The organism is Parahoeflea olei (genome assembly GCF_001703635.1).
GTDB classification, from domain to species: domain Bacteria; phylum Pseudomonadota; class Alphaproteobacteria; order Rhizobiales; family Rhizobiaceae; genus Hoeflea; species Hoeflea olei.
Window position 1 is genome coordinate 98753 of the sequence record NZ_LQZT01000034.1, and the last position, 56769, is coordinate 155521.

Below are 56769 nucleotides of genomic sequence, written 5' to 3' on the forward strand. Positions count from 1 at the left end.
CGTCGAACAGCTTGAGCACGGCGCCCTGCGACATCCCGGCCGGAGCCGCGGCAGGCGCGGAAGCCGCCTTGGATTCCGGCGCGGCGGCTGCCTTGCCCGTGCCTGAGGAAATCGCCTTCTCGACATCCGCCTTGATCACGCGGCCATGCGGGCCGGAGCCCGTAACCTGCGCCACGTCGACGCCCGCTTCCTTTGCTATGCGGCGGGCGAGCGGCGAGGCGAACACGCGTTCGCCGTCCTTCTTGACCACCGGACCGGCCGACTGCTCGGCCTCTATCGCGGTGTCGCCCAGCGGCGCGCCCTCGACCGGCTTGGCGGCCTCAGGCTTGGGCGCCTCGGCCTTGGCTTCCGGCTTGTCCTCGGCCTTGGCTTCCGGTGCGGGTTTGGCGCCCGATCCGCCGCCCTTGGCGGCATCATCGACGCTTTCGCCCTCGGCGGCGAGAATGGCGATCACGGCATTGACCTTGACGCCCTCGGTGCCGGCGGGGACGACGATCTTGGCGACCGTGCCCTCATCGACGGCTTCCACTTCCATCGTCGCCTTGTCGGTCTCGATCTCGGCGATCACGTCGCCGGGACCGATCTTGTCACCTTCCTTGACCAGCCATTTGGCGAGGTTGCCCTCCTCCATGGTGGGCGACAGGGCGGGCATGGTGATGTTGATAGGCATCTTTCAGTCCTCCCCTTAGGTCCTGTAGGTGACGGTTTTCACCGCCTCGACGACCTCGGCCACGTTCGGCAGCGCCAGCTTCTCGAGATTGGCGGCATAGGGCATCGGAACGTCCTTGCCGGCGATGGTGATGATCGGCGCGTCGAGATAGTCAAACGCCTGCTGCTGCACGCGGGTGGCGATTTCGGTGCCGACGGAGTTCTGCGGATAGCCTTCCTCGACGGTGACGAGACGGCCGGTCTTCTTCACGCTCTCGATCACGGTCGGCAGGTCCATCGGACGGATGGTCCTGAGGTCGATCAGCTCGACGTCGATCCCGAGCGCCGACAGCTCTTCCACCGCCTTGACCGCATAGGTCATGCCGATGCCGAACGACACCATGGTGACGTCCTTGCCCTGCTTGTGCACCCGCGCCTTGCCGATCGGCAGCACGAAATCGTCCATCTTCGGCACGTCGAAGGTCTGGCCGTAGAGGATTTCGTTTTCGAGGAAGATGACCGGGTTGGGGTCGCGGATCGCGGCCTTGAGCAGGCCCTTGGCATCCGCCGCCGTGTAGGGCATCACCACCTTGAGGCCGGGAATGTGGCTGTACCAGGCGGCGTAGCACTGCGAGTGCTGCGCGGCCACGCGGGCGGCCGCACCGTTGGGGCCGCGGAACACGATCGGCGCGCCCATCTGGCCGCCGGACATGTAGAGCGTCTTGGCGGCGGAGTTGATGATCTGGTCGATCGCCTGCATGGCGAAGTTGAAGGTCATGAACTCGACGATCGGCCGCAGGCCGGCCATCGCCGCGCCGACGCCGACGCCGGCAAAGCCGTGTTCGGTGATCGGGGTGTCGACCACGCGGCGCGCGCCGAACTCGGCCAGCAACCCTTGCGTGATCTTGTAGGCGCCCTGGTACTCGGCCACTTCCTCGCCCATGATGAAGACGTCGTCATTGGCGCGCATTTCCTCGGCCATGGCGTCGCGCAGCGCTTCACGCACGGTGGTCGGCACCATTTCGGTGCCCTCCGGAATGTCCGGATCGGACGCGACGTCGGTCTTGGGTGCCGCAGGGACCTTGCCGGAGGCTGCGGCCTCGGGCTCCTCATCGGCCGCGCGGGCCTTGCCGCCGGCATCGTCTGCGCTCTCCTTGGGCGCGTCCGCGGCTTCCGCCTTCTTCGGCGCGCCGATGTCGGAGGCGCTTTCGCCATCTTCCAGAAGCACGGCGATGACGGCGTTGACCTTGACGTTCTCGGTGCCGGCGGGAACCACGATCTTGCCGATCGTGCCTTCGTCGACCGCCTCGACTTCCATCGTCGCCTTGTCGGTTTCGATTTCGGCGATCACGTCACCGGCAGCGACGCTGTCGCCTTCGTTCTTGAGCCACTTCGACAGCGTTCCCTCTTCCATGGTCGGGGAGAGCGCGGGCATCAGGATATCAATCGGCATTCTCTCGCCTCCCCTTACAATACGATGTCGGTGTAGAGCTCGGACACGTCCGGCTCGGGATTGTTCTGGGCGAAATCGGCGGAATCGGCGACCACGTCGCGCACCTTCTTGTCGATCGCCTTGAGATCGTCTTCCGAGGCGTGCTTGAGCTCGAGAATGCGGGCCTTGACCTGCTCGATCGGGTCATGCTCGGAGCGCATCTTCTGCACTTCATCCTTGGAGCGGTACTTGGCCGGATCCGACATCGAATGGCCGCGGTAGCGGTAGGTCAGCATTTCCAGGATGATCGGCCCCTTGCCCGCGCGCCCATGGGCAACCGCCTCGACGGCCGCGGCATGCACCGCGCGCACATCCATGCCATCGACCTGATGGCCGGGAATGCCGAACGAATTGCCGCGCAGCGAGAAATTCGACTGCGCCGAGGAGCGCACCGTCGAGGTGCCCATGGCGTAGCGGTTGTTCTCGACGATGTAGATGACCGGCAGCTTCCAGAGGGCTGCCATGTTGAAACTTTCGTAGACCTGGCCCTGGTTGGCCGCACCGTCGCCGAAATAGGCGACCGCGACATTGTCGTTGCCGCGATACTTGTTGGCGAAGGCGAGCCCGGTGCCGAGCGAGACCTGGGCGCCGACGATGCCGTGGCCGCCGTAGAAATTCTTCTCCTTGGAGAACATGTGCATGGAACCGCCCTTGCCGTGGGAATATCCATCCCGCCGGCCGGTCAGTTCCGCCATCACGCCGCGCGCTTCCATTCCGGTGGCGAGCATGTGGCCGTGGTCGCGATAGCCGGTGATCACCTGATCGCCGTCCTTGAGCGCCATCTGCATGCCGACGACGACCGCTTCCTGGCCGATATAGAGGTGACAGAAGCCGCCGATGAAACCCATGCCGTAAAGCTGGCCGGCCTTTTCCTCGAAACGCCGGATCAGCAGCATTTCCTCATAGGCCTTGAGTTCCGTGGCCTTGTCGAACTCGGTAATTCCGCCGTTCAGCCCGCTCTTTTCCGCGGGTTTCTTGCGGGATGCGGCGGCGGCGCTTTTGCGTGGAGCCATGTCATCCTCCCTGTGGTCATGTAGCGCTGACCATAGGGAAATTGGGAACTGACAGCAAGCCTATTTACGCATAGCTGATATTCCGCGCAACATTATGAATATATTGAATAATTCGCAAATTAACCGGATCTGGGTTAACTGGCGCATCTCAATTGAAGTACACGACTTCGTCCTCACGCGCGACATTGAGCAGCAACCTCGCGCGCTCGTCGAGCATGTCCGCCTCGACGGCGCCGTCGCTCAACAGCATGACCTTGCGTTCGAGATGTTGCCTGCGTTCGGTGAGACTGGCAAGCCGTGCGGTGAGTTCGACACGACGGATCTCCAGCGCCTCGGCCGAATTCAGGCCATAGGCACCGTGCCAGGAATGAAACCCGAAATAGGCGAAACAAGCGACCGACAACGCCGGAATGATCCAACGTATCCAGAATCGCTGCTTTTTGAATTTTGTCCGCATTCGAAAAAACGCCATTACCCCTGCGAATGTCCGAGCATGACAGCACATGCTTAAGATAGGGTTAGCCGTTCATGTCAGATGCTGCAGTTGCGCAGCAAAAAGCCCGCGCTTTCACGCGGGCTTTCAGGCAATCGCGGAGTGGTTTCAGCGCGAGGTCAGTGGCCGCGCAGCACCGAAACCCCGGCATAGACGCTTTCGTCGCCGAGTTCTTCCTCGATGCGGATCAGCTGGTTGTATTTGGCAAGCCGGTCGGAGCGCGACAGCGAGCCGGTCTTGATCTGTCCGCAATTGGTGGCGACGGCGAGATCGGCGATGGTCGAATCCTCGGTCTCGCCGGACCGGTGGCTCATCACCGCGGTGTAGGCCGCCTTCTGGGCGATCTCGACGGCTTCGAGCGTTTCAGTGAGCGAGCCGATCTGGTTGACCTTGACCAGGATCGAGTTGGCGACGCCCATCTTGATGCCGTCCTTCAGGCGCGCGGAGTTGGTGACGAACAGGTCGTCGCCCACCAGCTGGCACTTGGCGCCGATCATGTCGGTCAGCGTCTTCCAGCCGTCCCAGTCGTCCTCGGCCATGCCGTCCTCGATCGAGATGATCGGGTACTTGGCCACGAGTTCGGCGTAATAGGCAGCCATCTCGGCGCTGTCGAGCACGCGCCCCTCGCCCGCCAGGTCGTATTTGCCGTCCTTGTAGAATTCGGTCGAGGCCGGGTCGAGCGCGAGATAGATGTCCTCGCCGGGGCGATAGCCGGCCTTTTCGATCGACTTCATGATGAAATCAAGCGCTTCGGGCGCGCTCTTGAGGTTGGGCGCAAAGCCGCCCTCGTCGCCGACATTGGTGTTGTGGCCGCCGGCGGCAAGCTCCTTCTTGAGCGTGTGGAAGATTTCCGAGCCCATGCGCACGGCGTCGCGCAGGCTTGCGGCGCCCACCGGCATGATCATGAATTCCTGGAAGTCGATCGGATTGTCGGCATGGGCGCCGCCATTGATGATGTTCATCATCGGCACCGGCAGCAGCCGGGCATTGGCGCCGCCGACATAGCGGTAGAGCGGCAGGCCGTGCGACTGGGCGGCGGCGCGGGCGGCGGCGAGCGAAACGCCGAGAATCGCGTTGGCGCCGAGTTCGCCCTTGTTGGGCGAACCGTCGGCGGCGATCATCGCCTTGTCGAGCGCGACCTGGCCTTCGGCGTCCATGCCGCAGAGCGCATCGCGCAGGGTTCCGTTGACGGCGGTGACGGCGCGTTGCACGCCCTTGCCGAGATAGCGGCTGCCGCCGTCGCGCAGTTCCACGGCCTCGTGCGCCCCGGTCGAGGCGCCGGAGGGAACCGCCGCGCGCCCCATCGAGCCATCCGCAAGATGGACATCCACTTCAACCGTCGGGTTTCCGCGGCTGTCGAGAATTTCCCGTCCGACAATATCGATGATGGCGGTCATGGTCTCATTCCTTTTGATTGGTGGCGATGGGTCGGGTCGACTGAGCGCCGTCTTACCGCACCATAGGGAAAAATCAATCGGCCGGGACGTCTCATCTCTGCCCGGCCTTGCGGACATGCCCGTCGGGCGCAGGGCGAAGCCCTTGCAAAGGGACGCAAAGGCGCGCCTGCGCATGCCGTCACCGCGCGCCTCCCCCCGCCTTCCCCGCTGATATCCACCACGCATGGTTTGCGTTCTGGTAAGAAACGACCGCTATCGTACACTCGACGTCGATCCAGCCTCGAACGCCTTCTCGCCCGGCGAGCGGCAGACACCGGGGCTTCGGCCCCGGGGCGCAATGGGTGTCGCCCGAACCGCAGATGTGCCGACGGAATTCGGAGACGCGCATGAAACTCAATATCTCGCGCAGCCTGCTGCTGCTGGCCGTCATCGTGACGCTGGGCCTGGTGATGGCCTTCGGGCTTCAGAAATACATCTACCAGCAGCTCAAGCTGACCGGGCCGGTCTACAACACGATCATCGACGGCAAGGACCTTCTGGCCGATATCCTGCCGCCACCGCTCTACGTGGTCGAGTCCTACATGCTGGCCAACGAGGCGCTTCTCGAGCCGACGCTGATCGAGAAGAATGCCGAGCGCATCCGCGCGCTCCATCAGGACTACACCACGCGCAAGGATCACTGGGTCACGTCCGCCTACGAAAAGGATCTGGTCGACCAGCTCGAGACCGGCGTGCTGGCCAAGGGGGCAGACTACTGGAGCGTCATGACCACGCGCTTCCTGCCCGCGCTCGTCAGCAAGGACACGGCTGCGGCAATGGCCGCCCTGACAGACCTGCGCACCGCCTTTGCGGCAAGCGACGCATCGGTCAAGGAGCTTGTGGCATCGGTATCCTCCTACGATCAGGCAGTCCGCTCCGATGCGGCAGCGCGCGACAGCTTCTTCTCGATCGTGACGATCGTGGCGAGCCTGGTATCCGTGGCCGTGTTCCTGGTGGGGCTCTACCTGTTCCGTCTCCGCGCGATCGTGCCGCTGACGGCGATGAAGAACTATATGCGGGTGCTCTCGGACGGCGATTTCAGCCGCGAGGTGCCCTTTGCCGAGCGCTCCGACGAAATCGGCGAGATGGCCCAGTCGGTGGCCTTTTTCCGCAATGCCGCCATGGAGCGCGACACGGCGCGCGCGCAGGCTGAGGCGGCGCGGCGCGAAAAGGAACAGCAGGACGCGGCGATCGCCGCCCGGAAGGCAGCGGAAGACGCGGAGCGGGTCCGGGTGATCGCGGCGCTGACCGAGGGACTGGAAAACCTCTCGGCCGGAAACCTGACCTATCGCATCACCCAGGCCTTCGCGCCGGACTATGAAAAGCTGCGCACCGAGTTCAACACCTCGGTCGGCTCGCTGGCATTGACGATGACGGAAATCTCGGTCGCCACCCAGTCCGTGCGCCATGCCGCCTCCGATATCGGCGCCTCCTCCAACGACCTGTCGCGCCGCACCGAGCAGCAGGCCGCCTCGCTCGAGGAAGCCGCTGCCGCGCTCGACGAGATTACCTCGACGGTGAAGAGTTCGTCGCAGCGCGCCGACGAGGCCAGCGAAATGGTGGCCTCGGCCAAGTCCGGCGCGGAACGCTCCGGCACCGTTGTCAAGAACGCGATTGCCGCGATGGAACGGATCGAGCACTCCTCCCGTCAGATCACCGAGATCATTTCGGTGATCGACGACATCGCCTTCCAGACCAACCTGCTGGCCCTCAATGCCGGCGTCGAGGCGGCACGGGCGGGCGAGGCCGGAAAGGGCTTTGCCGTGGTCGCCCAGGAAGTGCGCGAACTGGCGCAACGCTCGGCCAATGCCGCCAAGGAAATAAAGACCCTGATCGAGACCTCCTCGACCCAGGTCAGCACCGGCGTCTCCCTCGTCAACGACACCGGCGTCGCCCTCGGCGAGATCGAGACGCAGGTGAGCCGGATCAACGACCTGATCGGCTCGATCGTCACCGGCGCGCGCGAACAGTCCACCGCCCTTGCCGAGATCAACGCCGCGGTCAACCAGATGGACCAGATGACGCAGCAGAACGCGGCGATGGTCGAACAGACCAACGCGGCCACGCAGGACCTGTCAGGCGACGCGGTGAAGCTCGAAGGGCTGGTGCGGCGGTTCGACACCGGTGAAGCCCGCGCCGCCGCCCCGGTGGAAGCCGACGCCCGCTCGAAGCCGGTGCCGTCGCCGGTGCGCGCGCTTGGCGCACGGATCGCCTCGGCCTTCGGCAGGGGCGGAGCCGCAGCCGAAAAACAGGAGCAGAGCTGGGACGAATTCTGAGCGCCCAACCCTGCAAGTGCTTCCGAAAAACGCCGGGGAAACCCGGCGTTTTTTATAGGATCACCATGATGTTGCAGCGAGACCCGGCCGGGAGGCGTTCGCTCTCAGGGCAAGTCGCGTGAAGCGCGCCACCGTCCCTTGCGCAGCAGCGACCGCTCGCCTGTCGGCTAGCGCTTGGCGACTGCGTCGAATTCCATCAGCGTCTCGAGGAGCCGCGGCAGGTCTTTGAGCGGGATCATGTTGGGCCCGTCGGAAGAGGCGGAGTTGTCGGGATCCTGATGGGTCTCGATGAAGACGCCGGCCACGCCCACGGCCACGGCCGCGCGCGCCAGCGTCTCGACGAAGCGGCGTTCGCCGCCCGAGGTGGCGCCCTGCCCGCCGGGCTGCTGCACCGAATGGGTGGCGTCGAACACCACCGGCGCGCCCATGTCGGCCATGATCGGCAGCGCGCGCATGTCGGAGACGAGCGTGTTGTAGCCGAAGGAGGCGCCGCGCTCGGTCAGCAGCACATTGGCATTGCCCGAGCCGGTGATCTTGCCGAGCACGTTCTTCATGTCCCAGGGCGCCAGGAACTGGCCCTTCTTGACGTTGATCACCTTGCCGGTCTTGGCGGCGGCGACCAGCAGGTCGGTCTGCCGGCACAGGAAGGCCGGGATCTGCAGCACGTCGACATGGGGAGCCACCAGCGCGCATTGCTCCTCTGAATGGATGTCGGTCAGCACCGGCAGGCCGAGCTTGGTGCGCAACTCGTCGAACACGGGCATGGCGGCATCGAGGCCGGCGCCGCGCGTGCTCGTGAGCGAGGTGCGGTTGGCCTTGTCATAGCTCGACTTGTAGACCAGCCCGAGCCCGAGGCCCTGGCACAGTTCCTTGAGCGCGCCGGCCATGTCGAAGGCATGGTCGCGCGATTCGAACTGGCAGGGGCCGGCGATCAGGCTCATCGGCCTGGTCGTGTCGAAGACCGCGTCACCGACGGTGACGGTGGCGTTGGGTGCGATGCTCATCGAATTTCCTCAAAACAGTAATAGGCGCCCTGCCCGGGCGCCGGATCGACCACCAGCTTGTCCGCGACCTGGCGCGCGGCAATATCGTTGTCCAGAAGCAGGCCCGACAGCGCCTGCAGGTCGCGCACCCGGAACACCAGCGCGCGGCCCAGGAGACCGCGCTCGCGCGTCTCGTCCACCACCCCGAGATGGGCTTCGAGCCCGGCCTTGTTGTAGACCGTCAGGTCCGTGCCGGCGAGCGCGACGGTCAAGCCGAAGGAATTGGCGTCAACCTCGCGGTTGCAGGCAAGTTCCTGAAGAAAATACTGGAAATCGGTGGGATTGGGCTCCGACAGCACCACCTCGGCAATGCCGGTGACGCCGTTGTCATGGGCGGTCAGCGCCGAGCGGTCGGCAAAGGGCACGTTGACGCGCTCGACCGAGAAGCCGATCAGATCCGGGCTGCGCAGATCCGCGGTGAACGCCAGCCGGAAGCTCGCCGTCTGCTCGCTGCCGTCCGGCAGCTTCATCGGCCGGGAGAATTCGAACATGTCGCCGCCGGACATGCCGAGCTCGGTGAAGCGTCGGTGATCGGCGCGGGCATCCTGCGCGTTGACCGCCAGTGCCGAAAACCCGTTGTCGCCGCGGCGGAACCGGTAGGCCTGGTCGCGGGCCACGAACACATTGCCGTCCCGCGCGGCCTGTTCGCAGGTTTCGCGCTGCGCCACGGCCAGCGGTTCGAGATAGGTGCCATCCTCGAAAAACACGCAGGCGTTTTCCGTGCCGAAGGGATGGCGCGCGTCGGCAGCGACCGTGAAGCCGAGCCGTGTGTGGCGCGCGCGCGCGGTCTCGAGGTCCTCGACCGGCAGCACGAGATGATCGAGAGGGCGTGGGGATCGCGGTGAGGCCATCGCTGAGTGTGTCTCCGTTGCGGCTCCCCCCTTAACAGCAAGCTGCGAAGCGGCGCAACTGCGGCGCGGCGACGTGGGGAGCCACCCTTGCGTGAATCGAGCCAAAACTGTATCAGAAGGCGGTCAAACAGGGGCGACCAAACGTGACGGGACTGACTGCCGGGGCGCTCAGGCGCTGTCGAATTGCGATGAGCCTGGTTCTGGCGCTGGTTGCGGCGTCGGCCTGTACCTCGACGGGCTCGACCGATGTCGATGTCGCGCCGGTGGCGCCTTTGCCCGACAAATATGCCGCCATCGTCGTCGACGCCAAGGACGGGCGGATGCTCTATGGCGCCAATGCCAACGAATTGCGCTATCCCGCCTCGCTGACGAAGATGATGACGCTTTATCTGCTGTTCGAGGCGATGGAACAGGGCCGCGTCTCGGGGTCCGACCTCATTCCGATTTCGCGCAATGCCGCCACCCGTCCGCCCTCCAAGATCGGCCTCAAGGCCGGGCAGTCGATCCCGGTCGACACCGCGATCCGCGTGCTTGTGGTCAAATCCGCCAATGACGTGGCCACGGCGGTGGGCGAATTCCTGGGCGGCGGCTCCGAAGACCGCTTTGCCGAGATGATGACCGCCAAGGCGCGCGAACTCGGCATGAGCCGGACCACCTTCCGCAACGCTTCGGGCCTGCCCGATCCCGGCCAGGTGACGACGGCCACCGACATGGCGCGGCTGTCGATCGCGCTCCGGCGCAACTTCCCGCAATATTACGGCTATTTCGGACAGCGCGAAGTGACCGTCGCCGGCCGGGTCATCAAGGGCCACAACAAGGCGATGGACATGATTCCCGGCGCCGACGGGCTCAAGACCGGCTATACGCGCGCCTCGGGCTTCAACCTGGCCACATCGGTGCGCCAGGGCGGCCACTCGGTGGTCGGCGTGGTGATGGGCGAGAACTCGGCCGATATCCGCAACGCGCGCATGGCGCAGCTGATGTCGACCTATATGAAGCAGGCGAAATAACACTTGCCTTCAAGTGTATATACGCATTTGCTAATTTAAAACATCAGCAAGCGCAGACGCTGCGTCCTTGTTACACCGGCCGCGACTTGCGGCCGGCCCCGGGCAAGATGTCGGTGCCTCAATCCTGCTTCATCTCCGAGCAGGAAATCGATCCGGCCGCGTGAACCGCGCCCGAAAACAGCGGTGCTGCCATCAACATACCGACACCGCACATGGGAGCGCCCTTCCCGTCATCCTGTCTTGGCAAACCTTGGGAGGGCCTTCAGCCTTGGGGGGTCGCGCGCATCAACGCAAGCTTCAGCGTTCCCGCGCGGTCGGCCGCCGGGAGCATGACAGGCAGTCCAGTCCGGAGGGCCGCACGCAGGCTTTGCCGTTCGGATTGAAATGGATGTGCATGTCAGGAACATGCACCTTGGCGTGGCGCACCCGGCGCGCGGCCCGAATTTTGCCGGATGACGTCCGCATCCGACAGGCGGCGGCCTGCCCTGGCGCCCGGATCCGGACGAGACCCGCAGCACAGGGAGTGAAACCGTGTTCCGGCACGAATTTCACGATCACAGGATCGCGCAATCCGCCACAGGCCCGGTTCGCTGTCCAACCCGCGGTCCGGCGCGAGGCCCGACCCGTGTTCGAGGACGATCCGGTGGCTGGCTTGGCCCTTCATCCCGATGGGGTACCCGAAAGGCTGCCAGCGGAGACGCGGTCGGCATCCGCCTCCCCCGCGCCCGCGCCACACGTTACGGCGAAGGCCCGGAGGCATTCCTTCCGCCTGGTCGAAACGTTCGCGAACCATCCGGCAGCGGAAGCGACACAAGTCTCGCACGGGTCGCGCGCATGGGGAAAAACAGAGCCGCATTTCCGGCCACGGCCTTGAAATCACAGGCCTCGGGGCACGACATTTTGCCCGCTTGCGCAAGCCGCGCCCGCTGGACGAAAGCCCGCCCATCTGCCACAAGTCGCCCCGGGACGCGACTGCCGTTATTCATAGAACGGGGTCGGGCTGTAGATTGACGTCACGCAGCTGCCGCGAGGACACGCCGGCCGTCCTGAAAATCCGGAACACATGACCGACGGACGAAGGCCACGGCATGGCCGCGGGACAAGGCAAGCGCTCCCGCTTTGCCTCACGCGCCCGGGCGGGCGCCGAGTTCGTCCTCGGCGTCGCCGGAGAGCAGGTCGTCGCCCCGCTGTCCCTGGCGTTCGTCGTCGATCTTCCGGAGCACGGCCTGGTCGACGGCGGTATCGGTGACGTCGCCGGCGGCCCCGGAATCCGCCGGCGGCTTCGCCCCGGCGCCGGCGCCGGCGGATTTTCCCTGTGGCCGCGGTTTTGCCTTGGGCAGGGCCGGAACCGCCTCTCCATCCTCGACGCGCAGCCGGTAGGTCGGCGCGGGCAAGGCGATCCCGGCGGCCTCGAGCGCGGTCTTGACGGTGCGGATCGCCTCGGACCGTGCCTTGACGAAATCGGTCCGGGTCTGGTCGATCCAGCCGGACAGGCCGATGACCACGGTGGAATCACCCACCTTTTCGATCCAGGCGCCGGGCTCGGGATCGTCGAGCACGAAATGGAGAGCCTCGATCGTGTCGTGGCAGATCGCCAGCGCCTGGGGCAACTGGCTGTCGGCGGCGATGCCGAGTTCGAACGAGAACCGGCGCTCGGGATTGCGGGTGTAGTTGACGATGGTGGCCTTGAACACGGCGGCGTTGGGGATGCGGATATGGTTGCCGTCGACATCCATCAGGATGGTGGCGCGCGAGGTGAGCCTTATGACATAGCCTTCCATGCCTTCTAGCGCGATGAAATCGCGCGGCTGGAACGGCTGGCGGACCGACAGCAGGATCGAGGCGATGTAGTTCTCCACCGTATCCTTGACCGCAAAGCCGATGGCGAGCCCGATGATGCCGACCGCGCCGAGCACGGTGCCGAGCACGGCGGTGGCGCCGAGGATATCGAGCGCCACCAGCGCGCCGAGCATCAGGAAGGCGAGCCAGACGGTCTGGCGCACCAGATCGGCGATGAAGGCATTGGGCGTGAGCCAGTTCCAGGGCTGGACGCGGGTGGTGACGAACCAGCCCAGCAGGCCGATCGCGAGCCAGGCGAGCCCTGCCACCAGAAGCAGCGGCAGATAGTCGAGCGTCTGCTGCACGCGGCGCTCGAACCGGCCGATCACCGGCTTCAGCCGCTCGCTCACCTGGGTCTGCTCGGTCAGGCGGTTCTCGATGGCGACGACGCCGGAGACGCGGGACGCGAGCTCCTCGGCGCGGTTTGCGAGCGCGGCTTCCTCGACCTGGCCGCTCAGCGTGACGACGCCGGCCGAAACCGTGACGAAGATCCGGTTCAGGCCCTCGATTTCGCGAAAGATCGTCTGGATGCGGCTGCGGATCTGGTCGTCCGCGGTCACCTGGTCGCCGATCTCGATGGTGGGGCCGGCGGGGCTCGCGGCATCCTGGGCGCGGGCGGGTGCGCCGGCCAGTCCCGTCAGGGCGGCAACCAGCACCAGACCGGCGAAAGCGGGGAGGAAACGGCACAAGCGCGGGAGATCAGCGGGCATGATGATGGTCCTGGCGGATGGCCTCAGCTCATGACATGCGCCTGGAGCGCACGGCCCGACCCGGCCGGACCCGGCGACACTAGCGCGATGTCCGGGTCCGGTCAAAATCAGCGAGATCGGGGCAGATGTCGGGTACGGGCAGGCATCCTTCGCCCGCGGATGGGGGCGAAAGAGGCGAACACTCTCTAAAATCGCGGCTAGACCAGCCGCGACTGCTCCAGCGCGGCTTCGACGAAGCTTGCGAACAGCGGGTGCGGTTCGAGCGGACGGGACTTGAGTTCGGGGTGGTACTGCACGCCGATGAACCAGGGATGGACGTCCTGCGGGTACTCGATGGTTTCGGGCAGCAAGCCGTCGGGCGAGATACCGGAGAAGACGAGCCCCGCCTTTTCGAGCTGGTCCTTGAAGGCGATGTTGACCTCGTAGCGGTGACGGTGCCGTTCGGAGACGTCGGTCGACTTGTAGATCCGCGAAATCAGCGAGCCGGGCTTGAGCGGATGCGGATAGGCGCCGAGCCGCATGGTGCCGCCGAGATCGCCATTGGCGGCGCGGGTCTCGAGCTGGTTGCCCTTGAGCCATTCGGTCATGATGCCGACCACATGGGTGCCGGACTTGCGGTCGAACTCGGAGGACATCGCGTCCTCGATGCCGGCCAGATTGCGCGCGGCGTCGAGCACCGCCATCTGCATGCCGTAGCAGATGCCGAAATAGGGCACCTTGCGTTCGCGGGCGAATTTCGCAGCCGCGATCTTGCCTTCCGCGCCGCGCTCGCCGAAGCCGCCCGGCACCAGGATGCCGTGCACCTTTTCGAGCCAGGGCGACGGGTCTTCCTTCTCGAAGATCTCGCTTTCGATCCATTCGAGCCGGACGCGGACCCGGTTGGCGATGCCGCCGTGATAGAGCGCCTCGATCAGCGATTTGTAGGCGTCCTTGAGGCCGGTATATTTGCCGACGATGGCGATGGTGACTTCGCCCTCGGGATTGTGGATGCGCTCGGAGACGCTTTCCCAGGCGCCCATGCGCGGCGCCGGCGCCGGGTCGATGCCGAAGGCGGCCAGAACCTCGGTGTCGAGGCCTTCCTTGTGATACGCGATCGGCACGTCGTAGATCGAGGGCACGTCGAGCGCCTGGATCACGGCGGAGGGGCGCACATTGCAGAACTGCGAGAGCTTGCGGCGTTCCTCGGCCGGAATCTCGCGATCGGCGCGCACCAGCAGGATGTCGGGCGCAATGCCCATCGCCTGCAGTTCCTTGACCGAATGCTGCGTCGGCTTGGTCTTGAGCTCGCCGGCAGCGGCGATCCACGGCATCAGCGTCAGATGCACATAGACGGCGGTGTTGCGCGGCAGGTCGTTGCCGAGCTGGCGGATCGCCTCGATGAAGGGCATCGCCTCGATATCGCCGACGGTGCCGCCGATCTCGCACAGCACGAAATCGTAATCCTCGTTGCCTTCGAGCACGAAGTTCTTGATTTCGTTGGTGACGTGCGGAATGACCTGGACGGTGGCGCCGAGATAGTCGCCGCGCCGTTCCTTGTCGATGATGTTCTTGTAGATCCGCCCGGTGGTGATGTTGTCGGCCTGCACCGCCGAACGCCCGGTAAAGCGCTCGTAGTGGCCGAGATCGAGATCGGTCTCCGCGCCGTCGTCGGTGACGAACACCTCGCCGTGCTGGGTCGGGCTCATCGTGCCCGGATCGACATTGAGATAGGGGTCGAGTTTGCGCAGCCGCACCCGGTAACCACGGGCCTGCAGCAACGCACCGAGAGCGGCTGAGGCAATGCCTTTTCCAAGCGAGGAGACCACGCCGCCAGTTATGAAAACATATCGCGCCATGGGATTGAACCGATACCTTCAGAAGACTGATTCCGCCACCCCAAAAAACGGATGACGCATTTTAGCGGTGAATAACGCGCATGGCGTCAGCAAACCGCATGAAAAAACCGGCGGAGGCGAGGATCGCCAACCGCCGGCCGGATGAAAGACCGGTTCTACTGACCGGAGGGAACGTCGGAGGCCGGCGCTTCGGGCGCGGCGGGAATGTCGCCCTGGCTGGCAGGGGCCTCGGCCGGCGCGTCGGTTGCCGGCGGGGTGGAGCTCTGCGGGGCGCCGCCGAGCTGGTCGAGCACGCCCGAGCCCGAGCCGTCGGACTGGATCGGGATCCGGTCGAGAATGTCGGTCGGACGGTCGCCGTAGCGCGCCAGGATGCCGAGCGCCAGCGAGGTGCAGAAGAAGGCCGCGGCGAGAATGGCGGTGGTGCGCGTCAGCGCATTGGCCGCGCCGCGCGCCGACATGAAGCCGGAACCGCCGCCGATGCCAAGCCCGCCGCCTTCGGAGCGCTGGATCAGCACGATGCCGACAAGCGCCAGCACGATCATGAGATGAATGACAATCAAAACGGTTTGCATCAGGTTCTTCCTGCCCTCGGGGGCGCAATCTTCGTCCGGTTTGGCGGCTCTTTACACGACGGCCGCGCGCTTTCCAAGTCCCGACGGGCGCGAAGCCCGCCGGAGACCCGGCATCCCAGGCGGCTACGTCAGCCCAGAAGGCCGCGGCATGCCTTGCAGATGGCGAGGAAGTCGGCCGCTTTCAAGCTGGCGCCACCGATCAATGCGCCGTCGACATGGGCCACGCCCAGGAGTTCGGCCGCATTGTCCGGCTTGACCGAGCCGCCATAGAGAAGCCGCATGCGCGCGCCCTCCCCGGCAAAGCGCTTTTCCATCTCGGCGCGAATGAAGGCATGAGCTTCGGCCACATCGTCGACGGTCGGCGTCAAGCCGGTGCCGATCGCCCAGACCGGTTCATAGGCGATCACGGTGTTGTCGGCGGTGGCGCCATCCGGCACCGAGCCCGCGAGCTGGCGGCCGAGCACGTCGAGCGTCGACCCGGCCTTGCGTTCGGCCTCGGTCTCGCCGATGCAGATCACGCGCACGAGGCCCGCCTCGCGCGCGGCCTCGGCCTTCGCGCGGACGGTTTCGTCGCTTTCGCCATGCAGCGTGCGCCGCTCGGAATGGCCGACGAGCACATGGCTGGCCATGCAGTCGGCGATCATGGTCGCGGAAATGTCGCCGGTGAAGGCGCCGCTCTGGCGTTCGTGGCAATCCTGCGCGCCGATGGCGAGCGGGCTTGATTCGGCGAGCGCCGTGGCGACGTAAAGCAGCGTGGCGGGCGGGCAGATCAAGGTGTCGATCGCATCGGCCAGGTCCGGCCCCAAGCCCTCGGCAATGGCCTTGATCTGGTCCAGGCTCTCGCGTGTGCCGTTCATCTTCCAGTTGCCGGCCACGAGCGGGCGAATGTCAGGTGTCATCGAATGTCCCCGGGTTGGTCAGTTTCGAGGGGGCTTAGCAGACGGGGCGGGATTTGCAAACGCCGGCTGGCCGCGCAAATGGCCGCAATCGGCACCAGGCCCGGGGCAAACGCTCTGCCGCCGGGGGTGCGGCGAACAGGCCCGCCGTTTCTTGACAATCGTCAATCGCGCCCCCGGTCGCGGTGCTAGATTCCGTGTTTGGGGGTAACCGGAAAAGGAGACCGACCATGAGACGCAACAGATTGACGGCGGGCCTGAGCGCGCTCGCCATCCTCGCGCTCGCCACGGGCGCGTTTGCCCAGCAAGGAATGGGGCTGGGGCGCAATGCGCAGAATTCACCGTTTAACGCGATCGACACCGACGGCAACGGACTGGTGTCGAAATCCGAAGTCGCCGCCTGGAGCGACGCGGTCTTCGCCGCCATGGACGCCGATTCGAACGGCTCCCTGACGATCCAGGAATACATGGCCGTCAGGATGGGTCCCGGCGGCAATGGACAGGGCGGCAACCTCGCCCGCCAGGAGGAGAGGCAGTCGGCCAAGGCGAGCCGGTTCATGGCCATGGACCTGAACCGCGACAGCAAGGTGACACATGAGGAATTCACCGGCTTCGCGGCCGCCCAGTTCGACCGGGCGGACACCGGCAAGACCGGGCAGATCACGCGCCAGCAGTGGTTTGCCGTTCACTAGGCGTCGACCGCCACGGCCGTCCGGAGACCGACACCTCCGGGCGGCCCCGCCGGAACCTGCAAAAAGTAACGGGTTGCGGCCGATTAAGATAGTGCTTAATTACGCGTTGGCGCTTTCATCCAGAATACAACATACATTATAGACGCCCGTCGGGGGGATGTTATCTTCCGGGCTTGCTCCGGAGACCGTGATTGCCTGCCGACGACCTAAGACGAACACTGCGCGTTTCGACATCGCCTCTGCATGAAGAGCTTGATACCGTGGTGGGCGACTTTGCCACTGCGGGCGCCTATGCGGCCTATGTCCGCAAGACGCACCGGTTCCGCCGCTGCATCGAGGCCGCGCTGTGCGACACTGTCGACAGTGGATGGACGCTCGATCCGATCGCGGGACTTGCCGGCAGGGACTTGGCCGATCTCGGCTTGTCGCCGTTGCCAAAGGCCGACGTGCCGCCATGGTCCCCTTCCCCCGCGGCCCGTCTGGGCGCGGCCTATGTGCTCGAAGGCTCGGCGCTCGGCGCGCGGCTGTTGCTGCAGCGGGCGCAGGCCATCGGCCTCCGGCAGGATTTCGGCGCACGCCATCTCGCGCACCAGTCCGCCGATCCCAGGCGCTGGCGCGCGTTTCTCACCGTTCTGGAAGCGCTTCCCGATGAGATGCACCAAGCGGCCGTTGCCGCAGCCGGGGATGCTTTCCGACTCGCCTTCTCCATTTATTCCGAGACCGCTGATGAATTCGCCCCAACCGACCGATCTTACCAATTGTGATGCCGAGCCGATCCACATCCCCGGCTCGATCCAGCCGCATGGCTGCCTGCTCGCCTGCGACGCGGCGGCGACGGAGATCCAGCGCCATTCCGTCAACGCGCCGGCGATGCTCGGCCTCGACGGCGACCTGACCGGCCTGCCGCTCAACAGCACGCTCGGCGCCGAGCTGTCCCACGAGATCCGCAACGCCCTGTCGCGCACCCGCGAGGGCGGACGCTCGGCGCTGCTCTTCGGCCGCAAAGGTCCCGACGGACAGCTTTTCGACATCGCGGTGCACAGCTTCAAGGGCTCGGCGATCCTCGAATTCGAGCCCGCGCAGGACGATGTGGCAAAGCCGCTCGAACTGTCGCGCACCATGCTCGGCCGCATCACCGCGATCAGCTCGATCGACCGGCTGGTGTCGGACTCGGTCCGGCTGATCCAGGCCATGCTCGATTACGATCGCGTGATGATCTACCAGTTCGACCCCGATGGCGCGGGACAGGTGCTGGGCGAGGCCAAGCGGCCGCATCTCGAAAGCTTTCTGGGACAGTATTTTCCGGCAACCGACATTCCGCAGCAGGCGCGCGCGCTCTATCTGAAAAACCCGATCCGGATCATCTCCGACGTCAATTTCGAGCGCATTCCGGTGCTGCCCGTGCTCGACGTCTCCGGCGAACCGCTCGATTTGTCCTTTGCGCATCTGCGCAGCGTCTCGCCGATCCATTGCGAATATCTGCGCAACATGGGCGTGGGCGCATCGATGTCGATCTCGATCATCATCGATGGCGAGCTGTGGGGCCTGATCGCCTGCCACCACTACGGACCGCGCACGCTGTCGATGGCACAGCGCGTGGCGGCGGAGATTTTCGGCGAGTTCTTCTCGCTGCATCTCAACGCGTTGCGCCACAAGCAATCGCTCGACGCCGCCACCGCGGCCCGCGCGGCGCTCGACGGCCTGCTGCAGGAGGCGGTCCAGGTCCGCGACATCAAGGCGTTCCTGCGCAGCCGGCTTGCGGAATTCGCGCAGCTGATTCCGGCCGACGGCTTGGCGATGTGGCTTGGCGGGGAACTGTCGGTGACAGGGACGACGCCGCCCGAAAGCGAGATCCCGGGTCTCGCGCGGTTTGCGACATCGGTGGCCGAGGGCCGGATCTGGTCAACCCCCAAGCTTGCCACCGTGCTTCCCGCCGCCGAAGCCTATGCCGAACGCGCCTCGGGCATGCTGGTGGTGCCGCTGTCGCAGCGGCCGGGCGACTATGTGATGTATTTCCGCAAGGAAGTGGCGCAGACGATCAACTGGGCCGGCAATCCCGAAAAGACCTACGAGACCGGGCCGCTCGGCGACCGGCTGACGCCGCGCAAGAGTTTCGCGATCTGGAAGGAGACCGTGCGCCGCCAGTCCAAGCCCTGGACCGAGGAGGAACGGCAGTTCGGCGAAGCCGCCCGCGCCGCGCTGGTGGGCGTCATTCTCGAGCATTCCGAGCTTCTCGCCGATGAGCGCTCCAAGGCGGAGGTGCGCCAGCGCATGCTCAACCAGGAGCTCAACCACCGGGTCAAGAACATTCTCGCGGTGATCAAGTCGCTGGTCACGCACCCGACCATGCGCGGCGAGACGCTGGAAGCCTATGTGGAGGCGCTGCGCGGCCGCATCCAGGCGCTGTCGGTGGCCCACGACCAGGTGATCCGCGGCGAAGGCGGCGGCGGGCTGCACGACCTGCTGGAAGCCGAACTCACGCCCTACCGGACCGAGGCCACCCGGGTGAACCTCGACGGGCCCAATGTCTGGATGGATGCGCGTTCCTTCTCGATCATGGCGCTGGTGCTGCACGAATTGTCGACCAATGCCGCCAAATACGGCGCGTTGTCGGGCCCCGGCGGACGGCTCGACGTCTCGTGGAGCATCGATGCGGCCGGCGCATGCAGGATCGACTGGACCGAAACCGGCGGACCGCCGGTGCAGCCGCCGCGCCACCAGGGTTTCGGCACGGTCCTGATCGACCGCAGCATTCCCTATGACCTGGGCGGAAACAGCTCCATCGACTACGCGCCCGAAGGCCTGAAAGCCAGGTTCACGATTCCCGGGCGCCATGTCTCGCTCAGGACGGTCCGGCCGGCGCGCAGCGCGACCGCCGCACGCGCCGCCGACCCGCACGCCGTCGCGCTGGCCGGGCGGAGCGTGATGATCCTCGAGGACCAGATGCTGATCGCGCTCGAACTCGAGCAGATCCTCGACGAGGCGGGGCTGCGGGTGGTGGCGACGGTGGGCTCGCAGCGCGAGGCGATTGCCTATCTGTCCGCCAATGCGCTGCCGGATGCCGCGATCCTCGACATCAACCTGGGCGACCAGACCTCGGGCGACGTCGCCGACTTCCTGAGCGCCAGCGGCGTGCCCTTCCTGTTTGCCACCGGCTATGTCGATTCGAGCGCGATCCCGCAGGCCTTCGGGCACGTGCCGATCGTGCGCAAGCCCTACACCGCCGAGGCGATCCTGTCGCCGCTCGCCAGGCTGCTTGCCGCCCACGAGACCGGGCCCGCGCCATCCGATCCGGCATTCCCCGAGCTCCCCTTCCCGCGCGGCGACTGAGCCGGCCGCACGGCCCTTGCCCTGCGGCCCTTTATCCCGCGCCTGCTCTTCAATTCGCCAAAGGATTGGTCTAAAGGGTCCGGGGAGTGGTTCGCGGGCGCAGCCTGTGCCGTGACGGACCAGGGTATCGATACCGCGGGAGCTTAGATGCTTGATTTACTGCGCAGAGGCGCCAAGAGCTGGGTCGCCAAATTCCTTCTGCTGCTTCTGGTCGCCTCCTTCGGCGTCTGGGGCATCTCGGGCTCGATGCTGACGGCGGGCAGCAATGCCGTGATCAGCGTCGGCGACACGGTGGTCAGCCCCAACGAATTCCGCCTCGCCTATGACCGGCAGGTTGCCGCCGTCAGCCGGCAGGTCGGCCAGCGGCTGACGGCCGACCAGGCCCGCGCGCTCGGCATCGAAAACCAGGTCTACCAGCAGCTGATCGCAGGCGCGCTGCTCGACGAACAGGCCCGCAAGATGAATCTCGGCCTGTCCGACGACCGGCTGGCCCGGCTGATCGCCGAAGACCCCGCGTTTCACGATTTCAACGGCCGCTTCGAACGCGGCAATTTCCAGCGCGTGCTGCGCTCGGTCGGCATGAGCGAGGAAGACTATCTGCGAAGCCGCGGCCAGGTGGCCGTGCGCACCCAGATCGTCGAGGCGGTGGCCGACGGCATGGAGGCACCCGAGGTGCTGATGACGGCGCTGGCGCGCTACCAGGCCGAAACCCGCGACGTCGATTACCTGCTGCTGACCAAAGCCAATATCGACCCGGTCGCCGAGCCCGACGCGGACACGCTTGCCGCCTGGTTCGAAGAAAACAAGGCCGATTACGCCGCCCCCGAATTCCGCAAGATCAGCTATGTGAAGCTGCAGGGCGAGGACATCGCCGATCCGGCCGCGATCAGCGCGGAAGCCGCGCGCGCCGACTACGATTCGCGCAAGGACCGCTACACGACCGCCGAAAGGCGCACCATCGACCAGCTGGTGTTCCCCGACCGCGCGGCCGCGGAGGCTGCGGCCGAAGCGCTCGCCTCGGGCAAGAGTTTCGACGAGCTTGCCAGCGAACAGGGCCGCAGCGCCGCCGATGTGCGGCTTGGCGCCTTCACCAAGGCGTCGATGCCCGACCAGAAGCTCGCGGACGCCGCCTTCGGCGTTGCTGACGCCGGCGGCAGCACCGGCGTGGTCGACGGCCAGTTCGGCCCCGTGATCCTCAGGGTCGCGGATATCACGCCCGAATCCACCAAGAGCTTTGCCGAAATGGAGCCGGAGATCCGCAAGGAACTGGCGCTCGCGGAAGCCTCGCGGCTGCTACTCGACGTCCACGACGCCTATGAGGACGCACGCGCGGGCGGGATGACGCTTGCCGAGGCTGCGGCCCAGCAGAAGCTGAAGCCGGTCACCATCGAGGCGGTCGACCGCAGTGGCCGGGCGCCGGACGGCACCGTGCTCACCGACATTCCCGAATCCAAGCAGTTGCTCAGCGATGCCTTCGAAGCCGAACCCGGCGTGGAAACCCCGCCGATCAATATCGGCAGCGACGGCTTCCTCTGGTTCGAGGTCGAGGACATCACCCCTGCCCGCGACCGCACGCTCGATGAGGTGCGCGACCAGGTCATACAGGACTGGATGGCGATGAAGACGGTCGAGGCGCTCGGCGCCAAGGCCAACGAACTCAAGGACCGCCTGGACAAGGGCGCCGAGCTTGCCACGATCGCCGAGGAACTGTCGGTCTCGGTCGAGACCAAATATTCGCTCGGTCGCGGCGGCGCGGACGGGGTGTTCGGCGAGGCTGCCGTGGCGCAGGCCTTCTCCGGCCCGAACGGCCTGGCGGCTGTCGCCGACGACGCCTCCGGCGACAACAAGATCCTGCTCAAGGTGACCTCGGTCAATGACGCGGCGACGGTGACGGCGGAAGCCGTTTCGCCCAAGCAGCGCGCGCAGGTGGCCCGGCAGATCGGCGACGACATTCTCGACCAGATGGTGGCGCGGCTCGAGGCCGAATACGGCGTGTCGGTCAACCAATCGCTGGCCGAGCGCGCGCTGGCATTCTGAACACGGGGCACGGGGGGCCGATCACCATGGCGGATTTGAAAGCGATCATTGCCAAGGTCGCGGGCGGCGCTGCGCTCGACCGCGAGGAGGCCCGCAGCGCCTTCAACGTGATGATGTCGGGCGATGCCACGCCGTCGCAGATCGGCGCGCTGTTGATGGGGCTTCGGGTGCGCGGCGAAAGCGTCGACGAGATCTACGGCGCGGTCACGGTGATGCGCGAGAAGATGCTGCGGGTCGAAGCGCCCGCGGATGCGGTCGACATCGTCGGCACCGGCGGCGACGCTTCGGGCACCTACAATGTCTCCACCGCCGCCGCCTTCATCGTGGCGGGCGCGGGCGTCAAGGTCGCCAAGCACGGCAACCGGGCGCTGTCGTCGAAATCGGGCGCGGCGGATTCGCTGGCAGCCCTCGGCGTGTCGCTGGAACTCGATCCCGCCGGCATTGCCGCCTGCGTGGCGGAAGCCGGCGTCGGCTTCATGTTCGCGCCGGCGCATCATTCGGCCATGCGCCATGTCGGCCCGAGCCGGGTCGAACTCGGCACCCGCACGATCTTCAACCTGCTCGGCCCGCTGTCCAACCCGGCCGGCGTCAAGCGGCAGCTGATCGGCGTGTTTGCGCCGAACTGGCTCGAGCCGCTGGCCGAAGTGATGCGCGACCTCGGCTCGGAGACGGTCTGGATCGTGCATGGCAACGGGCTCGACGAGATGACCACCACCGGCACGACGCAGGTCGTGGCGCTCGAAAACGGACGCCTCCGCAAATTCGAGGTCACTCCCGAAGAACTCGGACTTTCAAGGGTTTCGCTCGATCTGTTGAAGGGCGGCGACGGCGTGGCCAATGCAGCGGCGCTGCGGCGCGTGCTCGAAGGCGAGAAGAATGCCTATCGCGAGATCGCGCTTTTGAATGCCGCGGGCGCGCTGGTGATCGCAGGCACCGCCGCGGATTTGCGCGAGGGCGTGGACCTGGCGGCGCGATCGATCGACGGCGGCGCAGCACTCGGCGCGCTCGAGATGCTCGTGCGCGTATCGCAGGCGCACGCGCCGGCACCGAAAGCAGGGTAAAGACCATGAGCGACATCCTGGCCCGCATCGAGGCCTACAAGCGCGACGAAATCGCCGCCGCGAAGGCGATCATCGCGCCATCCGACATGAAAGCGCGCGCCCGCGACGCCGAAGCCCCGCGCGGCTTCGTCGCGGCGCTTCAAGCCAAGCACGCCGCCGGTGGTTATGGCCTGATTGCGGAAATCAAGAAGGCGAGCCCCTCGAAAGGCCTGATCCGTGCCGATTTCGATCCGCCGGCGCTGGCCCGCGCCTATGAGGCGGGCGGGGCGGCCTGCCTGTCGGTGCTGACCGACGCGCCGTCGTTCCAGGGGGCGCCGGAGTTCCTGACCGCGGCACGCGCGGCCTGCGCCCTGCCCGCGCTGCGCAAGGATTTCCTGTTCGAGCCCTACCAGGTGCACGAGGCCCGGGCCTGGGGCGCCGACGCGATCCTGATCATCATGGCCTCGCTTGGCGACGACGATGCGAAGCGGCTCGAGGACGCGGCGCACGAATTCGGCATGGCGGCGCTGATCGAGGTGCATGACGAGGCCGAGATGGAGCGTGCGCTGAAACTCGACAGCCCGCTGATCGGCGTCAACAACCGCAACCTGCGCACCTTCGAGGTGTCGCTCACCGTCTCGGAACGGCTGGCGGCGATGGTGCCCGGCGACCGGATTCTGGTGGGCGAAAGCGGCATCGGCGCGCATGCGGATTGCGTGCGGCTCGCGCAGTCGGGCATCCGCACCTTCCTGGTGGGCGAAAGCCTGATGCGGCAGGCCGATGTAACCGGCGCCACGCGCGCGCTTCTTCAAGGCAATCCCGAAAATGCAGCGGCCGAATAGATGAACGACGATACTTCCCCCCGCCTCACCCACCTTGCCGAAGACGGCTCTGCCGCGATGGTGGATGTCGGCGACAAGGCCGACACCGTGCGTATTGCCGAGGCCGCGGGCCATGTGCGCATGAAGCCCGAAACGCTGGCGCTCATTCTGCAGGGCGACATGAAGAAGGGCGACGTGATCGGGGCGGCCCGGATCGCCGGCATCATGGCCGCCAAGCAGACCGCCAGCCTCATTCCGCTGTGCCATCCGCTGGCGCTCACCAAGGTGAGCGTGGACATCGAGCCGGACGAGAGCCTGCCGGGCCTCAGGGTGCGCACGCTCGCCAAACTGAGCGGCAAGACCGGGGTCGAGATGGAGGCGCTGACAGCCGCCTCGGTGGCGTGCCTGACGATCTACGACATGGCCAAGGCGGTCGACCGCGGCATGGAGATCGGCGGCATCCGGGTGCTCGCCAAGTCGGGCGGCAAATCCGGCGACTGGAATTTCGAAAGCTGAAAGGACTGGGACCGATGGCATTGATGCCGGTTGAGGACGCGCTCGCGCGCATATTGGCGGGCGCTGCGCCGCGTGACGAACCGGAGATGCTGGAACTCGCGTCCTGCTGCGACCGCGTGCTTGCACGCGAGCTGCGCGCGCTGCGCACCCACCCGCCCTTCGCAGCCTCCGCCATGGACGGCTATGCGGTGCGCGCGGCCGAGGCCGTCGACGGCGCGGTGCTGCGGGTTCAGGGCGAATCGGCTGCCGGTCGCGGCTATGACGGCGCGCTCGAACAGGGCGCGGCAATCCGTATCTTCACCGGCGCGCCGGTGCCCGCAGGCGCCGACACCATCGTCATCCAGGAGGTCACGGAGAAGCGCGACGACGGCACGGTGCTGATCCGCGAGGCTGCGTCCCCGGGCCGCCACATCCGCGCGGCCGGCGTCGACTTTCAGGAAGGCGATGTCGGGCTTGAGGCCGGACGCCTGCTCGATGCCGGCGCGATCACCTTCGCAGCCGCCATGAACCATGCCCGTCTCCCCGTCGCCCCCCGGCCCAAGGTGGCGGTGCTCGCGACCGGCGACGAGTTGCGCCTGCCCGGCCAGCCGCTGGGCCCGGGCCAGATCATCGCTTCCAACACCTTCGGCGTGGCAGCCCTCGCCCGTGGCGCGGGCGCGGACGTGCTCGATCTCGGCATCGCCGTCGACCGGATCGAGGCGATCGACGCTGCCCTTGATTCGGCCATCGCCGCGGGTGCGGACGTGCTGGTGACCATCGGCGGGGCCTCGGTGGGCGACCACGATCTCGTCCAGAAGGTGATGCTCGCGCGCGGCATGACGCTCGATTTCTGGAAGATCGCGATGCGCCCGGGCAAGCCGCTGATGGCGGGAAGCCTGGGCGGCATGCGGGTGCTGGGCCTGCCCGGCAACCCGGCCTCGAGCCTTGTCTGCGCGCATCTGTTCCTCGAGCCGCTGGTGGCTCGCCTGGCCGGTAGGCCGGATCCGCAGCGGCTGCAAAAGGCTATTCTTGCCAACGACTTGCCGGAAAACGGCGAACGCCAGGATTATCTGCGCGGCGACCTTACGATCTCGTCGTCGGGAGAGCGGATCGCCACCCCGATGCTGCGCCAGGATTCGTCGCTGATGAAGGTGTTCTCGGATGCCCGCTGCCTGATCATCCGCCCGCCGCATGCGCCGGAAGCAAAGGCCGGATCGCCCACGGATGTGCTCGTTTTGCGCCCCTGATGTTCCTTCATTGTTTCTTTACCCCTTGCGGAACACATATGGAACATGATACCTGAGTTCTGGTTTTGTTTCATGCCGGTCGCCACGCCGGATGCAGGGGTGCCGCAACGATGCTGACGCGCAAACAACACGAGCTGCTGCTTTTCATCAACGAACGCATGAAGGAAAGCGGCATTCCGCCCTCCTTCGACGAGATGAAGGACGCGCTCGATCTGGCATCGAAATCCGGCATTCACCGGCTGATCACGGCGCTCGAGGAACGCGGCTTCATCCGCCGCCTGCCCAACCGGGCGCGCGCGCTCGAAGTCATCAAGCTGCCCGACAGCTACCAGGCCAACCTGCAGCCCCGCCGCGGCTTCTCGCCGAGCGTGATCGAGGGCAGCCTCGGCAAGGCGCCGGAGCCGGTGCGCCGGGCCGAGCCGGCCCATGAGGACGCCGCACAGGTGGCCGAAGTGCCGATGATGGGCCGCATCGCCGCCGGCGTGCCGATTTCTGCAATCCAGAACAACACCCATTCGATCAGCGTGCCGACCGAGATGATCGGCCCCGGCGAGCATTACGCGCTCGAGGTCAAGGGCGATTCGATGATCGAGGCCGGCATTTTCGACGGCGACACGGTGGTGATCCGCAATGTCTCGACCGCCAGCCCCGGCGACATCGTCGTGGCGCTGGTCGATGACGAGGAAGCCACGCTGAAGCGGTTCCGCCGCAAGGGCGCCTCGATCGCGCTGGAGGCCGCCAATCCGGCCTATGAGACCCGCATTTTCGGCCCCGACCGGGTCAAGGTGCAGGGCAAGCTGGTCGGCCTGATCCGCCGCTACCACTGATACGTTCGGCCGGCCTGTCCGGCCCCGAAACCGAACCGGCGCCTGCTTGCAGGCCGCCGGTTTTTTCGTGTCAATCAGGCGGATCGTAGCTGCGCGTGCGCCAATCGTAGTAGCGCTGGATGGTCCAGGGCCGGATCACGCCGGCGACGGCTGCCGTTGTTGCAAGCGCCGGTCGCGGGCCCGGGCGGTACCGCGCCTCGGCCGCCGTCGAGGCCAAGGCGCTGCCCGGTGGGGTGCCGCCCGCTGCTTGAATGCGGATCGCGAGCGCGCCCGAGGCGCGCAATGTCCGCGAGGTCACGAGCTTGGCGCCGGAGCGGCAGGCGCGCATGTGCACAGGGATCGCCACCACCAAGAGGTCGGCGCGATCGCAGCCGGCGCCGATAAGGTCCGCACGATCGACGGCGATGATGCGGATATCGCGATGGACCGCGGCACAGATGCCGCGACTGGCGCAGACGAAGCGTGACGGCGTCAGTTCGGCGGCGGCGAGCAGACGGTCGAGCATGGCGCGGGCTTCCGCCACGGCGAGGCCGGACGGCGTGCTATCGCTGTCCCCCGCAGCCGGTCCTCCCGTCTCCCAGTCGGCCTTGTTGCCGGCATTTGCTGCCGGTTGCTTCCCTGTCCCCGCCGCGGTGGAGGCGGGCGCGGCCCCGGCAAGAGAAGCCGGCGCCAGATGCGCGGGCCGGCGCAGCGCCGCCTGCCATTGGCGGAACACGAACTCGCCCGGCCGCGCGGCATTGGTGGCGAGCCCGTCCGGTGTCGACAGCGCCAGCAACCGGCCGTCTTCGCTGACCAGAATATCGGGATCGCTCCCCCGCAACGGCGGCAGCGCCAGCCCCGCGGCAAGCCCGATCAGGGCGATACCGGCGAGCCTCAGCCGGCTTTTGAGCAGCACCAGCACGAGAAATCCGCAGCCGGCGGTGACGGTGGCGAGGAGCGGGATCTGGCCCACGGTGATGTCGCCGCCGAGCCCCTCGACATAGCGCGCGGCCGCAATCACGCCCTCGAGCCCCTTGCCCATCAGCCTGAGCGGCCAGGTGTCGAGCCCGAAAGGCATCGCAAGCAGCGCAAGCACGCCCGCGGGCATGACCACGAAGGTGACGAGCGGCATGGCGAGCAGATTGGCGAGCACGCCGTTGCCTGCGACCCGGTGAAAATGATGGGCGGAGAACAGGCCGGTGGCGAGCCCCGCCACCAGCGAGGTGAGCGCCAGCCCGAGAATCGCGCGGATGGCGATGCCGCCCCATTTCAACACCGCAGGCCGATAGAGCGGGCCGGCGGGTCCGGGCCGTGAAGCGCGGCGCTCGGAGATGGCGGCGTAGGCGGAAATCAGTGCGGCGGTTGCGGCAAACGACATCTGGAAGCCCGGGCCGACCACCGCCGAGGGCGTGAGCAGGATGATCAGCAGCGCCGCCAGCGCCACATTGCGCAGGGTGAGCGCCGGGCGGTCGGCGAGCACCGCCACCAGCATGATCGCCAGCATCACCCAGGCGCGCTGGGTGGCGACACTGCCGCCCGAGATCAGGAGATAGGCGGTCGCGGCGAACAGCGCGCCGGTGGCGGCGAGTTTCTTGACTGGCAAGGCTTCGACGAGCGCGGGCACCGCCGCCAGCAGCTTGCGGACCAGCAGATAGAGTGTGCCCGCGGCCAGCGCCATGTGCAGCCCGGAGATCGCGAGAATGTGCGCGAGCCCCGTGGCACGCAACGCATCGACCGTTTCGGCGCTGATGCCGCGCCGGTCGGAGACCGCGAGCGCCGCGGCGATGCCGCCCGGATCGCCCGGCAGCACCGAGCGGATCCGCGCCGAGATCGCCTCGCGCCCCGAGCGCAGGAACAGCACGGCGCGGACCATCGCCCCTTGCGACCCCGCCTCGCCGGCGCGGCCCGGCTCGGGGGCACGATAGAAAAAGCCATGCGCGCCGATGCCGTCGATAAAGGCGCGGAAGGCGTAATCGTAACCGCCGGGGATCACCGGGCCGGACGGCGCCGACAGCCGCGCCCGGCCGGAAAGCGTGTCGCCCACGGCAACCGGTTCGTGCGGCGCGCGCGCGACCAGCCGCACCCGGGCCGGCGGGCGGGAGAGCACCGGATCTTTCGTCGTGGCGACCCGGATCAGATAGCGGACGCGGCCATCGGCATCGAACTCGCGCGCTTCCACCGTTCCGGAAAGGGTGGTTGTCACATCCTGGTCGAGCAGCACCGCGCCCCTGCCCTGTTCGACGCTTGCCGCCGCGGCGCCGGCACAGAGCGCGGCCACGAGGCCCGCGCCCCGGGCGACGGCGAGATGCCGGGCGCTTGCCGCAGCCGCGACCGCAAGCGCGATCACAAGCCCGGCCAGAAGCAGCATCTGCAGCGGATCGCGCGGCAGCATGTAATAGAGCCCGGCCCCGGCCCCCATCGCCACCGGCAGCAGCAGCACATAGACGCCGCGGCCGCTTTCTCGCGCGGCTTCGCGGCTCAGGACCGCGCCGAGCCGGGCACCGACCGAGGGGGCCTGGACGTCGGCACCGGCAGGCGTCGCCCGCCGCGGCAATCGCGGCGCAAGGGCTACCGGCAGGGACGCGCCCCCGGAGGCGGATGGCGTTTCGGGAGAACTAACACCGGGCGGCGGCGCAACGCTCACGCCGCCCGGACGCGGGTTCGTCCGGGCAAAATGCGGTTCCGGGCCGGTGCGTGTTGCCTGCCTCATGCACGCCTCGCTTGAAGCGCACGAGATTACACCCTTTGCGGCACATTAGGCCACAGCAAACTGGCGACCCGCAAATCGGGACATATTGTCCCGATCGCCGGTCAGGAGCGTGTTACTGATTGAAATGATTGTCCGATTCGCACTATGGAACGGGCATGGCGAGGCTGTGCTTGTGTGCGGCCCGGTTGTTCTTGCGCTGCACAAATTGCCTTTCGGATAGCTTGGCAGGGTGCCGGAAATCATATAGCTAACCTTTGACGGTCATCCAAGGTGCCGGGTTTTCACCCGGGCGCCTGCATTCGTGGAAGGACATGCCATGGCACATTCAAACGCAAAACTGCTCATCGACGGCAAGGAGATCGAGTTTCCGGTCAAGGCCGGCACCATCGGTCCCGACGTCGTCGACATCGGCACGCTGTACAAGCACACCGGCGCATTCACCTACGACCCTGGCTTCACCTCCACGGCCTCCTGCGAATCCAAGATCACCTTCATCGACGGCGACGAGGGCATTCTGCTGCACCGCGGCTATCCGATCGACCAGCTGGCCGAACAGGGCGACTTCCTGGAAGTCTGCTACCTGCTGCTCTACGGCGAGCTGCCGACCGCCACCCAGAAGGCCGATTTCGACTACCGCGTGACGCGCCACACCATGGTGCACGAGCAGATGAGCCGCTTCTTCACCGGCTTCCGCCGCGACGCGCACCCGATGGCGGTGATGTGCGGCTGCGTGGGCGCGCTCTCGGCGTTCTACCACGACTCCACCGACATCACCGATCCGCACCAGCGCATGGTCGCCTCCATGCGCATGATCGCCAAGATGCCGACGCTCGCTGCCATGGCGTACAAATATCATATCGGCCAGCCCTTCGTGTATCCGAAGAACGATCTCGACTACGCCGCCAACTTCCTGCGGATGTGCTTTGCGGTGCCGTGCGAGGAATATGTGGTCAACCCGGTGCTGGCGCGCGCCATGGACCGGATCTTCATCCTGCATGCCGACCATGAGCAGAATGCCTCGACCTCGACCGTGCGGCTCGCAGGCTCGTCGGGCGCCAATCCCTTCGCCTGCATCGCGGCCGGCATCGCCTGCCTGTGGGGCCCGGCCCATGGCGGCGCCAACGAAGCGGCGCTCAACATGCTCGCCGAGATCGGCTCCGTCGACAAGATCCCGGAATTCATCGACCGCGCCAAGGACAAGAACGATCCGTTCCGCCTGATGGGCTTCGGCCACCGGGTCTACAAGAACTATGATCCGCGCGCCAAGATCATGCAGAAGACCTGCCACGAGGTGCTCGATGAACTCGGCATCAAGGACGATCCGCTGCTGGAAGTGGCGATGGAACTCGAGCGCATCGCGCTCACCGACGAGTACTTCATCGAAAAGAAGCTCTATCCCAATATCGACTTCTATTCGGGCATCACGCTCAAGGCGCTCGGCTTCCCGACCACCATGTTCACCGTGCTGTTCGCGCTTGCGCGCACCGTCGGCTGGATTGCCCAGTGGAGCGAAATGATCGAGGATCCGAGCCAGCGCATCGGCCGTCCGCGCCAGCTCTATATCGGCGAGCCGAACCGGGATTACGTGCCGCTCGACAAGCGCTGACCGGCGCCTCGCACCGCACGCATGAAAAAAGCGCCTTCGGGCGCTTTTTTTGTGGCTTGAAGGCCGGCCCGGTTGCCGGCGTGTGCGGGTGCCGAAGGCGGCGCGCCTCAGCGCCCCAGCACCTCAAGCACGGTGCGGGCGGCGATGTCGGAGGCCGGTTCGCCGGTCTGCATGCGCGACCAGACCAGATCGAGGCTCGCGAGCACGGCCGTGCGATAGGGCGTGTCCTGCGCGAGCTGGGCAGCAAGTCGCGCCAGCCGCTCGGCGCGCACCTGGTTGTCGTAGAATTCCTGGGTGACCACATGGCCTGCCACGAGGTTCGGCAGTGCCGCAGACCAGGAGGTGACGAGGTTGACCAGCTGCCGGGCGATCGGGTCGAGCTTGTAGCTCGAAATATGCGGCACGCCGGCAAGCGCGAGTTCGAGCAGCACCGTGCCCGACGCGGCGATCGCCACATCGGCCTGGCCGAATGCCTGCCATTTCGCGGCGTCGCCGGTGACGATGCGGCAATCCACGTCCCAGCCCAGAACCTCGTCGCGGACCTGGCGCTCGACATGGGCGCCGGCGGGCAGCACGAAGCGCATTCCCGGATCGAGCGCGGCCAGATCTCGCGCGGCCCTGCCGAACACAGGAGCGAGCCGCCGGACCTCGCTGCGCCGCGATCCGGGCAGGATCAGGCACAGCCGCTCGTCCTGCGGGCCGGCCTGGCGGCGGGCCATTTGCGCGGCACGCGCGGCCACGAGCCCGGGATCGTCCACCAGACGGTGGCCGACATAGGTGAGCGGCGGGCCGCCGAGGCTTTCGACGATCTCCGCCTCGAAGGGAAACACCGAGAGCACATGGTCGACATAGGCGCGCATTGCCGGCGCGCGCTCGGGCTTCCAGGCCCAGACCGTGGGACAGACATAATTGATGATCTTGAGGTCCGGCAGTGCCTTGCGCACCTTTCTTGCCACGCGGTGGGAGAAGTCCGGCGCGTCGATGATGATCAGGCAGTCGGGCCGTGCGGCGATGATCGCGTCGGCGGTCTGGCCGATACGGCGGATCAGCCGCGGCAATTGCGCGATGACGGCGGAAAAGCCGATGATCGACAGTTCGGTATAGTCGAACAGCGAGGTGAGCCCCTCGGCAATCAGCCGGTCGCCGCCCACGCCCACGAGATCGGGCTGTTCGCCGGTGGCGCGGGCGAGCGCGCGGACAAGGTCGGCGCCCAAAATGTCGCCCGAGGCTTCGCCGGCGACCACCGCAAGCTTGAGCGCGGCCATCAGTCAGCTCCCCCGCCGGGTGGCGCGATGCCGGTCACGAACAGGCCGAGCCGGTCGGCTTCGGCGACCATGCGCTCTCGCTCGAGCACCAGTGCGCGACCGGCCTCGACGGCGATGCCCGACAGCCCCGCCGCATGCGCGCCCGTGACCGTGTCGGGGCCGATGGACGGCAGGTCCGCGCGTTCCTCCTGGCCGGGCTTGCACAGTTTGACGAGCACCCCGCCGTGGCGCGTGCCGAGGCGGCCGCTTGCGCGCAGGCCGGCCACGCGGGCGAGCATCGCATCGGTGCCCTCGAGCCCCTCCAGCGCCACCACGCGCCCGCCCACCGCGATGGCGCCCTGCCCCACGTCGAGCTTGCCAAGCAGGAAGGCGGCATCGCCAGCGGCCTTGATATCGGCGTCGTCGGCGCGTCCCGGCCGCACCCGGCCGAGCGGTCCGGGACAACTCAAGAGCCCCGGCGCGATCGTCTGCGCAGCCACCACGCGCACGCCCTCGTTTTCGAGGATGCGGATGGCGACCCTGAGCAGCTTGTCGTCGCCGCCGGCGGAAAGAACCGCAAAGAAGGATGTCAGGAAACCCGTCACGGCGCGCCAGGTCGGCCGGATATCGGCAAGATCCGGGCGGCGATCGATCGCGCCGGCGAGCACGACCGTGCCGATGCCCTGGTCGCGCACGGTGCGGGCAAAGCCCGCGAGATCGGCGATGGCGAGGTCGCGGTGATCATAGTCCGACCAGTCCTGGTCGGCCTCGCCGGAGATCGCGACAATATAGGGGTTGTGTCCCTGCTCGCGCGCCGCCCGCGCCACCAGCACCGGGAAGCGGCCCCTCCCCGCGAGGATCGCGAGCCGCCCGGCGATGACAGGAGCACCGGCGGGAGACGGCACCGGCTTCAGCCCCGCTGGCCCCGCGCGGGAGACGACAGCGCCCGCTCGCTCTCCGCATCGATAAAGGCGATGATGTCGGCGACGGCGGCGTTGTTGTCGGTCTGGGCGCGCAGGCGCGCGACATTCTCGCGGATCGGGCTCGCGGGATCGAAGATCGCCTTGAAGGCGCGGCGCACCGCATGAATGGCCGGCTTGTCGAAGCCCGAGCGCTGCATGCCGATGATGTTGAGCCCCATCAGCACGCCGGGATTGCCGTTGAGCATGCCATAGGGAATGACGTCGTTGCTGACGGCCGCCAGCCCGCCGATGAAGGCATGGTGGCCAACGCGCGTGAACTGGTGGACAGCGGCCCCGCCGCCCATGATGACGCGGTCGCCGATGGTGACATGGCCCGCGAGCATGACATTGTTGGACAGGATCACGTTGCTGCCGACATGGCAGTCATGCGCCACGTGCGAATAGGCGAGGAACATGGAATTGTCGCCGACGGTGGTGGTGCCGCCGAAACTCGGCATGCCGGGATGCATGGTCACGCCTTCGCGGATGGTGCAGCCCTGCCCGATCAGAAGTTCGGTGTCTTCGCCCTTGTAGTGGATGTTCTGCGGCGCGCAGCCGAGCACGGCATTCGGGAAGACCACGCAACCGGCACCGAGCGTGGTGCAACCGTCGATGACGACATGGCTCATCAGCCGCACATTGTCGCCGAGCCTGACCTTCGGGCCGATGTGGCAGAAGGGGCCGATCTCGACATTGCGCCCGATCTCCGCCCCGTCCTCGACGATGGAGGACGGATGGATCCGCGACGGATGCAGGGCTGCGGGTGCGCTCATGGTCATTCAGACTCGCTTTCTGCCGAAACCAACATGGCTCCGATGTCAGCCTCGGCCACCTTGCCGCCGTCGACCATTGCCTCGCAATGGAAGCGCCAGATGTTGCCGCGCTGCTTGATTTTCGTGACGTGGTATTCCAGGCGATCGCCGGGAACGACGGGTTTGCGGAACTTGGCGTTGTCTATCGTCATGAAATAGACAAGCTTGCTGCCGGCGCCGGTGGCGCGCGCGCAGATCGCGCCCGCCGTCTGCGCCAGGCCCTCGATGATCAGCACACCGGGCATGATCGGGCGATCCGGGAAATGGCCGGTGAAATGCGGTTCGTTGGCGGTCACGTTCTTGATGCCGATGGCGGAATTGTCGCCATCGATCTCGATGATCTTGTCCACGAGCAGGAACGGGTAACGATGCGGCAACAGTTTCATGATGTCGCCGATAGCGGCCGTGTCGAGTGTCTTAGTCGAAGCTTCGGTCATTGCTCTTCGCCATTCTTGTCCTGTCTTGTCCGCTCCGGCTTGCCGAAAGCGCGGGCATTGGCCTCGGCCATGTCCCGGAGAAAACCATTCATGGGCCGCGCTGGAATGCCGGCCCACCGTGCATTGGCCGGCACATTGCCGGCAACACCGCTCATGGCGCCGATCTGGGCGCCGTCGCCGATGCTGATGTGACCGTTGACGGCGCAGGCGCCGCCGATCATGACACCGTCACCCAGCGTCGCACTGCCGGCAATGCCGGTCTGGGCGACGATAACACAATGCCGCCCGATCTTCACGTTGTGCGCGATCTGCACCTGGTTGTCGATCTTGGTGCCCTCGCCGATCACGGTGTCGTCGAGCGCGCCGCGGTCGATGGTGGTGCCGGCGCCGATCTCGACATGGTCCTGGACGATGACCCGGCCGAGCTGCGGGATCTTGACCATGCCGCGCGGCCCGGGCGCATAGCCGAAGCCATCCTGGCCGATGGCGACATTCGGGTGAATGATCACATTGTTGCCGATCAGCGCATGCTGCACGGTCACGCCATGGCCGATGTCGCAATTGCGGCCGATGCGGCAACCGCGCCCGATGGCTGCGCCGGAGGAAATCACGCTGCCTGAACCGATTTCGGCGCCCGCGCCGATCACCGCGCCCGCCTCGATGACAACCCCGTGCTCGATCACGGCGGCAGGATCGACGATCGCCGCGGCGGAGATGCCCGAACCGGAGGTCAGGGGCCAGGGACGCAGGGCCGCGGGCATCAGCGCCGCACCGGCGAGCGCAAAGGCCGTTTGCGGTGCGCGAGAGACCAGCACGCCCACGCCCTCAGGCACATGGGCGGCAAGACCGGCGGTGACGATGACGGCGCCCGCGACCGAATTCTTCAAATCCGGCAATGCCTTGCGAGAATTTGCAAACGTGATGTCGGTGGAAGTCGCGCGCCCGATCGGCGCAAGCGCGGTGATCAGGCGGTCAGCATGTTCCGGATTCGCCAGTTCGGCTCCGCAAAGACCGGCAAGGTCTGAAAGCGAAATGCCTTCATGCGGACGAAAGAAGCGGGTTGTGTCCATAAACAAGGAGACCAGAACGAAAGACCGGGTGGCCCGAAGGCCACCCGGTTCAGATCAGAAGCGCGTCGAGGCGCCGAAGCCGAATTTCTTGACCTCGTCGAAGTCCTGCTTGGCGACCGGCTCGGCATAATAGACCCGGAGCGGACCGAAGGGCGAAGCCCAGGTGATGCCGAAGCCCACCGAAGCACGCCATTCCATGTCGTTGCCATCCAACCTCTGGCCGCCCTTGTCAGCCGTGGAAATCTCGTTGCCATAGAGCGTGGCCGCATCGGCGAACACGTTGAAGCGCAGACCGAGATCACGCGACAGCGCCGGCATGGGCGCCGAAACCTCGACGGTGCCGTTGAAATAGGTCGTGCCGCCGGCGGCGCCGACATAACGCGCGGCAACCGGATCGTACATGCGCGGGCCGATACCGCGGGTGTCGAAGCCGCGAATGGTTTCCTGGCCGACGAACAGGTGGTCGAACACCCGCAGGTCGTCGCCGGTCGCAACCACATTGCCCGCGCCGACGGTGACCTGTCCGATCATGTCGGCCTGCTCGGAGAGCATGTGGAAGTAGCTCGCCTTGGCCGTGGTCTTCAGATACTCCGAATCGAAGCCCAGACCGGCATATTCCTGTGTGATGCGGGCAGAGATGCCTTCCCGCGGCAGCTTCTGGTCGTCCAGCGTGTTGTAGGACAGCGTGTAGGACAGCGCGCCGATCTGATGGCCGCCATTGGCGACGGTGCGCGACACCGCAGCAAGTTCCGGTGCCGACGGAATGGTCGCCGAGTTGAGCACATAGTCGTTGTAGCTGGTCTCGGAATACTTGAAGGCCGTGCTCAGATACAGGTTCTCGGTGATCGGCGCACCGATGCGCAGATTGATACCCTGGGTATCCTCTTCGAAGCCGGTGTAGCTGCGGTCGGTCTTCTTGAAGACGTCGAAGCCGGCAGCCAGGCGGTAGCCCAGGAAATACGGCTCGGTGAACGACACCGTGTATTCGCGCGAATCGTTGCCGCCGCCGACCGAAGCCCGGATGAACTGGCCGCGACCGAGGAAGTTGCGCTCGGTGATGTCGACGGTGGCGGTGAAACCGTCATTGTTCGAGTAGCCGCCGCCCACGCCGAATTCACCGGTCGGCTGGTCCTTGACGTCGACGACCAGGATCACGCGGTCGGGCTGGGAGCCCGGCTGGGTGGTGATATCGACCGAGGAGAAGAAGTTGAGCTTCTCGAGCCGCTTCTTGGCGCGCCGCACCAGAACCTGGTTGAAGGCGTCGCCTTCCGACAGGTCGAACTCGCGGCGGATCACGTAGTCGCGGGTGCGGGTGTTGCCGCGGATCTCGATGCGCTCGACATAGGCGCGCGTGCCCTCGTCCACCAGATAGGTGACCGAAATGGTGCGGTTGGTGAAGTCACGGTCGCCGCGCGGCGTGATCGTGGCAAAGGGATAACCCTGGGTGGCGACGTGGTCGGAGATCGCAAGGATCGTGTCCTCGACCTTCTCCGCACTGTAGACCGCGCCGCTGCGGGTCTCGATCATGTTGCGAAGCGAATCGGAGTCGATCCCCGGCACCGTGCTTTCGATGCTCACATCGCCGAACACATAGCGCTCGCCTTCCTCGACGGTGATGGTGACAACATATTCGTTGCTGGCCTCATCAAGCTCGGCGAAGGAGGAAATGACGCGGAAATCGGCATAGCCGCGATTGTAGTAGAAGCGGCGCAGCAGCTCCTCGTCGGCGCGCAGCTTGTCCTCGTCATAGACGTCCTTGCGGGTCAGGAACGAGAGCATGTTGGAGCGCTTGGTGGAGATCACATCGGCCAGGCGGCCGTCACCGAAGGCCTGGTTGCCGACGAAATTGATGGTCGAAATCTTGGTGCGGTCGCCTTCGTTGATTTCGAAGGCCAGGTTGACGCGGCCACCCTCGACCGGAACCACGCGGGTGTTGACCACGGCGTCGCTGCGACCGATGGCGGCGTAGGCGTCGCGGATGGCCTGCACGTCGGCCTGAATGATCTGATCGTTGTACGGGCCAAGCTGACGGCTCTGGACAACGCCCTTGAGCGCCACGTCCTTGAGCTTCTTGTTGCCGTTGAAGACGACCTGGTTGATGATCTGGTTCTCGGCGACCGTCACCACCAGGGTCGAGCCGGACACGCTGATCTGGACATCCGAGAACAGGCCCGTGGAAAACAGCCGCTTGACCGATTCATCGATATCATTGTTGGTGAAACTCGCGCCGGGCTTGATCGTCAGATTGCCGCGCACGGTGGATGCATCAACTCGGGAATTGCCCCGCACTTCGACGCGATTGACCACAGCTGCTTCAGCAATTGTAACCCCGGCAAGTGTCGCAACACCCGCTCCCGTCACAACGATCCCCGCGGCCAGCGCAGCGGCCGACACAGCGTTCAAAAGGCTTGAACCGGTTTTCATTGATCTTATTACCTTTTTTTACTCGCACGCCCCGACCGGAGCCACGCATCGTGAGTCATGACTTGAGCCCGTTTTACCCGCTTTTCATACACAAGCAAGGGACGGAGTTAATTTCTGTTTACTTCGCTCCACAGCGTGGCGCTTTGGACACGCCAGAGCCGTTTCAAGGTTAATGGACGGTTAGCATGGCTCCCCGCCGGATTTCAACCGATCAGCATGGTGACATCGTTCCATGTCGCAAAAATCATCAGCGCCAGTACGATCGACAAGCCGACACGATAGGCCCATTCCTGCGCCGCCTCCCCCGGAGGCCGGCCGCGGACCGCCTCAATGGCGTAAAAGACCAGATGGCCGCCGTCAAGCATCGGCACGGGCATCAGGTTGAGAAGTCCGATCGACACCGACAGCACCGCCGCAAGCCGGATCAGCGCGGACAGTCCGACCGTCGACATGTCCTTGGAATATTTCGCGACCCGGATCGGCCCGCCGAGCTGGTCGGGCTTTTCCCGGCCGGAAATGATGTTGCCGATATAGCCGAAGGTGCGGGTGACGATGTACCAACTTTGTGCAGCCCCCTCGCCCACGGCCTCCAGCGGGCCGTATTCGCGCAGGCGGGAATTGCCGGCCTCGTCATTGGTGATCACGCCGATGCGGCCGACCTCCATCTTGTTGCCGAAACCGTCGGAGATTTCGGTGCGCACCGGGGTCAGCGTCAGATCGACCATTGCACCGTCCCGATCCATGGTGACGGTGATCGGCTGCTCCGGACGCACGCTCACATAGCGCTGCACATCGTCAAACAATTCGACCTTGACCCCGTCGATGGCGACGAAGCGGTCGCCCGGCAGGATGCCCGCGGCTTCGGCGGCGCTGCCGGGCTGGACGGCGGCCACCACCGGATCGGAGATCATGCGGCCGTTGAGGGCGAAGAAGACGGCGAAAATCGCGATCGCCAGAATGAAATTGGCAATCGGGCCGGCTGCCACGGTGGCGGCGCGGCGCCACAGCGCGGCATTGGGGAAGGACCGGGCGCGGTCGGCATCGCTCAACACCGCCTCGCCCGCCCCGCTCGGCATGCTGGCCGCGTTCTCGTCGCCGAGGAATTTGACATAGCCGCCGAGCGGAATCAGCGACACCCGCCAATGGGTGCCGTGGCGGTCGGTGCGGCCGAACAGTTCCGGCCCGAAGCCGACCGAGAACACCTCGGCCTTGATGCCGCACCAGCGGCCGACCAGGTAGTGCCCGAGTTCGTGGAAGAAGACGACGATGGTCAGGACCAGCAGGAACGGCGGCAAGGCGCTCAGGATGCTGCCGGCCGAGGAAGTCAGGAATTCCATGAGGTCGTTTCCTTTCATGACGCGAGAGGGGACAGGAAGCCCCTGGTCAGGCGCCACGCGCCGAATCGCAGCGTATTATAGGCCGAGCAACCTTGCCGCAAGCTCGTCCGCGCCCCCCGCGGGGCCGGCCACCGGCAGCAGATTGCCCAATACAAAGGCTGCGAATGCGGCAAATACAAGACCGTCAACCCGGTCCATGACGCCGCCATGACCGGGAATGATGTGGCCCGAATCCTTGGCGCCGAAGCGCCGCTTGACCCAGGATTCGAACAGGTCGCCGAGCACCGAGGCGATCACCAGCACGAGCGCGATCAGCGGGACGGCGACGCCGCCGCCCTGGCGAATGGCAAGCGCGGTGCCGACGCCGGCGCCGACCCCCGCGGCCGCACCGCAGATCGCCCCCGACCAGGTCTTGCCGGGCGAGATCCGCGGCGCCAGTTTCGGCCCGCCGAGCGCACGGCCGCAAAACAGCGCCATGGTGTCGGCGGTCCAGACGATGGCATAGATGAAGAGCATGGCGAACAGGCCGGACAGCCCGTCGCCCCGGATCTCGGCCAGCGCCAGCCCCGAAAACCCCGCATAGAGCACCGCCGTGGCCGACCACAGGCCGCCGCCGCGCCGGACGCCGGCAAAACTTGCGCCACCGGCGCCGATCAGGATCGCCGCCAGCGCCATCGAGGGCAGTCCGGTGAGGATGAAGACGGCGGTTGCCAGCACCGCCAGCCAGCCGATCGCATTGGCGAGCGGCGCCTTCAGCGACGCCTCGGCCATGGTGGTGAACTCGTAGTGCACGATCACCATGATGATGACGGCGAGACTGCGGAACCAGACGCCGCCGGCCCAGGTGGCCGCCAGCACGGCGACGCCGAGCACGAGGGCGGAGGCGATCCGCAGCCGCAATTCGCGCGACATCAGGAACCGACCGCGATTTCAGGCGCCTCGACCGCACCGAACCGCCGGTCGCGGCGGCTGTATTCGGCCAGCGCCTCGTAGAACGCCTTGCGGTCGAAATCCGGCCACAGGCACGGCATGAACACGAATTCCGAATAGGCCGCCTGCCACAACAGGAAATTGGACAGGCGCTGCTCGCCGCTGGTGCGGATGACCAGATCCGGATCGGGAATGCCGGTGGTGTCGATATAGGTCGACAGCGTCGCCTCGCTGACATGGGCGGGGTCGATCCGGCCCGAGCGCACGGCTTCCGCGATCGAGCGGACGGCGCGGGTCAGCTCGTTGCGGGCGCCGTAGTTGAAGGCGATGATCAGCGTCACGCCGGTGTTGTTGCGGGTGCGCTCCTCCGCCTCGTCGAGCAGCGCGCGGATATCGGGCTGCACGGTGTCGCGGCAGCCGATCACCTTGATGCAGACATTCTCGCGGTGCAGATCGGCAAGGTCCCTGCGGATGAAGAACCTGAGGATGCCCATCAGGTCGGAGACCTCTTCCTGCGGCCTGTTCCAGTTCTCCGAGGAGAAGGCGAACAGCGTCAGATAGCCGATATTGGCCTCGGCCGCGGTACGGACCGCTTCACGCACGCGCTCGACACCGGCGCGATGGCCGGCGGTTCGGGGCAGACCGCGCGCACGGGCCCAACGGCCGTTGCCATCCATGATGATGGCAACATGCCGGGGTAAGGACAGAGGACTTTCGTGTCGCATCGCTTGGGCCATTTCCCGAGTTGTTGCACGAGTCGCGCCTAAACCTGCATGATTTCCTTTTCCTTATCGACCAGCAAGTGGTCGATTTCGGCAATCTTCTCGTCGGTCATCTTCTGCACGACATCGGCTTCGCGGCGATGATCGTCCTGGCTGATGTCGCCGTCCTTCTCCGCCTTCTTGAGCGAATCCATGCCGTCGCGGCGCACGTTGCGCACGGCGATGCGGGCATTTTCGGCATAGGTATGCGACACCTTGACCAGCTGCTTGCGCCGTTCCTCGTTGAGTTCGGGCAGCGGGATGCGCAGGTTCTGGCCGTCGATGATCGGGTTGAGGCCCAGATTGGCCTCGCGGATGCCGCGGTCGACGGCGCCGACCATCTGCTTGTCCCACACGGAGACGCCGAGCATGCGCGGCTCGGGCACGGTCACGTTGGCGACCTGGTTGAGCGGCACGCGGCTGCCATAGGCCTCGACCATCACCGGATCGAGCACGTTGGCCGACGCGCGACCGGTGCGCAACGATGCGATGTCGCTCTTGAAGGCGGTGATCGCCCCTTCCATGCGACGTTTGAGTTCCTTGAGATCAACGCCTTCACTCATCGCCAGTCCTTCCTGCAGTTTACTGCTGTCAATGCGCTGGCAGCGTCTCGCGCCGCCGACGGATTAATGATCGCGAACGATCGTCGCGCGGCCTTCGCCGACCATGATCCTGGCGAATGCGCCCTTTTCGTGGATCGAAAAAACGACAATCGGAATCGAGTTCTCGCGCGCCAGCGCGACGGCTGCGACATCCATGACGGCAAGCCCCTTGTCGAGCACTTCGTCATGGGTGAGCGTATCGAACCGGGTGGCGTCGGGATGGAGCTTGGGGTCGGCCGAATAGATGCCGTCGACCTGGGTGCCCTTGAGGATGGCCTCGGCGCCCATTTCCGCGGCGCGCAGCGCGGCGGCGGAATCGGTGGTGAAGAAGGGGTTGCCGGTGCCGCCGGCGAAGATCACCACACGGCCCTTTTCAAGATGGTGCTGGGCCGCGCGCTGGGAAAAGCTCTGGCAGATCTCGGGCATGGAAATGGCCGACAGCACCTCGGTGGTGATGCCGAGCTTGCGCAGCGAGGTGGCGAGCGCGAGCGCGTTGATGACGGTGGCGAGCATGCCCATGTGGTCGCCCGTCACCCGGTCGCCGCCCTTGGAGGCCACCGCGACGCCGCGGAAGATGTTGCCGCCGCCCACGACTACGCCCACTTCCACGCCCATGGCGCGCACTTCGGCGATATCGGCGGCGATGCGGTCGGACACGGTGACGTCGATGCCGAAGCCCTGGCTCCCCATCAGGGCTTCGCCCGAGCATTTGAGGAGAACGCGCTTGAAGAGGGGCTTGGCTGTCATGGGGGTATCCGTATTTTTGTTCAGGCCCGGATACACGAAGGGCACCGCGTTGTCACGCGATGCCCTTGCGGTTTTTCCACAAAGCGCGCCCCGCGGCGCGCGGCGGGCCTCAGCCCTTGACGGCGGCGGCCACTTCCGCGGCGAAGTCGCTTTCTTCTTTCTCGATGCCTTCACCGAGCTGGAAGCGCACGAAGGCAGCGATCTCGACCGGTGCGCCGGCCTGTTCGGCGGAGGCCTTGACGGCTTCGCCGACGGTCTGGTCGGGGTTCATGACGAAAGCCTGCGACAGCAGCGCCACTTCCTCGTAGAACTTGCGCATGCGGCCTTCGACCATCTTCTCGATGATCGCATCGGGCTTGCCCGATTCGCGGGCCTGCTCGATGAACACGTTGCGCTCGCGGTCGGCGACGGCGGGATCGACATCGGCGGAGGTGAGCGCCAGCGGGTTGGTGGCGGCGATGTGCATGGCGACCTGGCGGCCGATGGCGTTGAGCGCTTCGGCATTGCCGGTCGACTTGACGGCGACGATGACGCCGAGCTTGCCGAGGCCGTCGGCGACGGCATTGTGCACATAGGTGGCGACGACGCCGTCATCGACCGACAGCTTGGCGGCGCGACGGAAGCTCATGTTCTCGCCGATATGGGCGATGGCGTCCTTGACGGTCTCGGTGACCGACTTGCCCGACGACGGCACGGTGGCGGCGGCGACGGCTTCGGCCGAACCATCGGTGCCGAGCGCGACCTGGGCGATCGAGCGGGCGAGATCCTGGAAGGCGTCATTGCGGGCCACGAAGTCGGTCTCGGAGTTGACCTCGACGACGACCGCGCTCTTGCCTTCGGAGGCAACGGCGATCAGGCCTTCGGCGGCGGTACGGCCCGACTTCTTGTCGGCCTTGGCGATGCCCTTGGCGCGCAGCCAGTCGATGGCGGCTTCCATGTCGCCATTGGTTTCGGCCAGCGCCTTCTTGCAGTCCATCATGCCTGCGCCGGTCTTGTCGCGCAGCTCTTTCACCATTGCAGCGGTAATGCTCATAGCAGCCTCTTCATTCTTGATGCGTGCGGGCGGGCCCTGAAGGCGAAACCGACACCGGCGACGCTTTTCGGCATGTCGACCATGCCATTGAAATGTGACAGCCCGGCAAAGCGCAGCGGCTCGGCCGGGCCGGTTGTGTCCGAAACCCGGGGCCTATCAGGCCTTGGCGGCTTCTTCGGCAGGCGCGTCTGCGAGAGCCGGCTCGACCGGAGCCTCCATGGCGCCGAGATCGACGCCCGCGGCACCCTGCTGGCGGGCAATGCCGTCGATGCAGGCGCGGCTGATCAGGTCGCAGTAGAGCGAGATCGCACGCGACGCGTCGTCATTGCCCGGGATCGGGTAGTCGACGACGTCGGGATCGCAGTTGGAGTCGATGATGGCGACCACCGGAATGCCGAGACGCTTGGCTTCCTGGATGGCGATGCCTTCCTTGTTGGTGTCGATCACGAACATCAGGTCGGGGGTGCCGCCCATGTCGCGGATGCCGCCCAGCGCGCGGTTGAGCTTTTCGCGCTCGCGCTCGAGGTTGAGGCGTTCCTTCTTGGTGAAGCCCGAGGCTTCGGCCGCCAGGATCTCGTCGAGCTTGCGCAGGCGCTGGATCGAGTGCGAAATCGTCTTCCAGTTGGTCAGCATGCCGCCGAGCCAGCGGGCGTTGACGTAGTACTGCGCCGAACGGGCGGCAGCATCGGCAACGATTTCGGAGGCCTGACGCTTGGTGCCGACGAACAGCACGCGGCCGCCGCGGGACACGGTGTCGGAGACCAGCTTCAATGCCTGATTGAGCATCGGAACGGTCTGGCCGAGATCGAGAATGTGCAGATTGTTGCGTGCGCCGAAGATGTAGGGCTTCATTTTCGGGTTCCAGCGGTGAGTCTGGTGGCCGAAGTGAACGCCTGCCTCAAGCAGCTGACGCATGGAAAAATCAGGCAATGCCATGCCTTGTACTCCTGTTTCCGGTTGAACCTCCGCAGGGCGTGAGCGCGTGTGCGCCACCGGCGGACTGGTCCGGATTTCTCCCGGATCACCCCATGCCCCACGTGTGGAATGCGGCCCGCTTACAGGCAAAGCCGCCCTATTGCAAGCGCGAAGCGCCGGAAAACGCCGCAATCCGGGGGATCGGCCGGGTTTCGCCCCCGCCCCTGCCCGCGCCGGCGCCGCCGGGCGTCAATCGGAGACCGGGCTGTTGCCGCTCTTCAGCCGCGAGATCGTCGAGCGGCTGACGCCGAGCAGACGGCCGATCGCGGCCGCGGACTTGCCGACCTTGAGAAGCGCGAGCGCCTTCTGCCGCTGTTCGCGCGACAGTTTCTGCGGCCGGCCGGCCGTCACCCCGAAGGTCCTGGGGCGATCCTCCTCGACCCGGCTCTGGATGTCGGCGACGGCGAGTTCGAATTCGATCAGGCCGCGGATGGTTTCGACCACGCGGTCCCCGCCCCGGGTGCGGGTATCGACCCAGGGTTCCGCGAGCGAGCGAAAATAGGCGCCCTTGCGTTTGATCTTCTCGAGCAGCACCAGCAGGTCGGCGGGCGAGTCGGCAAGCGAGGTGAGCCGCGTGGCGATCACCGTGTCACCGGGCGAGACATGGGCGAGAAAGGCCTCGAAGCGCTCTTCGGCGCTTGCATCGGGCAGCATCGCGTCGCTCCAGACCTTGGCGCAGCCCTGGGCTTCGAGCTGGGACAGCTGCACCTCGCTCTGATACCATTTCGTCGACACCCTGGCATATCCGATCTTCACCCGTCTCCCCCGCTCCGGATCTGCTGTCCCGCTGCCCTGTCAGGCGACTGGCAAGACAAGACCGGCAAGACAAGAATAGCAGTTGACAATCTGCACGCCATTACGGACGTTATTTTGCACGGTATAATGCGCGGGGTGTACTATGGCAAATCGGCGCGCCCCGGGTAACCGTACCAAACATTATTCCAAGAGGGGAAGTACAATGAGAGGGGCACTGCAATGAGCGAAGACCTGGAGGTCAAAAACCACGAACCAAGCCTTTACAACGAGGACCTGCGGCCGATTCCGGTGAAGGAACGGACCTGGGGCTGGTTCGAAATTTTCAATGTCTGGGCCAACGACGTGCAGAGCCTGTTCGGCTACACGCTCGCGGCCTCGCTGTTCCTGAGCTATGGCCTCAACGGCTGGACCGTGTTCGCCGCGATCATGGTAGCGGGCTTCTTCGTGATGTGGCTCGTCAACCTGATGGGCGAGCCGAGCGTGAAATACGGCATTCCCTTTCCGGTGATGGCTCGTTCCAGCATGGGCATCCGCGGCGCCAACCTGCCGGCGGTGCTGCGCGCGATCGTGGCGATCTTCTGGTACGGCGCACAGACCTATTTCGCCTCCACCGCCGTGGCGTTGCTGCTCAAGGCGCTGTTCGGCGGCTCCGGCGAAGCGCTCTTCCTCGGCCTTGGCGGGCTCGACTGGGTCGCCTTCCTGATGGTCTGGCTGTTCCAGATCTGGCTGTTCTGGAACGGCATCGAGTGGATCACCAAGTTCCTCAACTTCGCCGGCCCCTTCGTCTATGCGGTAATGATCATCCTCGCCGGCGTGATCTGGTGGAAGGCGGGTCCGGGCCTGTTCGCCGAACTCGGCACCATCTTCCAGGGCACCGGCAGCTATGAGGGCAGCGCATTCACCGCCTTCCTCGCCATCGTCGGCACGATGATCGCCTATTTCGCGGCCGTCGTGATCAATTACGGCGACTTTTCCCGCTTCGTCAAAACCCAGGGCGAGATGAAGAAGGGCAATTTCACCGGCCTGCCGCTCAACATCGCCTTCTTCTCGGCGATCGCGCTCGTGGTCACCGCGGGCACCGTGGCGATCTGGGGCGAGGCGCTGACCAACCCGACCGACATCATCGCGCGGGTGGATTCGCTGCCGCTCACCCTGATCGCCGCGATCATGTTCTTCGCCGCGACCGTGGGCATCAACCTGGTGGCGAATTTCATCCCGCCGGCCTATGACCTGGCCAATCTCTATCCCAGCAAGATCAATTTCCGGATCGGCGGCCTGATCACCTCGGGCTTTGCGCTGGTGATCGGCGGGCTCTGGGTCTCGGTCATCAGCCAGATCGGAATCTTCAATTTCGTCAATACGCTGGGCGCGATTCTTGCACCGATTTATGGGATAATGATCGTCGACTACTACATGATCAAGCACGGAAAGCTCGACATCCAGAACCTGTTCTCGGCCGATCCCGCAGGCAAGTACTACTACGACAACGGCTGGAACAAGCGGGCGCTGATCGCCTTCGCGCTGACCTCGCTGTTTTCGGTCGCCACCGTCTGGGCGCCGTCGCTTGAGTTCCTCTCGGGCTTCTCCTGGGTGATCGGCGCGGTGCTGGGCGGCGCGGTCTATTACGCGGTCACCAAGAAATAACCCGGGACCACCCGGTCGCATCTTCAACAAGACAAAGGGGCGTGCCGACGGGACGCCCCTTTTGCGTGCCGGTTGGCCTGCGCCAGCGCAATGCCGGAATCTTCGCGGGTCAGGCCGCGGCCGGCACCGTCCAGCGGTCGATGTCGTCGCGCTCGCCGATCAGCGCCAGGCCATGGGCGATCGAGATCAGTTCGCCGCCGCTTTCGATGCGCGAGCCGTCGAAGCGCTCGGTGAAGATCCGCCGCACGGCCGGCACGAAGGAGGTGCCGCCGGTCAGGAAGATCCGGTCGACCGCACCGGGCGGGGTTCGGGTCTCGTCCAGCACGGTTTCGAGCGCGTCTGCGATCCGTGCGAGATCCGGGGCGATCCAGGTTTCGAAATCGCCGCGGCTGACCTGCATCTTCCCGGCCCGGCCGAGCGGGGCAAAGTCGAATGCCGCCTCCTCCCCGCTCGACAGCGCCATCTTGGTGGCCGACACGGCCTGGTGCAACCGGAAGCCCTCGTCGTGGTCGACGAGATCGATGAACAGCTCGAGTTTGTCCGGCTCCACCGCCTGGCGCACCAGCGCCTTGAGATCCGCATATTCGCGGGTGGTGCGGAAGATCGAGAGCTGATTCCAGCGCGCGAAGTTGCGATAGTAGCTGTCGGGCACGTCGAGCTGCTTGCCGAAGCTAAGGAAGCGGCTGCCCTTGCCGATGGCCGGCGCCACCAGATGGTCGATCAGCCGGGCGTCGAACTGGTCGCCGGCAATGCCCACCCCGGATTGCCCGAGCGGGACGATGCGCATGCGGCCGGCTTCCGTCTCGAACCGGATCAGCGAAAAGTCGCTGGTGCCGCCCCCGAAATCGGCCACCAGCACGGTGGCATCCTGCGTGAGCTGGCGGGCGAAATAGAAGGCGGCGGCGACCGGCTCATAGACGTAATGCAGCTCCGCGAAGCCGAGCCGGGCGAGCGCCTCGCCATAGCGGCGCATGGCGAGCGCGGGATCGGGATTGGCGCCGGCGAACTCCACCGGCCTCCCTGCGACCACGCGGCGGACCGAGGACGGCCAGGCCTCGCCGGCATAGGCTTCGAGCCGGCGCAGAAACACCTCCATCAGATCCTCGAACCCGAAGCGCCGGGCGTGCACCAGGGTGCCCTGAAACAGCGGCGAGGCGGCAAAGGTCTTGATCGACTGGAGATAACGGCACTCGCCGGGATTGGCGATGAAGGTCTCGATCGCCGCCTGCCCGGCCTCGACCCGCAGCGCGCTCGCGCCGAGCTGCGGGTCCTTCATGAAGGAGAGCGCGGTGCGCATGGTGTCGGTCGCACCCGAGGGCGCGTCAAAGCCGATCGACTGCGTCTGCCCGCCGGCATCCGCCTGCGCGAGCACCGTGTTGGTCGTGCCGAAATCGAGGCCGAGCGCGATCGCCATGGCAGGCGTCTCCCTGAGTGTCCGGTGGATGAGGCGGTGAACGCGGCCTCGCGCAAACACGGCGGGCCACGCCGGCCTCATGCCACAGCGTCGGGTGCCGTGTCCACCCGCGCTCCCGGAACCGGTGCGCCCGCCCGCGGGGAGGTCCCCGCGGCCGGGCGCCGGCATCGGGCGGAGGGCCGGCGCCATCAGTTGCCGATCATCAGCTCCGCAAGCGCCATGAACAGCGGGATGGAGAGGATGGCGACCGGGGTGCCAAGGCCGGTCGAAGCGCCGACATAGGCGGACGGGTTGGCCTCGGGCAGCGCACCGCGCAGGGTCGGCGGGCCGGAGATGTCCGAGCTCGAGGCCGCCATGACGGCAAGCAGCGTGACCCCGCCGGCGGAGAAACCGGTCAGGTGATGGGCGACCAGCCCAAGGCCGAAGCCCATCAGCCCGTGCACCAGCGGCGCGGCGATGGCGTAGCCGATATAGGCATGGGCCACCTTTTTCAGCTCCGCGAGCCGCGCCCAGGCCTCCATGCCCATGATCAGCATCAGGATCGACAACAGCCCGTGAAACAGCGGCTGGTAGAAGCTCTCGAAGATCGCATCGGGCCGCGCGAAAAGGCCGATCGCCAGGCCGATCAGCAGCGCGGAGATGGCCGGGCTGCGGACCGTGTCGGAGACGATCGCCCGCACGATGTCGCCGTCGACCCCGCCCGGGGCCCGGGGCCCTGCCCCGAGCGTCATGACGCCGGCGCCGCCGGAGGCCGCGACCATGGCCGTGCGCCGGGCGGCCCCCATGCGCGCAACCACGATGGCGGTGACCAGCGCGGCGATGTCCATGAACGGGTAAAGCGCGCCGATGAAGCCCTCATAGGCCACGCCCGCGGCATCGAGCGAGGCCATGCCTGCGGCGAGCGTGGAGGCGGACACCGCGCCGAACAGGCCGGCGGTCGCCATCGCGTCCATGTGCGAGACGCCGGGCCAGAGCGCGAGCGTGCGCCCGCCCAGAAGCACGATGCCGATGCCGAGCGCGGCGGCACAGAGGGCCGGCACCGCCAGCGCCATCAGGTCGGCTTCGCGGACCGAAATGCCGGCGCTGAGGCCGACCTTGAGCAGGAGCAGCATGACGACGAAGGCATAGACCGGCTGCGGCACTTCGAGCTTGCTGCCGAACGCGGCGAGCAGCATGCCGCCTATCAGGAAGGCAAGCGTCGGCTTTTGGAATTGCGAGAGCAATTGAGAGAAAAGGTCAATCAGGTAATCCATGTCCGTGTCCCCTTGGTTGGTCGGTGCGGGGGATATGGCGCATGCGGCTGAAAATAAAAAATATATGTTTTTGAAGTTTTCGTTCTTATTTATAGAATGAATGCAGCGGCGCCCGCCGCGACAAACCCAGCCGGAGCCGGACATGGACACGCTCAACTACCATCACCTGCGCTATTTCCGGGAGGTGGCGCTGGACGGCAACCTGACGCGCACGGCCGCACGCGTGAACCTCGCCCAATCGGCGCTGTCGAGCCAGATCCGCACGCTCGAAGACCGGCTCGGTCATCCGCTGTTCGAGCGGATCGGCCGCAAGCTGGTGCTGACCGAAGTCGGGCGCATCGTGCTCGACCATGCGGACCGGATCTTCCGCACCGGCGAGGAACTGGTGGCCACGCTCGAGCGCGCCGGCGATGCCCTGCCCCCGCTCCGGGTCGGGGCGCTGTCGACGCTGTCGCGCAATTTCCAGCTCGGGTTCTTGCGGCCCGTGCTCGGCACCGACGCCGACGTGATCCTGAAATCGGGCAGCGCGAGCGTGCTGCTCGAGGCGCTGAAGGCGCTGGCGCTCGACGTGGTGCTGACAACGGAGCCGCCCTCCGAGCTCGGCGGCGGCGATTTCACCGCCCACCGCATCGCCGAGCAGACGGTCGGGCTGCACGGCATGCGGGCGCGGCTGCAGCATCCGACCCTGCGCGATCTCCTGGCGAAGGAACCGCTGATCGTGCCCACCGAAAGCTCGATCCGCACCGGCTTCGAAAGCCTCGTCTCCCGGCTCGGCATCACGCCGCGCATCGCCGCCGATGTCGACGACATGGCCATGGTCCGGCTGCTCGCGCGCGAGGATGTGGGACTGGCGGTGGCGCCCGCCGTGGTGCTGGCCGACGAGATCGCCGCCGGGCTGATCGAGACCGCGGACTTCGACCTGGAAATCGTCGAGGGCTTCTACGCGGTCACCGTAAGGCGCAATTTCCCCCACCCGTTGCTCGCGGGCCTGATCGGCCGCTGATCACCGAGCGGAGAGAGGAACCGGCGCCCTAGTCCTTGCAGGGCGCCGCCTCGTACATGTCGAGCTGGGCGAGCTGGCCTTCCAGAACGAAATCGCCGTAATCCATGGTCAGGTCGCGGGTCACGCCGTTTTCGTAGAGCTTGAAGGCGATGGAGTAGACCGGCAGGCCGTCGCCCTCCGAATTTTCCTCGAAATAGGACATCGACACCGGCCAATAGGCCTGGTCGCCAAGCGCGCCGGCCTTCTTGGCCTCCGCATCATTGCTGTCGGCCTTCTCCTTTTCGCCCACGATCGTGGTCGTCAGCATCGCCCGGTCGCCCTCGTCGGACCCGTCATAGATGCGCGATTCGTAGAAGCGCTCGCCGGCCCGGGCCTTGTCGATCATCTCGATCATGTGTTCGGTCGGAAAATGGGCGGCGGGAATGTCGAGCTCCAGCTTCTCGGGCTGCACCAGCTTGACCTCGAGTTCGTTGCCATCGGCCTCCGCCGAGCCGCGGATCTCGTGATCGAGCTGCTGATTGACGAAGGAACGGGTCACGAACCGGAAGGTCTGGTTGCGGATGTCCTCGAAGGTGGTGGTCTGCTGGTCGGTGATCCGGGACTCGTCGCCCGTGGCGATTTCGGTGACGAAGCGGAAGCTCACCGTGTAGCCTTCGCAGGCGGAACCGCCGAACTCGTAGACCATGCGCCCGACCATGCCGGAGATGCCGGAGCGCTCGGAAGCTTCCTTGAGCGTCAGGTCATAGACGGCGCGGTGGGCGACAAGCGCTGCCGAACCGACACGGCCCGCGGTCCCTGCACCGGCAAGAGCAGGCGAGACGGACGGTGTGAGCGCCATCGCGGTAAGCGACGCGACAAGCAGCATGCGCATATCGGGTTTTCTCCTGTTGAATCTTTTGCCAATGATATATGACCGGCTAGGGCAAAAGCGAGGCGGAAATTGCGATCGGCGCCATTCCGTCACCGCAGCCAGTACATTTCCGACCAAGGAGCAGTCTACATGACCGAGAGCGTTGAGTCCCGCCTGTCCGCCCGCAACATCACCCTGCCGCAGGCCGCGGCGCCCGCCGCCAACTATGTGCCTTACGTGATTTCGGGCTCTCTGCTTTACGTCTCCGGCCAGTTGCCGATGGAAGCGGGCAAGGTGGCGGTGACCGGGATCGTCGGCCGCGACGTGGATGTGGCTTCCGCGCAGCGCGCCGCCGAACTGTGCGCGATCAACATTCTCGCGCAGGCCAAGGCCGCGCTCGACGGCGACCTCGAACGGATCGCGCGGGTGATCAAGCTCAACGGCTTCGTGGCGTCCGATCCTTCGTTCACGGACCAGCACCTGGTGATCAACGGCGCCTCGAACCTGATCGCCGAACTCCTGGGCGAAAGCGGCAAGCATGCCCGCGCCGCCGTCGGCATGGCCAGCCTGCCGTTCAATGCCGCGGTCGAAATCGACGCCATCATCGAGATCGCATGAGGCGGCCATGAACCCCACTCGCAAGGACCTGAGCTGGCTCACGGCGCGCCCGATCGCCCACCGCGGCTATCACGACCTCAACACTCGCATCTGGGAAAACACCAGAAGCGCCTTCGTCCGGGCCATCGAGCACGACTATGCCATCGAGTGCGATATCCAGATCGCCGCCGACGGCGTGCCGGTGGTGTTTCACGACGATTCGCTCGAGCGGCTGTGCGGGCTCAAGGGCGATGTGCGCGAACGCACCTCGCGCGAACTCGCCCAGCTCAAGATCGGCGGAACCGCCGACGGGGTGATGTCGCTGCCGGAGCTGTTCAAGCTGGTCGCCGGGCGGGTGCCGCTGGTGATCGAACTCAAGGGCCGCGCCGGCGAGGATGACGGCTTTGCCGACGCGGTCGTCGAATGTCTCGAATCCTATAACGGCCCGGTGGCGCTGATGAGTTTCGACGACTGGCTGCTGCGCGACCTCAAGGCCTGCGGCGCCACCTGTCCGCTCGGGCTGACGGCGGAGGGCGTGAAGCCCGAAACCTTCTTCGCCCATGAGGACGCGATGCAGCTCGGCCTCGATTTCATGTCCTATTGCGTGCACCACCTGCCCAATGTCTTTGTCGAGGGCCAGCGCCGCCAGGGCGTTCCCGTGATCACCTGGACCGTGCGCGACGGCGCGGCGCGTGAGCTCACGCGGCTGCATGCAGACCAGATGACCTTCGAGGGCTTCGATCCCGACACCACGGAAGAGGTCGCCTGACCCTTGCCAACCGCGCCCCGGCCGATAGGTTGACGGACAGCATGTCCGCGGGCGCGGTTGCGGAAAATGACGGGAACGGATGATGGCTCACACCGACGAGCATACGCTGTCGACCATCGAGGGAATGACCGCGGTCAGCGCCGACGACTGGCGCCGTCTGGGCGGGGCGGCGCGCGCCTCACGGACTGGGTCAGGCGCTTCACAAACTGAGTCAGCCCCTTCCGGAAGTGAATCCACTCCGGTCTATAACCCCTTCGTAAGTCACGCTTTTCTGTCTTCGCTCGAAGATTCGGGGTCGGTCTCGGCGCAGACCGGATGGCTGCCGCAGCACATCGTTTTGCGCGGGCCTGATGGCTCGCTCGAAGGCGCGATGCCCGCCTATGTGAAGACCCACTCGATGGGCGAATATGTGTTCGACCATGCCTGGGCCGATGCGTTTGCGCGGGCGGGCGGACGCTATTATCCGAAGCTGCAATGCTCGGCCCCCTTCACGCCTGCGACCGGACCGCGGCTGATGGTGCTGCCGGGTGCCGGCGCCGCTGCCCGCAGGCGGGCGCTTGCCGCCGGCGGCCGGGCGCTGTGCGAGCAAATGGGCCTGTCGTCGGTGCATGCGACCTTCGTGCCAGAAAGCGAGATCGCCGATTTCGAGGCCGAGGGCTACCTGCACCGCACCGACCAGCAGTTCCATTTCCGCAACGAGGGCTACGGCGCCTACGAGGATTTCCTGGCAACCCTCGCCTCGCGCAAGCGCAAGCAGTTGCGCAAGGAGCGCAAGGCGGCGCTCGACAACGACATCACCATCCACTGGCTCACCGGCAGCGACCTGACCGAGGAGATCTGGGACGTCTTCTACGAGTTCTACATCGACACCGGCGGGCGCAAATGGGGCCGCCCCTACCTCACCCGCGCGTTCTATTCGCTGATCGGCGAACGCATGGCCGAGGACGTGCTGCTGGTGATGGCGCGGCAGAACGGGCGCTACATCGCCGGCGCGATCAATTTCATCGGCGGCGACTGCCTCTACGGGCGGCACTGGGGCTGCATCGAGGACCACCCGTTCCTGCATTTCGAGGTCTGCTATCACCAGGCGATCGACTTCGCCATCGCCAGGGGGCTCGCGCGCGTCGAGGCAGGCGCGCAGGGCGAGCACAAGCTCGCGCGCGGCTACCTGCCGGCCACCACCCATTCCGCCCATTACATCGATCATCCGGGCCTGCGGCGGGCGGTTGCCGACTATCTCGAGCGCGAGCGCCGTGACGTCGAGGAGATCGGCAGGCTGCTGAGCGCGCACGGCCCGTTCCGCAAGGGCGACGGCGACGCCTCCTGACAGCCAGCCCGCGATCGACCGACACTGCCTTGACCGCCCGCGCCGGGCAGGTACAAACAGAGCTTTCAGCACCCAAGACGGAGATCACCCCATGACCGCTGCCCGCTACGACGACGGCAATGTGTTCGCCAAGATCCTGCGTGGCGACCTGCCTGCCGAACGCGTGTTCGAAGACGACGACACGCTGGTGATCATGGACATCATGCCGCGCGGCGACGGCCACTGCCTGGTGATTCCGAAGGCGCCGGCCCGCAACATTCTCGACGTCGAGCCCGAAAGCCTTGCCGCCGTGGCGGCAACGACCCAGCGCATGGCGAAAGCCGTGATCGCCGCCTTCGGCGCCGACGGCGTCACCATCCAGCAGTTCAACGAGCCGGCCGGCGGCCAGGTGGTGTTTCACCTGCATGTGCACGTGATCCCGCGCTTCGACGGCGTCGCGCTCAAGCCCCATACCGGCGAGATGGAAGATTCGGGCGTGCTCAAGGTCAACGCCCAGAAGATCCGCAACGCGCTGGGCTGACGCAGCCACACCGCAGACGCCGGACCGCTCCCCCGCCTCTTACAGCGCCATCAAAGCCGCAACCTGGCGGCTGATCTCGGGCGCGAGAATGACGCCGGGATGCGCCACCGCCAGCAGCAGATTGCCCATGCCGGGCGCGGCTGAGACCAGCGGGCGCCCGGCCGCGAGCATGGGCCGGTGGGCGATCCGCACCTCTTCGATCTGGGGCGAACCGATGTCGGGGAACAGCTCCCGCAGCCGCGCCAGCACCTCGTCGCCGAGCCGGTTCATGGACGCCGGGTCCATCGACGGCCCGGGATCGCAGGCTGAAATCAACGCGCCATCGCCGCGCGAGCGGATTTCGAGCCTGCCGCCCTCGATGACATGGGAGAGCCGACCGGAGGCTCCGCCCAAGGTGACCAGCACCGAGGGCGACGTGGCAACGCCGTGATCCGGCATCAACTCCGCGACCAGCGCCGGACTGTGGCGCCGGCGGCAACGACCACGCCATCGGCCGCGATCACGCCGGTGGCAAGCCGGACACCGCTTGCGCGTGCGCCCTTGGTTTCGATGCCCAGAACGGGCTGACCGAGCATGATCGCCGCACCGGCCTCGCGGGCGGCCTGAACCAAGAGGGCGCAGGCCTGGGAAACATCGATCGTGCGCTCGCGGGGAAACCATGCGGCAAGCGGTGGCGGCGCGGCAAGCAGCGGCTCCATCCGGGCAATCTCCGCGGCGTCCACCAGCCGGACATCACTGCCCCTGTCCTCGTGCCGCCTCGCCCAGTCGCGGGTGTCCGCTGCATCGTCGCCCCAGAGCAACGCGCCCCGCACGGGAACGCACAGCCGGCCGCCGAAGTGGCGGTCGAGACTTGCGTAGTCCCCGATCGCCCGCAGCCGCCGCTCGTATTCCGCCGCGGCAATATCGGGATCGCCCGCAGCGCAGGTGATCCAGCCGAAGGAGGCGGCACTGACACCGCGCCCCGGCGCCGGTTGCGCATCAACGAGCGTCACGCGCGCACCATCGGTGGCCAGACGGAATGCCGTCATGGCGCCGACGATGCCCGCGCCCACCACGATGACATGCTTTTGCGTCATGGTTTACCTTCCCCGGCGGGGCTGCCGGTCATGCTTGCTTCTCGTCGCCGCCATGGAATCTCGAGGCGGCGGTTGTGTCCAAAACGCGATACAGGCCAGATCTGCCTTGCTTTGGCAACATTGCCGGTTCATGACCCCGCGAGATCCGGAATTTGCGAGGTTCCCATGAAGACCGCCCTCATCCTCATGAGCATTCTAGGCTGCGACGACACGGCAACCCAATGCCACTATGTCGAGATGCTCGACCAGCGCTGGGCGACGGTCCAGGACTGCGACGCGAGTTCCGAGGAGAAGCTGAAGGCCTATGCCAACCTGCCCTATCCGGTGGTGGTGGCCGTGTGCCAGACGCCGGAAGACACCGGCCTTGCCGAACTCGCCAGCGAAGCGCCGCCGAAGGTGGGACCGCCGATGCCGCCGCTTTCGCCCGCGGAAGCCGCCGCGGCCGCAAGCGTCCCGCCCGAAGTCGGCCTGCCCCAGGCGGATATCCCGCCGCCGCAGCCTCCGGAAGCAACCGCCGCGGTGGAAGCCACCCCGGACGCGGCCGAAGCCGGTCTCGCCACCCGGGTGATCGAGCGCTTCAAGGCGGCATTGCCCGAGAAGGATACGCTCAAATCGCTCGTGTCCGAACCGGTGCATGTGGTCACCGACAGCTATTCCTGGGTGGCGCGACGCTTCGAGGAGTGAGGCCCGAGGCGGTCAAATTTCACCGTTTGAACGCCCACGACCGACATTCATGCAAGCTTTTGCAGCGTGCTTTGCGCGATCCGTCGGTTGCGTGGCGCTGAGGCCACAAACCGACCGGCCTGCGCTCAGGCGAGCAGGAACTGCCCGCCGATCAGCAGCGCGAGCGCCGTGGCGATGCCGACCCAGATGCGCTTGCCGGCAAGCAGGAAGGCCCCAAAGCCGATGCCCGCGGCGGTGAGGCGCAGCGCCACCGGGACATTGCGCAATTCGCCGGTGGGATAGAGGATCAGCTTGGCGATGACGGCGGCGAGCAGCGCGGTCGCCACCGCGCGCACCCAGGTCAGCGCCGCCGAATCCTGCTTCAGCCGGTTGCCGACCAGCACCCCGAGCCAGCGCCAGATGTCGGTGGCGAGCCAGCCCGCCACCGCGATGAACAGATAGGGCCACCACCAGGCGTCATAGGTCTCGTAGCCGATCATGAGGCGGACCTCGCCTTCCAGGCGCGATCGGCCAGAAAGGCCAGCGTGCCGCCGACGACGCCGGCATAGAGAATGTCGAATTCGGGGGCGACCTGGTGGAACAGCGGGCCCAGCCCAAGGCCGATCACCATGGCGATCCGCCCTGCCCGCTCGCGCGTCGACGCC

General features: G+C 66.2%; 51 protein-coding genes and 1 pseudogene (1 of these 52 running past the window's edge). 19 read left to right on the forward strand and 33 right to left on the reverse strand.

Going from position 1 to position 56769, the window contains the following annotated elements; all coding sequences use genetic code 11:
* From AWJ14_RS22890 to eno, 5 genes and pseudogenes are all read right to left on the reverse strand, one after another.
* Window positions 1-670: pseudogene (locus AWJ14_RS22890) on the reverse strand (biotin/lipoyl-containing protein); the annotation flags it as partial.
* A gap of 15 nt (window positions 671-685) precedes the next feature.
* A complete protein-coding gene (locus AWJ14_RS15255; protein WP_066180945.1) occupies window positions 686-2101 on the reverse strand; it encodes a pyruvate dehydrogenase complex E1 component subunit beta in 1416 nt (471 codons plus the stop codon).
* A gap of 14 nt (window positions 2102-2115) precedes the next feature.
* Window positions 2116-3153 (reverse strand): pyruvate dehydrogenase (acetyl-transferring) E1 component subunit alpha, encoded by a 1038-nt coding sequence (gene pdhA / locus AWJ14_RS15260; protein WP_066180949.1) that lies wholly within the window; start codon window positions 3151-3153, stop codon window positions 2116-2118.
* A gap of 148 nt (window positions 3154-3301) precedes the next feature.
* Window positions 3302-3556 carry an FtsB family cell division protein gene (locus tag AWJ14_RS15265; RefSeq protein WP_425349645.1) on the reverse strand — a complete coding sequence of 85 codons (255 nt, stop codon included), beginning with the start codon at window positions 3554-3556 and terminating at the stop codon, window positions 3302-3304.
* 209 nt (window positions 3557-3765) lie between these two features.
* Entirely contained in the window at window positions 3766-5043 is a 1278-nt protein-coding gene (gene eno / locus AWJ14_RS15270) for a phosphopyruvate hydratase (RefSeq protein ID WP_066180953.1), read from the reverse strand.
* 386 nt (window positions 5044-5429) lie between these two features.
* Between eno and AWJ14_RS15275 the strand changes: the two genes are divergently transcribed.
* Window positions 5430-7358 carry a methyl-accepting chemotaxis protein gene (locus AWJ14_RS15275; RefSeq protein ID WP_066180956.1) on the forward strand — a complete coding sequence of 643 codons (1929 nt, stop codon included), beginning with the start codon at window positions 5430-5432 and terminating at the stop codon, window positions 7356-7358.
* Window positions 7359-7525: 167 nt separating this feature from the next.
* Here the strand turns inward: AWJ14_RS15275 and kdsA are convergent, their stop codons facing one another.
* A complete protein-coding gene (gene kdsA, locus AWJ14_RS15280; RefSeq protein WP_066180959.1) occupies window positions 7526-8362 on the reverse strand; it encodes a 3-deoxy-8-phosphooctulonate synthase in 837 nt (278 codons plus the stop codon).
* Entirely contained in the window at window positions 8359-9252 is an 894-nt protein-coding gene (locus AWJ14_RS15285; protein WP_066180963.1) for a VOC family protein, read from the reverse strand. The genes kdsA and AWJ14_RS15285 overlap by 4 nt, the downstream gene beginning before the upstream one ends.
* A gap of 143 nt (window positions 9253-9395) precedes the next feature.
* Here AWJ14_RS15285 and AWJ14_RS15290 point away from each other — a divergent pair, with 143 nt between their 5' ends.
* On the forward strand, window positions 9396-10262 hold the full coding sequence (locus tag AWJ14_RS15290; RefSeq protein ID WP_066180966.1) for a D-alanyl-D-alanine carboxypeptidase family protein: 867 nt from the start codon (window positions 9396-9398) through the stop codon (window positions 10260-10262).
* Window positions 10263-11386: 1124 nt separating this feature from the next.
* On the opposite strand, the gene AWJ14_RS15295 is transcribed toward AWJ14_RS15290, so the two are convergent.
* The 4 genes from AWJ14_RS15295 to tpiA all read right to left on the reverse strand — a co-directional run bounded on the left by AWJ14_RS15295 (window position 11387) and on the right by tpiA (window position 16117).
* Window positions 11387-12811 carry a mechanosensitive ion channel family protein gene (locus AWJ14_RS15295; RefSeq protein WP_066180969.1) on the reverse strand — a complete coding sequence of 475 codons (1425 nt, stop codon included), beginning with the start codon at window positions 12809-12811 and terminating at the stop codon, window positions 11387-11389.
* 197 nt (window positions 12812-13008) lie between these two features.
* Window positions 13009-14646, reverse strand: coding sequence for a CTP synthase (locus AWJ14_RS15300; RefSeq protein WP_066180972.1), 1638 nt, complete (start codon window positions 14644-14646; stop codon window positions 13009-13011).
* A gap of 155 nt (window positions 14647-14801) precedes the next feature.
* Window positions 14802-15218 (reverse strand): preprotein translocase subunit SecG, encoded by a 417-nt coding sequence (gene secG / locus AWJ14_RS15305; protein ID WP_066180974.1) that lies wholly within the window; start codon window positions 15216-15218, stop codon window positions 14802-14804.
* A gap of 128 nt (window positions 15219-15346) precedes the next feature.
* On the reverse strand, window positions 15347-16117 hold the full coding sequence (gene tpiA, locus AWJ14_RS15310; RefSeq protein ID WP_066180976.1) for a triose-phosphate isomerase: 771 nt from the start codon (window positions 16115-16117) through the stop codon (window positions 15347-15349).
* 227 nt (window positions 16118-16344) lie between these two features.
* Between tpiA and AWJ14_RS15315 the strand changes: the two genes are divergently transcribed.
* The 9 genes from AWJ14_RS15315 (at window position 16345) to lexA (ending at window position 26603) form a co-directional block, all read left to right on the forward strand.
* Window positions 16345-16806 (forward strand): EF-hand domain-containing protein, encoded by a 462-nt coding sequence (locus AWJ14_RS15315; RefSeq protein WP_139112666.1) that lies wholly within the window; start codon window positions 16345-16347, stop codon window positions 16804-16806.
* Window positions 16807-16997: 191 nt separating this feature from the next.
* Window positions 16998-17570, forward strand: coding sequence for a biliverdin-producing heme oxygenase (locus tag AWJ14_RS15320; protein ID WP_066180981.1), 573 nt, complete (start codon window positions 16998-17000; stop codon window positions 17568-17570).
* The gene (locus tag AWJ14_RS15325) at window positions 17530-20136 is read left to right on the forward strand and encodes an HWE histidine kinase domain-containing protein (RefSeq protein WP_425349650.1); all 2607 of its coding nucleotides are present in this window, start codon (window positions 17530-17532) and stop codon (window positions 20134-20136) included. The genes AWJ14_RS15320 and AWJ14_RS15325 overlap by 41 nt, the downstream gene beginning before the upstream one ends.
* 147 nt (window positions 20137-20283) lie before the next feature.
* Window positions 20284-22173, forward strand: a complete 1890-nt coding sequence (locus AWJ14_RS15330) for a peptidylprolyl isomerase (protein ID WP_066180987.1) — start codon at window positions 20284-20286, stop codon at window positions 22171-22173.
* Window positions 22174-22199: 26 nt separating this feature from the next.
* A complete protein-coding gene (gene trpD / locus AWJ14_RS15335; RefSeq protein WP_066180989.1) occupies window positions 22200-23234 on the forward strand; it encodes an anthranilate phosphoribosyltransferase in 1035 nt (344 codons plus the stop codon).
* Between the two features lie 5 nt (window positions 23235-23239).
* A complete protein-coding gene (gene trpC, locus AWJ14_RS15340) occupies window positions 23240-24055 on the forward strand; it encodes an indole-3-glycerol phosphate synthase TrpC (RefSeq protein ID WP_066180992.1) in 816 nt (271 codons plus the stop codon).
* Complete coding sequence (gene moaC / locus AWJ14_RS15345; RefSeq protein ID WP_066180995.1) at window positions 24056-24550, forward strand: cyclic pyranopterin monophosphate synthase MoaC; 495 nt, start codon at window positions 24056-24058, stop codon at window positions 24548-24550. It abuts the gene before it with no gap.
* 14 nt (window positions 24551-24564) lie between these two features.
* The gene (locus AWJ14_RS15350) at window positions 24565-25776 is read left to right on the forward strand and encodes a molybdopterin molybdotransferase MoeA (RefSeq protein ID WP_066180998.1); all 1212 of its coding nucleotides are present in this window, start codon (window positions 24565-24567) and stop codon (window positions 25774-25776) included.
* A 110-nt stretch (window positions 25777-25886) separates the two neighbouring features.
* A complete protein-coding gene (gene lexA, locus AWJ14_RS15355; protein ID WP_066181001.1) occupies window positions 25887-26603 on the forward strand; it encodes a transcriptional repressor LexA in 717 nt (238 codons plus the stop codon).
* Window positions 26604-26673: 70 nt separating this feature from the next.
* On the opposite strand, the gene AWJ14_RS15360 is transcribed toward lexA, so the two are convergent.
* Window positions 26674-29136, reverse strand: coding sequence for a ComEC/Rec2 family competence protein (locus tag AWJ14_RS15360; RefSeq protein ID WP_066181004.1), 2463 nt, complete (start codon window positions 29134-29136; stop codon window positions 26674-26676).
* Window positions 29137-29608: 472 nt separating this feature from the next.
* On the opposite strand from AWJ14_RS15360, the gene gltA reads away from it, so the two are divergent.
* Window positions 29609-30898 carry a citrate synthase gene (gltA, locus tag AWJ14_RS15365; protein WP_066181007.1) on the forward strand — a complete coding sequence of 430 codons (1290 nt, stop codon included), beginning with the start codon at window positions 29609-29611 and terminating at the stop codon, window positions 30896-30898.
* Between the two features lie 107 nt (window positions 30899-31005).
* Here gltA and lpxB read toward each other — a convergent pair whose 3' ends face one another.
* The 14 genes from lpxB to AWJ14_RS15435 all read right to left on the reverse strand — a co-directional run bounded on the left by lpxB (window position 31006) and on the right by AWJ14_RS15435 (window position 44988).
* Entirely contained in the window at window positions 31006-32163 is a 1158-nt protein-coding gene (lpxB, locus tag AWJ14_RS15370) for a lipid-A-disaccharide synthase (protein WP_066181010.1), read from the reverse strand.
* The gene (locus AWJ14_RS15375) at window positions 32163-33047 is read right to left on the reverse strand and encodes an LpxI family protein (protein ID WP_066181012.1); all 885 of its coding nucleotides are present in this window, start codon (window positions 33045-33047) and stop codon (window positions 32163-32165) included. Before AWJ14_RS15375 ends, lpxB begins: the two co-directional genes overlap by 1 nt.
* Before the next feature lie 5 nt (window positions 33048-33052).
* Window positions 33053-33877, reverse strand: coding sequence for an acyl-ACP--UDP-N-acetylglucosamine O-acyltransferase (lpxA, locus tag AWJ14_RS15380; RefSeq protein ID WP_066181015.1), 825 nt, complete (start codon window positions 33875-33877; stop codon window positions 33053-33055).
* Window positions 33878-33879: 2 nt separating this feature from the next.
* Complete coding sequence (gene fabZ / locus AWJ14_RS15385; protein WP_066181018.1) at window positions 33880-34353, reverse strand: 3-hydroxyacyl-ACP dehydratase FabZ; 474 nt, start codon at window positions 34351-34353, stop codon at window positions 33880-33882.
* On the reverse strand, window positions 34350-35423 hold the full coding sequence (lpxD, locus tag AWJ14_RS15390; RefSeq protein WP_066181021.1) for a UDP-3-O-(3-hydroxymyristoyl)glucosamine N-acyltransferase: 1074 nt from the start codon (window positions 35421-35423) through the stop codon (window positions 34350-34352). The genes fabZ and lpxD overlap by 4 nt, the downstream gene beginning before the upstream one ends.
* Before the next feature lie 54 nt (window positions 35424-35477).
* On the reverse strand, window positions 35478-37847 hold the full coding sequence (gene bamA / locus AWJ14_RS15395) for an outer membrane protein assembly factor BamA (RefSeq protein WP_066181023.1): 2370 nt from the start codon (window positions 37845-37847) through the stop codon (window positions 35478-35480).
* Between the two features lie 203 nt (window positions 37848-38050).
* On the reverse strand, window positions 38051-39184 hold the full coding sequence (rseP, locus tag AWJ14_RS15400; RefSeq protein WP_066181027.1) for an RIP metalloprotease RseP: 1134 nt from the start codon (window positions 39182-39184) through the stop codon (window positions 38051-38053).
* A 75-nt stretch (window positions 39185-39259) separates the two neighbouring features.
* Window positions 39260-40096 carry a phosphatidate cytidylyltransferase gene (locus AWJ14_RS15405; protein ID WP_066181030.1) on the reverse strand — a complete coding sequence of 279 codons (837 nt, stop codon included), beginning with the start codon at window positions 40094-40096 and terminating at the stop codon, window positions 39260-39262.
* The gene (locus AWJ14_RS15410; protein WP_280949318.1) at window positions 40096-40851 is read right to left on the reverse strand and encodes an isoprenyl transferase; all 756 of its coding nucleotides are present in this window, start codon (window positions 40849-40851) and stop codon (window positions 40096-40098) included. The genes AWJ14_RS15405 and AWJ14_RS15410 overlap by 1 nt, the downstream gene beginning before the upstream one ends.
* Window positions 40852-40877: 26 nt before the next feature.
* On the reverse strand, window positions 40878-41438 hold the full coding sequence (frr, locus tag AWJ14_RS15415; protein WP_066181036.1) for a ribosome recycling factor: 561 nt from the start codon (window positions 41436-41438) through the stop codon (window positions 40878-40880).
* A gap of 63 nt (window positions 41439-41501) precedes the next feature.
* Window positions 41502-42224 carry a UMP kinase gene (pyrH, locus tag AWJ14_RS15420; RefSeq protein ID WP_066181040.1) on the reverse strand — a complete coding sequence of 241 codons (723 nt, stop codon included), beginning with the start codon at window positions 42222-42224 and terminating at the stop codon, window positions 41502-41504.
* A gap of 109 nt (window positions 42225-42333) precedes the next feature.
* The gene (tsf, locus tag AWJ14_RS15425) at window positions 42334-43257 is read right to left on the reverse strand and encodes a translation elongation factor Ts (protein WP_066181045.1); all 924 of its coding nucleotides are present in this window, start codon (window positions 43255-43257) and stop codon (window positions 42334-42336) included.
* Window positions 43258-43413: 156 nt separating this feature from the next.
* Window positions 43414-44193, reverse strand: a complete 780-nt coding sequence (rpsB, locus tag AWJ14_RS15430; protein WP_066181048.1) for a 30S ribosomal protein S2 — start codon at window positions 44191-44193, stop codon at window positions 43414-43416.
* Between the two features lie 228 nt (window positions 44194-44421).
* A complete protein-coding gene (locus AWJ14_RS15435; RefSeq protein ID WP_066181051.1) occupies window positions 44422-44988 on the reverse strand; it encodes a recombinase family protein in 567 nt (188 codons plus the stop codon).
* Window positions 44989-45207: 219 nt separating this feature from the next.
* Here AWJ14_RS15435 and AWJ14_RS15440 point away from each other — a divergent pair, with 219 nt between their 5' ends.
* The gene (locus AWJ14_RS15440) at window positions 45208-46632 is read left to right on the forward strand and encodes an NCS1 family nucleobase:cation symporter-1 (RefSeq protein WP_066181054.1); all 1425 of its coding nucleotides are present in this window, start codon (window positions 45208-45210) and stop codon (window positions 46630-46632) included.
* A gap of 109 nt (window positions 46633-46741) precedes the next feature.
* Here the strand turns inward: AWJ14_RS15440 and AWJ14_RS15445 are convergent, their stop codons facing one another.
* Both AWJ14_RS15445 and AWJ14_RS15450 read right to left on the reverse strand, forming a co-directional pair.
* Window positions 46742-48046, reverse strand: coding sequence for an Hsp70 family protein (locus AWJ14_RS15445; RefSeq protein ID WP_066181057.1), 1305 nt, complete (start codon window positions 48044-48046; stop codon window positions 46742-46744).
* Between the two features lie 188 nt (window positions 48047-48234).
* Window positions 48235-49299, reverse strand: a complete 1065-nt coding sequence (locus tag AWJ14_RS15450; protein ID WP_066181060.1) for a sodium-dependent bicarbonate transport family permease — start codon at window positions 49297-49299, stop codon at window positions 48235-48237.
* Between the two features lie 142 nt (window positions 49300-49441).
* On the opposite strand from AWJ14_RS15450, the gene AWJ14_RS15455 reads away from it, so the two are divergent.
* The gene (locus tag AWJ14_RS15455; RefSeq protein WP_066181064.1) at window positions 49442-50302 is read left to right on the forward strand and encodes a LysR family transcriptional regulator; all 861 of its coding nucleotides are present in this window, start codon (window positions 49442-49444) and stop codon (window positions 50300-50302) included.
* A 28-nt stretch (window positions 50303-50330) separates the two neighbouring features.
* On the opposite strand, the gene AWJ14_RS15460 is transcribed toward AWJ14_RS15455, so the two are convergent.
* Window positions 50331-51140 carry a cell envelope integrity EipB family protein gene (locus tag AWJ14_RS15460; protein WP_066181708.1) on the reverse strand — a complete coding sequence of 270 codons (810 nt, stop codon included), beginning with the start codon at window positions 51138-51140 and terminating at the stop codon, window positions 50331-50333.
* Between the two features lie 162 nt (window positions 51141-51302).
* Here AWJ14_RS15460 and AWJ14_RS15465 point away from each other — a divergent pair, with 162 nt between their 5' ends.
* From AWJ14_RS15465 to AWJ14_RS15480, 4 genes are all read left to right on the forward strand, one after another.
* Window positions 51303-51770 carry a RidA family protein gene (locus AWJ14_RS15465; RefSeq protein WP_066181067.1) on the forward strand — a complete coding sequence of 156 codons (468 nt, stop codon included), beginning with the start codon at window positions 51303-51305 and terminating at the stop codon, window positions 51768-51770.
* 7 nt (window positions 51771-51777) lie between these two features.
* A complete protein-coding gene (locus AWJ14_RS15470; RefSeq protein WP_066181070.1) occupies window positions 51778-52518 on the forward strand; it encodes a glycerophosphodiester phosphodiesterase in 741 nt (246 codons plus the stop codon).
* Window positions 52519-52600: 82 nt separating this feature from the next.
* The gene (locus AWJ14_RS15475) at window positions 52601-53845 is read left to right on the forward strand and encodes a GNAT family N-acetyltransferase (RefSeq protein ID WP_245304302.1); all 1245 of its coding nucleotides are present in this window, start codon (window positions 52601-52603) and stop codon (window positions 53843-53845) included.
* 91 nt (window positions 53846-53936) lie between these two features.
* Window positions 53937-54365, forward strand: coding sequence for an HIT family protein (locus AWJ14_RS15480; protein ID WP_066181073.1), 429 nt, complete (start codon window positions 53937-53939; stop codon window positions 54363-54365).
* 39 nt (window positions 54366-54404) lie between these two features.
* On the opposite strand, the gene AWJ14_RS15485 is transcribed toward AWJ14_RS15480, so the two are convergent.
* Together AWJ14_RS15485 and AWJ14_RS15490 are read right to left on the reverse strand one after the other, a co-directional pair.
* Entirely contained in the window at window positions 54405-54803 is a 399-nt protein-coding gene (locus AWJ14_RS15485; RefSeq protein WP_066181078.1) for an FAD-binding oxidoreductase/lyase, read from the reverse strand.
* Window positions 54803-55441, reverse strand: a complete 639-nt coding sequence (locus AWJ14_RS15490) for an NAD(P)/FAD-dependent oxidoreductase (RefSeq protein WP_066181082.1) — start codon at window positions 55439-55441, stop codon at window positions 54803-54805. Before AWJ14_RS15490 ends, AWJ14_RS15485 begins: the two co-directional genes overlap by 1 nt.
* A 165-nt stretch (window positions 55442-55606) precedes the next feature.
* Here AWJ14_RS15490 and AWJ14_RS15495 point away from each other — a divergent pair, with 165 nt between their 5' ends.
* Window positions 55607-56125: a hypothetical protein gene (locus AWJ14_RS15495; protein WP_066181085.1), complete on the forward strand. Its 519-nt coding sequence runs from the start codon at window positions 55607-55609 to the stop codon at window positions 56123-56125.
* Window positions 56126-56250: 125 nt separating this feature from the next.
* Here AWJ14_RS15495 and AWJ14_RS15500 read toward each other — a convergent pair whose 3' ends face one another.
* Both AWJ14_RS15500 and AWJ14_RS15505 read right to left on the reverse strand, forming a co-directional pair.
* A complete protein-coding gene (locus AWJ14_RS15500; protein ID WP_066181088.1) occupies window positions 56251-56604 on the reverse strand; it encodes an AzlD domain-containing protein in 354 nt (117 codons plus the stop codon).
* A protein-coding gene (locus AWJ14_RS15505) for an AzlC family ABC transporter permease (RefSeq protein ID WP_245304304.1) crosses the window boundary here: on the reverse strand, window positions 56601-56769 show its 3' end. It continues 512 nt past the right edge of the window; only the last 169 of its 681 coding nucleotides appear in the window; its start codon lies off the right edge, out of view; its stop codon occupies window positions 56601-56603. Before AWJ14_RS15505 ends, AWJ14_RS15500 begins: the two co-directional genes overlap by 4 nt.

Excerpts from the sequence above, each read along its gene's own strand:
- AWJ14_RS15275 (WP_066180956.1), top strand. The coding sequence starts at position 5,430 with ATGAAACTCAATATCTCGCGCAGCCTGCTGCTGCTGGCCGTCATCGTG.
- eno (WP_066180953.1), bottom strand. The coding sequence starts at position 5,043 with ATGACCGCCATCATCGATATTGTCGGACGGGAAATTCTCGACAGCCGC.
- tsf (WP_066181045.1), bottom strand. The coding sequence starts at position 43,257 with ATGAGCATTACCGCTGCAATGGTGAAAGAGCTGCGCGACAAGACCGGC.
- AWJ14_RS15485 (WP_066181078.1), bottom strand. The coding sequence starts at position 54,803 with ATGCCGGATCACGGCGTTGCCACGTCGCCCTCGGTGCTGGTCACCTTG.
- tpiA (WP_066180976.1), bottom strand. The coding sequence starts at position 16,117 with ATGACACCTGACATTCGCCCGCTCGTGGCCGGCAACTGGAAGATGAAC.
- AWJ14_RS15285 (WP_066180963.1), bottom strand. The coding sequence starts at position 9,252 with ATGGCCTCACCGCGATCCCCACGCCCTCTCGATCATCTCGTGCTGCCG.
- AWJ14_RS15455 (WP_066181064.1), top strand. The coding sequence starts at position 49,442 with ATGGACACGCTCAACTACCATCACCTGCGCTATTTCCGGGAGGTGGCG.
- pyrH (WP_066181040.1), bottom strand. The coding sequence starts at position 42,224 with ATGACAGCCAAGCCCCTCTTCAAGCGCGTTCTCCTCAAATGCTCGGGC.
- AWJ14_RS15300 (WP_066180972.1), bottom strand. The coding sequence starts at position 14,646 with ATGGCGCGATATGTTTTCATAACTGGCGGCGTGGTCTCCTCGCTTGGA.
- AWJ14_RS15470 (WP_066181070.1), top strand. The coding sequence starts at position 51,778 with ATGAACCCCACTCGCAAGGACCTGAGCTGGCTCACGGCGCGCCCGATC.
- AWJ14_RS15410 (WP_280949318.1), bottom strand. The coding sequence starts at position 40,851 with ATGGCCCAAGCGATGCGACACGAAAGTCCTCTGTCCTTACCCCGGCAT.
- AWJ14_RS15475 (WP_245304302.1), top strand. The coding sequence starts at position 52,601 with ATGGCTCACACCGACGAGCATACGCTGTCGACCATCGAGGGAATGACC.
- lpxB (WP_066181010.1), bottom strand. The coding sequence starts at position 32,163 with ATGGCCGCGCTCAAGCTTGCGGTGGTCGCCGGCGAAGCCTCGGGCGAC.
- gltA (WP_066181007.1), top strand. The coding sequence starts at position 29,609 with ATGGCACATTCAAACGCAAAACTGCTCATCGACGGCAAGGAGATCGAG.
- frr (WP_066181036.1), bottom strand. The coding sequence starts at position 41,438 with ATGAGTGAAGGCGTTGATCTCAAGGAACTCAAACGTCGCATGGAAGGG.
- AWJ14_RS15350 (WP_066180998.1), top strand. The coding sequence starts at position 24,565 with ATGGCATTGATGCCGGTTGAGGACGCGCTCGCGCGCATATTGGCGGGC.
- AWJ14_RS15460 (WP_066181708.1), bottom strand. The coding sequence starts at position 51,140 with ATGGCGCTCACACCGTCCGTCTCGCCTGCTCTTGCCGGTGCAGGGACC.
- bamA (WP_066181023.1), bottom strand. The coding sequence starts at position 37,847 with ATGAAAACCGGTTCAAGCCTTTTGAACGCTGTGTCGGCCGCTGCGCTG.
- AWJ14_RS15295 (WP_066180969.1), bottom strand. The coding sequence starts at position 12,811 with ATGCCCGCTGATCTCCCGCGCTTGTGCCGTTTCCTCCCCGCTTTCGCC.
- lexA (WP_066181001.1), top strand. The coding sequence starts at position 25,887 with ATGCTGACGCGCAAACAACACGAGCTGCTGCTTTTCATCAACGAACGC.
- AWJ14_RS15405 (WP_066181030.1), bottom strand. The coding sequence starts at position 40,096 with ATGTCGCGCGAATTGCGGCTGCGGATCGCCTCCGCCCTCGTGCTCGGC.
- fabZ (WP_066181018.1), bottom strand. The coding sequence starts at position 34,353 with ATGACCGAAGCTTCGACTAAGACACTCGACACGGCCGCTATCGGCGAC.
- AWJ14_RS15445 (WP_066181057.1), bottom strand. The coding sequence starts at position 48,046 with ATGGCGATCGCGCTCGGCCTCGATTTCGGCACGACCAACACGGTGCTC.
- AWJ14_RS15315 (WP_139112666.1), top strand. The coding sequence starts at position 16,345 with ATGAGACGCAACAGATTGACGGCGGGCCTGAGCGCGCTCGCCATCCTC.
- AWJ14_RS15500 (WP_066181088.1), bottom strand. The coding sequence starts at position 56,604 with ATGATCGGCTACGAGACCTATGACGCCTGGTGGTGGCCCTATCTGTTC.
- AWJ14_RS15440 (WP_066181054.1), top strand. The coding sequence starts at position 45,208 with ATGAGCGAAGACCTGGAGGTCAAAAACCACGAACCAAGCCTTTACAAC.
- AWJ14_RS15450 (WP_066181060.1), bottom strand. The coding sequence starts at position 49,299 with ATGGATTACCTGATTGACCTTTTCTCTCAATTGCTCTCGCAATTCCAA.
- kdsA (WP_066180959.1), bottom strand. The coding sequence starts at position 8,362 with ATGAGCATCGCACCCAACGCCACCGTCACCGTCGGTGACGCGGTCTTC.
- secG (WP_066180974.1), bottom strand. The coding sequence starts at position 15,218 with ATGCAAACCGTTTTGATTGTCATTCATCTCATGATCGTGCTGGCGCTT.
- trpD (WP_066180989.1), top strand. The coding sequence starts at position 22,200 with ATGGCGGATTTGAAAGCGATCATTGCCAAGGTCGCGGGCGGCGCTGCG.
- rseP (WP_066181027.1), bottom strand. The coding sequence starts at position 39,184 with ATGGAATTCCTGACTTCCTCGGCCGGCAGCATCCTGAGCGCCTTGCCG.
- pdhA (WP_066180949.1), bottom strand. The coding sequence starts at position 3,153 with ATGGCTCCACGCAAAAGCGCCGCCGCCGCATCCCGCAAGAAACCCGCG.
- AWJ14_RS15465 (WP_066181067.1), top strand. The coding sequence starts at position 51,303 with ATGACCGAGAGCGTTGAGTCCCGCCTGTCCGCCCGCAACATCACCCTG.
- AWJ14_RS15495 (WP_066181085.1), top strand. The coding sequence starts at position 55,607 with ATGAAGACCGCCCTCATCCTCATGAGCATTCTAGGCTGCGACGACACG.
- lpxA (WP_066181015.1), bottom strand. The coding sequence starts at position 33,877 with ATGAGCGCACCCGCAGCCCTGCATCCGTCGCGGATCCATCCGTCCTCC.
- moaC (WP_066180995.1), top strand. The coding sequence starts at position 24,056 with ATGAACGACGATACTTCCCCCCGCCTCACCCACCTTGCCGAAGACGGC.
- AWJ14_RS15480 (WP_066181073.1), top strand. The coding sequence starts at position 53,937 with ATGACCGCTGCCCGCTACGACGACGGCAATGTGTTCGCCAAGATCCTG.
- AWJ14_RS15330 (WP_066180987.1), top strand. The coding sequence starts at position 20,284 with ATGCTTGATTTACTGCGCAGAGGCGCCAAGAGCTGGGTCGCCAAATTC.
- AWJ14_RS15490 (WP_066181082.1), bottom strand. The coding sequence starts at position 55,441 with ATGACGCAAAAGCATGTCATCGTGGTGGGCGCGGGCATCGTCGGCGCC.
- rpsB (WP_066181048.1), bottom strand. The coding sequence starts at position 44,193 with ATGGCATTGCCTGATTTTTCCATGCGTCAGCTGCTTGAGGCAGGCGTT.
- AWJ14_RS15255 (WP_066180945.1), bottom strand. The coding sequence starts at position 2,101 with ATGCCGATTGATATCCTGATGCCCGCGCTCTCCCCGACCATGGAAGAG.
- lpxD (WP_066181021.1), bottom strand. The coding sequence starts at position 35,423 with ATGGACACAACCCGCTTCTTTCGTCCGCATGAAGGCATTTCGCTTTCA.
- trpC (WP_066180992.1), top strand. The coding sequence starts at position 23,240 with ATGAGCGACATCCTGGCCCGCATCGAGGCCTACAAGCGCGACGAAATC.